Source organism: Pseudomonas abietaniphila, from assembly GCF_900100795.1.
In the GTDB taxonomy this organism is placed as follows: Bacteria; Pseudomonadota; Gammaproteobacteria; order Pseudomonadales; family Pseudomonadaceae; genus Aquipseudomonas; species Aquipseudomonas abietaniphila.
The window spans coordinates 1-57,671 of record NZ_FNCO01000020.1 but is presented as its reverse complement, the minus strand read 5'-3'; the positions used below and the strand labels follow the sequence as shown (position 1 = coordinate 57,671).

Annotated in this window: 50 protein-coding genes (1 of these 50 running past the window's edge); 25 read left to right on the top strand and 25 right to left on the bottom strand. The window is 60.3% G+C overall.

Going from position 1 to position 57,671, the window contains the following annotated elements:
- The 4 genes from BLS87_RS28370 to BLS87_RS28355 form a co-directional block, all read right to left on the bottom strand.
- A protein-coding gene (locus BLS87_RS28370) for an MFS transporter (protein ID WP_074757994.1) crosses the window boundary here: on the bottom strand, window positions 1–876 show its 5' portion. The gene continues 462 nt to the left of window position 1, outside the view; 876 of the gene's 1,338 nt are visible here — the first part of the coding sequence; its start codon is at window positions 874–876; its stop codon lies beyond the left edge, outside the window.
- A 198-nt stretch (window positions 877–1,074) separates the two neighbouring features.
- Window positions 1,075–2,013, bottom strand: coding sequence for a hydroxymethylglutaryl-CoA lyase (locus BLS87_RS28365; protein ID WP_074757992.1), 939 nt, complete (start codon window positions 2,011–2,013; stop codon window positions 1,075–1,077).
- The gene (locus BLS87_RS28360; RefSeq protein WP_074757990.1) at window positions 2,010–3,203 is read right to left on the bottom strand and encodes a CaiB/BaiF CoA transferase family protein; all 1,194 of its coding nucleotides are present in this window, start codon (window positions 3,201–3,203) and stop codon (window positions 2,010–2,012) included. Before BLS87_RS28360 ends, BLS87_RS28365 begins: the two co-directional genes overlap by 4 nt.
- 108 nt (window positions 3,204–3,311) lie before the next feature.
- Entirely contained in the window at window positions 3,312–4,223 is a 912-nt protein-coding gene (locus tag BLS87_RS28355; RefSeq protein WP_074757988.1) for a LysR family transcriptional regulator, read from the bottom strand.
- A gap of 250 nt (window positions 4,224–4,473) precedes the next feature.
- On the opposite strand from BLS87_RS28355, the gene BLS87_RS28350 reads away from it, so the two are divergent.
- Both BLS87_RS28350 and BLS87_RS28345 read left to right on the top strand, forming a co-directional pair.
- Window positions 4,474–4,794 carry a hypothetical protein gene (locus BLS87_RS28350; protein ID WP_074757986.1) on the top strand — a complete coding sequence of 107 codons (321 nt, stop codon included), beginning with the start codon at window positions 4,474–4,476 and terminating at the stop codon, window positions 4,792–4,794.
- 72 nt (window positions 4,795–4,866) lie between these two features.
- Window positions 4,867–5,694, top strand: a complete 828-nt coding sequence (locus BLS87_RS28345; protein WP_244165913.1) for a substrate-binding periplasmic protein — start codon at window positions 4,867–4,869, stop codon at window positions 5,692–5,694.
- 909 nt (window positions 5,695–6,603) lie between these two features.
- On the opposite strand, the gene BLS87_RS28340 is transcribed toward BLS87_RS28345, so the two are convergent.
- The 8 genes from BLS87_RS28340 to BLS87_RS28305 form a co-directional block, all read right to left on the bottom strand.
- Complete coding sequence (locus BLS87_RS28340) at window positions 6,604–7,563, bottom strand: quinone oxidoreductase family protein (RefSeq protein ID WP_074757984.1); 960 nt, start codon at window positions 7,561–7,563, stop codon at window positions 6,604–6,606.
- A 39-nt stretch (window positions 7,564–7,602) separates the two neighbouring features.
- Window positions 7,603–7,776: a DUF1427 family protein gene (locus tag BLS87_RS28335; protein ID WP_074757982.1), complete on the bottom strand. Its 174-nt coding sequence runs from the start codon at window positions 7,774–7,776 to the stop codon at window positions 7,603–7,605.
- Between the two features lie 133 nt (window positions 7,777–7,909).
- Entirely contained in the window at window positions 7,910–8,686 is a 777-nt protein-coding gene (locus BLS87_RS28330) for an AraC family transcriptional regulator (protein ID WP_074758118.1), read from the bottom strand.
- Window positions 8,687–8,809: 123 nt separating this feature from the next.
- On the bottom strand, window positions 8,810–10,078 hold the full coding sequence (locus BLS87_RS28325; RefSeq protein ID WP_074757980.1) for an OprD family porin: 1,269 nt from the start codon (window positions 10,076–10,078) through the stop codon (window positions 8,810–8,812).
- 252 nt (window positions 10,079–10,330) lie between these two features.
- Window positions 10,331–10,480: a hypothetical protein gene (locus tag BLS87_RS28320; protein WP_341845441.1), complete on the bottom strand. Its 150-nt coding sequence runs from the start codon at window positions 10,478–10,480 to the stop codon at window positions 10,331–10,333.
- Window positions 10,481–10,723: 243 nt separating this feature from the next.
- The gene (gene aguA, locus BLS87_RS28315) at window positions 10,724–11,830 is read right to left on the bottom strand and encodes an agmatine deiminase (RefSeq protein WP_074757976.1); all 1,107 of its coding nucleotides are present in this window, start codon (window positions 11,828–11,830) and stop codon (window positions 10,724–10,726) included.
- Between the two features lie 5 nt (window positions 11,831–11,835).
- On the bottom strand, window positions 11,836–12,714 hold the full coding sequence (aguB, locus tag BLS87_RS28310) for an N-carbamoylputrescine amidase (RefSeq protein WP_074757974.1): 879 nt from the start codon (window positions 12,712–12,714) through the stop codon (window positions 11,836–11,838).
- Window positions 12,715–12,990: 276 nt separating this feature from the next.
- Window positions 12,991–15,909 carry an aminotransferase gene (locus tag BLS87_RS28305; RefSeq protein WP_074757972.1) on the bottom strand — a complete coding sequence of 973 codons (2,919 nt, stop codon included), beginning with the start codon at window positions 15,907–15,909 and terminating at the stop codon, window positions 12,991–12,993.
- A gap of 280 nt (window positions 15,910–16,189) precedes the next feature.
- Here BLS87_RS28305 and rfbB point away from each other — a divergent pair, with 280 nt between their 5' ends.
- The 6 genes from rfbB to BLS87_RS28275 all read left to right on the top strand — a co-directional run bounded on the left by rfbB (window position 16,190) and on the right by BLS87_RS28275 (window position 22,600).
- Window positions 16,190–17,269, top strand: a complete 1,080-nt coding sequence (rfbB, locus tag BLS87_RS28300) for a dTDP-glucose 4,6-dehydratase (protein ID WP_074757970.1) — start codon at window positions 16,190–16,192, stop codon at window positions 17,267–17,269.
- Window positions 17,266–18,141, top strand: a complete 876-nt coding sequence (rfbA, locus tag BLS87_RS28295) for a glucose-1-phosphate thymidylyltransferase RfbA (RefSeq protein WP_074757968.1) — start codon at window positions 17,266–17,268, stop codon at window positions 18,139–18,141. The genes rfbB and rfbA overlap by 4 nt, the downstream gene beginning before the upstream one ends.
- Window positions 18,138–18,683 carry a dTDP-4-dehydrorhamnose 3,5-epimerase gene (gene rfbC, locus BLS87_RS28290; RefSeq protein ID WP_074757966.1) on the top strand — a complete coding sequence of 182 codons (546 nt, stop codon included), beginning with the start codon at window positions 18,138–18,140 and terminating at the stop codon, window positions 18,681–18,683. The genes rfbA and rfbC overlap by 4 nt, the downstream gene beginning before the upstream one ends.
- 275 nt (window positions 18,684–18,958) lie before the next feature.
- Window positions 18,959–20,773: a sensor histidine kinase gene (locus BLS87_RS28285; RefSeq protein WP_074757964.1), complete on the top strand. Its 1,815-nt coding sequence runs from the start codon at window positions 18,959–18,961 to the stop codon at window positions 20,771–20,773.
- Window positions 20,770–22,149: a sigma-54-dependent transcriptional regulator gene (locus BLS87_RS28280; protein ID WP_074757962.1), complete on the top strand. Its 1,380-nt coding sequence runs from the start codon at window positions 20,770–20,772 to the stop codon at window positions 22,147–22,149. The genes BLS87_RS28285 and BLS87_RS28280 overlap by 4 nt, the downstream gene beginning before the upstream one ends.
- The gene (locus BLS87_RS28275) at window positions 22,136–22,600 is read left to right on the top strand and encodes a thioesterase domain-containing protein (RefSeq protein WP_074757960.1); all 465 of its coding nucleotides are present in this window, start codon (window positions 22,136–22,138) and stop codon (window positions 22,598–22,600) included. The genes BLS87_RS28280 and BLS87_RS28275 overlap by 14 nt, the downstream gene beginning before the upstream one ends.
- A 223-nt stretch (window positions 22,601–22,823) precedes the next feature.
- On the opposite strand, the gene cysQ is transcribed toward BLS87_RS28275, so the two are convergent.
- Together cysQ and nudE are read right to left on the bottom strand one after the other, a co-directional pair.
- Window positions 22,824–23,672: a 3'(2'),5'-bisphosphate nucleotidase CysQ gene (cysQ, locus tag BLS87_RS28270; protein ID WP_074757958.1), complete on the bottom strand. Its 849-nt coding sequence runs from the start codon at window positions 23,670–23,672 to the stop codon at window positions 22,824–22,826.
- Window positions 23,669–24,235, bottom strand: coding sequence for an ADP compounds hydrolase NudE (gene nudE / locus BLS87_RS28265; protein ID WP_074757956.1), 567 nt, complete (start codon window positions 24,233–24,235; stop codon window positions 23,669–23,671). The genes cysQ and nudE overlap by 4 nt, the downstream gene beginning before the upstream one ends.
- A 95-nt stretch (window positions 24,236–24,330) precedes the next feature.
- Here nudE and yrfG point away from each other — a divergent pair, with 95 nt between their 5' ends.
- On the top strand, window positions 24,331–24,993 hold the full coding sequence (gene yrfG, locus BLS87_RS28260) for a GMP/IMP nucleotidase (RefSeq protein WP_074757954.1): 663 nt from the start codon (window positions 24,331–24,333) through the stop codon (window positions 24,991–24,993).
- Window positions 24,994–25,105: 112 nt separating this feature from the next.
- Here the strand turns inward: yrfG and lysM are convergent, their stop codons facing one another.
- Entirely contained in the window at window positions 25,106–25,552 is a 447-nt protein-coding gene (lysM, locus tag BLS87_RS28255; protein ID WP_074757952.1) for a peptidoglycan-binding protein LysM, read from the bottom strand.
- Between the two features lie 164 nt (window positions 25,553–25,716).
- Between lysM and BLS87_RS28250 the strand changes: the two genes are divergently transcribed.
- The 4 genes from BLS87_RS28250 (at window position 25,717) to BLS87_RS28235 (ending at window position 30,605) form a co-directional block, all read left to right on the top strand.
- The gene (locus BLS87_RS28250; RefSeq protein ID WP_074757950.1) at window positions 25,717–26,604 is read left to right on the top strand and encodes a LysR family transcriptional regulator; all 888 of its coding nucleotides are present in this window, start codon (window positions 25,717–25,719) and stop codon (window positions 26,602–26,604) included.
- Between the two features lie 95 nt (window positions 26,605–26,699).
- Entirely contained in the window at window positions 26,700–27,539 is an 840-nt protein-coding gene (gene fdhD / locus BLS87_RS28245) for a formate dehydrogenase accessory sulfurtransferase FdhD (protein WP_074757948.1), read from the top strand.
- 2 nt (window positions 27,540–27,541) lie between these two features.
- Window positions 27,542–29,872 (top strand): FdhF/YdeP family oxidoreductase, encoded by a 2,331-nt coding sequence (locus BLS87_RS28240; protein WP_167362116.1) that lies wholly within the window; start codon window positions 27,542–27,544, stop codon window positions 29,870–29,872.
- A 259-nt stretch (window positions 29,873–30,131) separates the two neighbouring features.
- A complete protein-coding gene (locus BLS87_RS28235) occupies window positions 30,132–30,605 on the top strand; it encodes a glycine zipper domain-containing protein (RefSeq protein ID WP_074757944.1) in 474 nt (157 codons plus the stop codon).
- 55 nt (window positions 30,606–30,660) lie between these two features.
- Here the strand turns inward: BLS87_RS28235 and BLS87_RS28230 are convergent, their stop codons facing one another.
- Both BLS87_RS28230 and BLS87_RS28225 read right to left on the bottom strand, forming a co-directional pair.
- Entirely contained in the window at window positions 30,661–31,092 is a 432-nt protein-coding gene (locus tag BLS87_RS28230) for an acyl-CoA thioesterase (RefSeq protein ID WP_074757942.1), read from the bottom strand.
- Window positions 31,093–31,140: 48 nt separating this feature from the next.
- Window positions 31,141–33,069 carry a RecQ family ATP-dependent DNA helicase gene (locus BLS87_RS28225; RefSeq protein ID WP_074757940.1) on the bottom strand — a complete coding sequence of 643 codons (1,929 nt, stop codon included), beginning with the start codon at window positions 33,067–33,069 and terminating at the stop codon, window positions 31,141–31,143.
- A 243-nt stretch (window positions 33,070–33,312) separates the two neighbouring features.
- On the opposite strand from BLS87_RS28225, the gene BLS87_RS28220 reads away from it, so the two are divergent.
- From BLS87_RS28220 to BLS87_RS28210, 3 genes are all read left to right on the top strand, one after another.
- Window positions 33,313–34,125: a hypothetical protein gene (locus BLS87_RS28220; protein ID WP_074757938.1), complete on the top strand. Its 813-nt coding sequence runs from the start codon at window positions 33,313–33,315 to the stop codon at window positions 34,123–34,125.
- Between the two features lie 117 nt (window positions 34,126–34,242).
- Complete coding sequence (locus BLS87_RS28215) at window positions 34,243–35,376, top strand: hypothetical protein (RefSeq protein ID WP_074757936.1); 1,134 nt, start codon at window positions 34,243–34,245, stop codon at window positions 35,374–35,376.
- A 229-nt stretch (window positions 35,377–35,605) separates the two neighbouring features.
- A complete protein-coding gene (locus BLS87_RS28210; protein WP_074757934.1) occupies window positions 35,606–36,322 on the top strand; it encodes a hypothetical protein in 717 nt (238 codons plus the stop codon).
- Window positions 36,323–37,063: 741 nt separating this feature from the next.
- On the opposite strand, the gene BLS87_RS28205 is transcribed toward BLS87_RS28210, so the two are convergent.
- Entirely contained in the window at window positions 37,064–38,605 is a 1,542-nt protein-coding gene (locus BLS87_RS28205) for a phosphoenolpyruvate carboxykinase (RefSeq protein ID WP_074757932.1), read from the bottom strand.
- Window positions 38,606–38,808: 203 nt separating this feature from the next.
- On the bottom strand, window positions 38,809–39,711 hold the full coding sequence (gene hslO / locus BLS87_RS28200; protein ID WP_074757930.1) for an Hsp33 family molecular chaperone HslO: 903 nt from the start codon (window positions 39,709–39,711) through the stop codon (window positions 38,809–38,811).
- A 99-nt stretch (window positions 39,712–39,810) separates the two neighbouring features.
- On the opposite strand from hslO, the gene BLS87_RS28195 reads away from it, so the two are divergent.
- Window positions 39,811–40,620, top strand: coding sequence for a phosphatase PAP2 family protein (locus tag BLS87_RS28195; protein ID WP_074757928.1), 810 nt, complete (start codon window positions 39,811–39,813; stop codon window positions 40,618–40,620).
- A gap of 87 nt (window positions 40,621–40,707) precedes the next feature.
- Here BLS87_RS28195 and BLS87_RS28190 read toward each other — a convergent pair whose 3' ends face one another.
- The gene (locus BLS87_RS28190; RefSeq protein ID WP_074757926.1) at window positions 40,708–41,109 is read right to left on the bottom strand and encodes an RNA-binding S4 domain-containing protein; all 402 of its coding nucleotides are present in this window, start codon (window positions 41,107–41,109) and stop codon (window positions 40,708–40,710) included.
- Between the two features lie 323 nt (window positions 41,110–41,432).
- Here BLS87_RS28190 and rimB point away from each other — a divergent pair, with 323 nt between their 5' ends.
- Window positions 41,433–41,915 (top strand): retropepsin-like aspartic endopeptidase RimB, encoded by a 483-nt coding sequence (gene rimB, locus BLS87_RS28185; protein WP_074757924.1) that lies wholly within the window; start codon window positions 41,433–41,435, stop codon window positions 41,913–41,915.
- The gene (gene rimK, locus BLS87_RS28180; RefSeq protein ID WP_074757922.1) at window positions 41,912–42,817 is read left to right on the top strand and encodes a 30S ribosomal protein S6--L-glutamate ligase; all 906 of its coding nucleotides are present in this window, start codon (window positions 41,912–41,914) and stop codon (window positions 42,815–42,817) included. The genes rimB and rimK overlap by 4 nt, the downstream gene beginning before the upstream one ends.
- Window positions 42,818–42,923: 106 nt before the next feature.
- Here the strand turns inward: rimK and BLS87_RS28175 are convergent, their stop codons facing one another.
- A complete protein-coding gene (locus BLS87_RS28175; protein WP_074757920.1) occupies window positions 42,924–44,237 on the bottom strand; it encodes an ATP-binding protein in 1,314 nt (437 codons plus the stop codon).
- Between the two features lie 165 nt (window positions 44,238–44,402).
- Window positions 44,403–45,143 (bottom strand): osmolarity response regulator transcription factor OmpR, encoded by a 741-nt coding sequence (gene ompR / locus BLS87_RS28170; RefSeq protein WP_062379541.1) that lies wholly within the window; start codon window positions 45,141–45,143, stop codon window positions 44,403–44,405.
- A gap of 281 nt (window positions 45,144–45,424) precedes the next feature.
- On the opposite strand from ompR, the gene BLS87_RS28165 reads away from it, so the two are divergent.
- The 3 genes from BLS87_RS28165 to gshA all read left to right on the top strand — a co-directional run bounded on the left by BLS87_RS28165 (window position 45,425) and on the right by gshA (window position 49,916).
- Window positions 45,425–47,749: a Tex family protein gene (locus BLS87_RS28165; protein WP_074757918.1), complete on the top strand. Its 2,325-nt coding sequence runs from the start codon at window positions 45,425–45,427 to the stop codon at window positions 47,747–47,749.
- The gene (locus BLS87_RS28160; RefSeq protein WP_074757916.1) at window positions 47,749–48,132 is read left to right on the top strand and encodes a PaaI family thioesterase; all 384 of its coding nucleotides are present in this window, start codon (window positions 47,749–47,751) and stop codon (window positions 48,130–48,132) included. The genes BLS87_RS28165 and BLS87_RS28160 overlap by 1 nt, the downstream gene beginning before the upstream one ends.
- Before the next feature lie 197 nt (window positions 48,133–48,329).
- Entirely contained in the window at window positions 48,330–49,916 is a 1,587-nt protein-coding gene (gshA, locus tag BLS87_RS28155; RefSeq protein ID WP_074757914.1) for a glutamate--cysteine ligase, read from the top strand.
- Window positions 49,917–50,031: 115 nt separating this feature from the next.
- Here gshA and argA read toward each other — a convergent pair whose 3' ends face one another.
- Both argA and argE read right to left on the bottom strand, forming a co-directional pair.
- Entirely contained in the window at window positions 50,032–51,330 is a 1,299-nt protein-coding gene (gene argA, locus BLS87_RS28150) for an amino-acid N-acetyltransferase (RefSeq protein WP_074757912.1), read from the bottom strand.
- Between the two features lie 114 nt (window positions 51,331–51,444).
- Window positions 51,445–52,593 carry an acetylornithine deacetylase gene (gene argE / locus BLS87_RS28145; RefSeq protein WP_074757910.1) on the bottom strand — a complete coding sequence of 383 codons (1,149 nt, stop codon included), beginning with the start codon at window positions 52,591–52,593 and terminating at the stop codon, window positions 51,445–51,447.
- Between the two features lie 166 nt (window positions 52,594–52,759).
- On the opposite strand from argE, the gene BLS87_RS28140 reads away from it, so the two are divergent.
- Entirely contained in the window at window positions 52,760–54,127 is a 1,368-nt protein-coding gene (locus BLS87_RS28140; RefSeq protein ID WP_074757908.1) for a CYTH domain-containing protein, read from the top strand.
- A 153-nt stretch (window positions 54,128–54,280) separates the two neighbouring features.
- Here BLS87_RS28140 and BLS87_RS28135 read toward each other — a convergent pair whose 3' ends face one another.
- Window positions 54,281–54,751: an Lrp/AsnC family transcriptional regulator gene (locus BLS87_RS28135; RefSeq protein ID WP_074757906.1), complete on the bottom strand. Its 471-nt coding sequence runs from the start codon at window positions 54,749–54,751 to the stop codon at window positions 54,281–54,283.
- Window positions 54,752–54,913: 162 nt separating this feature from the next.
- On the opposite strand from BLS87_RS28135, the gene BLS87_RS28130 reads away from it, so the two are divergent.
- Both BLS87_RS28130 and tfpB read left to right on the top strand, forming a co-directional pair.
- Window positions 54,914–55,261: a hypothetical protein gene (locus tag BLS87_RS28130; protein WP_074757904.1), complete on the top strand. Its 348-nt coding sequence runs from the start codon at window positions 54,914–54,916 to the stop codon at window positions 55,259–55,261.
- A gap of 111 nt (window positions 55,262–55,372) precedes the next feature.
- Window positions 55,373–57,157 (top strand): type IV pilus assembly ATPase TfpB, encoded by a 1,785-nt coding sequence (gene tfpB / locus BLS87_RS28125; RefSeq protein ID WP_074757902.1) that lies wholly within the window; start codon window positions 55,373–55,375, stop codon window positions 57,155–57,157.
- Window positions 57,158–57,671: the final 514 nt, after the last annotated feature.

Genomic DNA, 57,671 nt, shown 5'->3' with positions numbered 1-57,671 from the left:
CAGGCCGATGATGACCGGGCTTTCGACGCCTGCGCTGCGGATCAGTTGCGGCGCCCAGAAGTTGAGGCCGTAGGACGCGACCTGGATCAGGAAGTAGATCAGGCCGAGCATCAGGAAGCCGGGCATTTTCAGGGCGGTGAGCAGCGAGCCGCCGTGTTTGTTCGGCTCATGCTGAGCGATGCGGCTGGACAGGTAGGTCTTCTCGTCATCGGTCAGCCAGTGAGCATCGGCGACGCGGTCCTTGAGCAGCTTGAGAACGGCAAAGCCCAGCGCAATGCAGGGCAAGCCGCCGAGCAGGAACAGCCAGTGCCAGCCGCGCATGTGCATCACGCCGTCCATGCCGCCGAGCACCAGACCTGAGATCGGGGCGCCGAGCAGACCGGCGAAGGCCGAGGCCAGGAACAGCGTGGAGGTGATGCGGCCGCGGTAGGTCTGCGGGAACCAGAGCGTCAGATAGAACAACACGCCCGGTGCGAAACCGGCTTCCATGGCGCCGATGATGAAGCGCAGCACGTAGAACTGCCATTCGGCGTTGACGAAGACCATGAGGGCGGTAGCGATGCCCCAGGAAATCATGATGCGGGCGATCCAGCGGCGGGCGCCGACCTTGTACAGCATGATGTTGCTCGGCACTTCGAACAGCACGTAACCGATCACGAACAGGCTCGCGCCCAGACCGTACGCGGTGTCGCTCAGGCTCAGGTCGGTTTGCAGCTGGAACTTGGCGAAGCTGATGTTGATACGGTCAAAGAACGCGAACAGGTAGCAGACCATGATCAGCGGCATCAGGCGCCACGCGACTTTGCGGATCAGCGCTTTTTCTGCGCTTACAACCTCGGCGAGGCTGCTGTTCGGGGTCAGAACAGAGATTGTCATTGCGGTCACTCCAGTGGGACTTCCCTGGGGGAGCCCTATTGTTTTTGTTGTCTGGACGAACATCCGGCAGCGGCGTGTTCGTGCGGGGTTGTGGGTCGTCGCCTGGTTGCGATGGCGTGGTGTCAGTCAATCAATCAGCCTCTGACAGAACGCTTCGCGAGCAAGCTCGCTCCCACAGGGTTTGCGGCGTATCGGGGTTCAGGTCGGCAGGTTCTCCGGCGCGGGATGCAGGTCGCAGTTGCGTCCGGCCTTGGCGACTTGCCCCGGCATGTCATGGCCGAGCAACGCGGGCAGGCGACGAGACATCGTGAGCAGGTGCGGCAGGTCGATGCCGGTGTCGATGCCCATTTCTTCGCACAGGTTCACCAGGTCTTCGGTGCAGATGTTGCCCGATGCACCCGGTGCGAACGGGCATCCACCCAAGCCACCCAGAGACGCATCGAAACGCCGCGCGCCCGCTTCGTAGGCCGCCAGCACGTTGCTCAGGCCCAGGCCACGGGTGTTGTGGAAATGCAGGGTCAAGGCCGATGCGGGAATGCGGGTCAGCACGCGCTGCACGAGTCGATGCACCTGGCGCGGGTTGGCCATGCCGGTGGTGTCGGCAAGGGAAATGCCCTGCATGCCCAGCTCCAGGTACGCGTCGACGATCTGCAGTACGCGGTCTTCATCGATCTTGCCTTCGAACGGGCAGCCGAACGTGGTGGCGATGGAGCCGTTGAGGGAAACCGGGCTGCCAGCGGCGAAGGCCACCACGTCGGCAAATGCGGTGAGTGACTGCTCGCAGCGCATGCGCATGTTCGCCAGGTTGTGGGTCTGGCTGGCGGACATCACCAGGTTCAGCTCATCGGCGCCGGCGTCGATCGCGCGTTGCGCGCCGCGCAGGTTGGGGATCAGGGCGACGTAGATCACGCCCGGATGGCGCTGAATGCCCCGGAACACCTCATCGCCATCGCGCAGCGCCGGAATGGCCTTGGGGGAGACAAAAGAGCCGGCTTCGATACGGCTGAAACCGGCGAGAGAAAGCTGGTCGATCAGCGCGATCTTGTCAGGCGTATCGACCCAGGTCGGTTCGATCTGCAGACCGTCGCGCGGCGAGACTTCCTGAACGATCAGGCGCTCGGAGAAATCGGTAATCATTGCACCACCCCGTCGGTTTTGAGTTGCGCGATATCGGCAGCGGTCATGCCCAGGTCGCCGAGCACGCTGTCGGTGTGCTGCCCCAGCGCAGGGCCTTGCCAGTTCACCGAGCCGGGTGTTTCGGACAGCTTGGGTACGATGCCGGGCATTTTGACGTGAGTCCCACCCGGCAGTTGGGCGTCGAGAATCATCTCGCGCGCCTGGTAATGCGGGTCCGCGACGATGTCGGCGACGTTGTAAATGCGGCCGGCGGGCACTTCCGCCTGTTCCAGCGCCTGCAACACGTCGTCGATCGGCAGGCTGGACGACCAGGCGCTGATCGCGGCGTCGAGCATTTCGCTCTGCGCCGCACGGCCGTCGTTATACGCAAATTCGGGGGCGTCACCCAGATCAGGTCGGCCGATGGTCTGCATCAGGCGCTTGAAAATAGGGTCGCTGTTGCCGGCGATCACCACGTACGCGCCATCGGCCGTCGGGTAGGTGTTGGACGGTGCGATGCCAGGCAAGGCGCCACCGCTGCGCTCACGTACATGGCCGAGCATGTCGTACTCGGGCACCAGGCTTTCCATGAGGTTGAAAACGCTCTCGACCAACGACACGTCGACGATCTGCCCGTCGCCCTGGCCGGTTTTCACCCGCAGCAAGGACATCAGCGCGCCCATCACCGCGTGCATGGAGGCCAGCGAATCACCGAGGCTGACGCCGACGCGTGCAGGCGGTGAGCCGGGCGTGCCGGTGGTGTAACGAATGCCGCCCATGGCCTCGCCGATGGCGCCGAACCCGGGACGATCACGATAGGGGCCGGACTGGCCGTAACCGGAAATGCGCACCAGCGTGAGCTTGGGGTTCAGGGCGTGCAGAACGTCCCAACCCAGACCGAGCTTTTCCAGTGCGCCGGGGCGCAGGTTCTCGATCAGCACGTCGGCGCTTTCGGCCAGGCGTTTGACGATCTCGATGCCTTCAGGGGATTTGAGGTTCAGCGAAAGGGATTTCTTGTTGCGTGACTGCAAGTACCACCACAGCGACGTGCCTTCGTGCAGCTTTCGCCATTTACGAAGAGGATCTCCCTGCCCCATCGACTCGATCTTGATCACCTCGGCGCCGAACTCGCCCATCAGGCGTGCGGCGAAGGGCGCTGCGATCAGTGTGCCGATTTCAATCACGCGCACACCGTTCAGGGGGCCTGTCATAGCGGATACCTCAAGTGTTTCTTGGAATTTGTGCCCAAGACTAGAGGACCGGCGTTTGGCAAATCCAACCGTATGTTGGCAAGTAGCGTTCGCGAAACGCGAACGCTCTTAGTGAAGGTGTCGGCGCAGGTGGTCGAAGAGCAACAGGCTGACCGGCGACAGAACCGTTGTGTCGCGCACGACCAGAATCAAGGTGCGCTGCGCCCATGAGTCGCTCAACGAAACGGCCGTGAGCCCTAACGGCGGCCCCAGCAATTCGAAAGCTTTGCGTGGCAACACGCCGATGCCCATGTTCGCTTGAATCATCCGGCACATGGCGTCGAAGCCCGGCACATGAATGCGCACGCGCAGCGGTATGCCGTGGGATCGGGCGGCGGTGTGGGTGCGCATGTTGATGGAACTGGCGGCGTGCAGGCCGATATGGTCGCTGCTCAGCGTGTCCTCGAACGCCACGCGATCAAGGTTGGCCAGCGGATGGTCGGGACGCATCACCACGACCAGTTCATCGCGACGATAAGGCACTCTATGCAGGCCCTGAACGTCGGTGTCTTCAGAGCAGATGCCGATGTCGGCGACGCCGTCGATCAGGCCTTGCACCACGCCTGCGCTGGGACGTTCCTCAAGGTCGACCTTCACTCGCTCGTGGCTTGTGGTGAACTCGTGCAGGTCTTCAGGCAGGAATTGAATGATCGCCGAGAGGTTGGCGAGCATTCGCACATAACCGCGCATGCCTTGCAGGTGCTCGTCGAGTTCGAGGCCCATTTTTTCGAGGTCGAACAGCATGCGCCGGGCGTGATGCAGCAGCGTTTCACCCGCGGCTGTCAGCACCATGCCTTTGGCGTTGCGCACGAACAGGCCGATGCCCAGCACTTCCTCAAGCTCCATCAAGCGCTTGCTCGCCGCCGACGTCGCGATGGCCTCACGGGCGGCGGCGCGGGTCAGGGTGCCTTCTTCATACACCGCAACGAACAGCTTGAGGGTGATCAGATCAAGACGACGGATGAGGTTTTTGTGCAGCATGGAATGATCTCAGCGACTGAGCGTGGGCAAGAATACACGCAAACCGAGCATTGAACGTCTGTACGCAGGTTTGTCCAACGGCTGCATGACGCAGGTTATCGCCTCGTCCGGCCGCGTCCACACGGAGAAACAGCAAGCCCCCTCCCCGATCCCGCCGCCTTCGAGTAACGTATAGCCATGTCCGACGGGCCATCGCCTCCTCACTCAGGTGACAGAGACCCGCAACCGAAACACGATAGAAGGCCCCACCGTGCACAATGTCCGATTGATCAAATACGTCTGGACCCATCAGACCCCTGAAATTTCCTCGGAATGGTCCAAGCTTCTGTATGAGGTCGAGCTACCGTTCGTCCCTTTTCATGGCCTGAACATTCAGCTTCCAGATCAGCGCGCCTGGCGCATCCGTGACGTGGAGTGGAACGTGGAAGAGCAGACGTTTCGCTGCCACATCGAGGATCAGTTCATGAATCTGCTCGATGTCGACGACTCCTATGAAGACTGGATCGACATGCTGCTCGAATGCGGCTGGGAACTGAGCGGGCGCTACACCAACGAGCACAACAAGACCTGATGCAGCTGTTTTGTTGATTGAGGATTTCTGGGAAGGAGGCAGGATGCTGTACTTTCTCCAGCAGAATCGCGAATGGCTGCCAGACTGATTCATGCGCCAGCCAAGAGGCCTGCCCTGACAGGCCCTGTATTGACCTTGAGCATTGCTGCCATGAAATGGATTTCCCGCTTGACCCGTTGCGCGGCTGCCGCGTTTTTCGCGGGGTCGCCGATGACGTTTGCGGCAACCCCCGTCGATTTCTACTTTCCCGAAGCCCCGCCGCTGACCATGGCCAATCAGGGCGACGAACACGGCATCGTGGGCGACATCGCGCTCAAGGCGATGGCGACGGCCGGGTACTCTCCCAACTTCGCGTCGCCACCCTGGCCGCGGGCGCAGCGTGATGTCGCCAATGGCAAGGACATGTTGATTGCACCGCTAAGCCGTACGCAGAGCCGGGAAGACAACTTCACCTGGATAGCCCCGCTGCTGACGATGGATCGCACGTTTTTCAGCCTCGACCAGCGCGTTGAAAGCTTCGATGAGGCCAGAAAAGCCTTCAAGTTGATCGCAGTCGGCATCGGCACTGCGCAAGAGACGCGCCTGCGCGAAGAAGGCTTTCCGGCGTCCCAGATCTACCCACTGAAGATTGGCGAAAACCCGGCGCAAATGCTGCTCAAAGGCCGCGTCGATGCCTGGTTCAACGGCGTGCCTGAGACGCGCTACATCTGGAAGCAGATCAGCGACCGCCCGTTGGTCATGAGTCGCGTGTTGATGACCGCCGACCTCTACCTGGCGTGTTCCAAGGACTGCGATGCGCACATGGTGGATCGCCTGAGAACGGCGATCGACACGCTCCAGGCCAACGGCAGCGCGGACAAGATCGAGGCCCGGTATTTGAAGGGTTTGCCGGTGTGGTGACACAGGGTTGTAGCTGACCCACCACCTGTAGGAGCGACGGCTCCTACGGGGTGTGCGTTGATGCTCGAGGTGTGTCCAGACACCAGACCGTAGGAGCCGGCTTGCTGGCGAATGCGGTGGGTCAGCCACATCAACGGTGACTGACAAACCGCATTCGCTGCCGTCGTAACCTCCGACGTCTCCTACAGGGTTCGCGTCGTTACGAAGACTTCGGGACGACGCTGATATTGTGGGAGCCGGCTTGCTGGCGAACGCGGTGGGTCAGCAGCATCAACTGCGGCTGACACACCGCATTCGTCCGAGTGCGGCCCATACCCTCGTAACCTCGGACGTCTCCTACAGGTTCGCGTCGTTACGAAGACTTGGGGACGACGCTGATACTGTAGGAGCCGGCTTGCTGGCGAATGCGGTGGGTCAGCAGCATCAACTGCGACTGACGCTCCGCATTCGTCCGAGTGCGGCCCATACCCTCGTAACCTCGGACGTCTCCTACAGGGTTCGCGTCGTTACGAAGACTTCGGGACGACGCTGATACTGTAGGAGCCGGCTTGCTGGCGAATGCGGCGGGTCAGCAGCATCAACTGCGACTGACACACCGCATTCGTCCGAGTGCGGCCCATACCCTCGTAACCTCCGACGTCTCCTACAGGGTTCGCGTCGTGACGAAGACTTGGGAACGACGCTGATACTGTAGGAGCCGGCTTGCTGGCGAATGCGGTGGGTCAGCAGCATCAACTGCGACTGACACACCGCATTCGTCCGAGTGCGGCCCATACCCTCGTAACCTCGGACGTCTCCTACAGGGTTCGCGTCGTGACGAAGACTTGGGGACGACGCTGATACTGTAGGAGCCGGCTTGCTGGCGAATGCGGTGGGTCAGCAGCATCAACTGCGACTGACACACCGCGTTTAGGGCAACAAAATCACTTTATCTGCGCCGCCCTGATTCACTTCTGCGTAACGCGCCAGGCCGTCTTCGATGGGCGATTCGATCAGGCCGGTCGGCAACGGCAGCGTTCCGTCGTCGAACAGCTTGCCGAATTGTTCCAACATCCGCGCGCAGGCTTCGACGCCGTAGAGCAGCGAGTTGATGCCTACCACCGAGCCGCCTTTGCGGTAGAGCGCCAGCGCGGGTAATTGCACGTGGCCGTCGACCGGGGCGGCGATGATCGCGATGCGTCCAAAGGGCGCAAGGGCCTGGACCGAAGCGGGCAGCCAGAAGCCGGTGGTGTCGAAAATAACGTCCGCGCCGCCTGCAAACACGGCGTTGACCTGCGCCGCCAGTTCTTCAGCCTTGCCGAGTAATATTGCGTTGAAACCCTGCGCCTGCAACGCCTCGACCTGCTCCGGACGACGCACCGCCGCCAGCACCTGCGCGCCGCGTACCTTGGCCAGTGCAATCGCCGCGCTGCCGACCGCGCCATTAGCACCGATCACCAGCAAGCGCGTATTGCCATCCACCTGGCTGCGCTCCAGGGCATCCCATGCGGTGGTGTAAGGCACGCCCAGGCTGGCGGCCTGCACGAAGCTCAACGATTTAGGCTTGATCGCGACACCCTTGGCCGAAAGCGTGATGTACCCGGCGTGAGAGCCGTTACGGGAAAAACCGATTTGATTGCCGGTGCCCCAGACTTCCTGGCCGACCAGTTCCTGCGGGCCTTCGACCACCACACCGGCGAAATCACGACCCGGAACGCGGGGCACCGTGGTGTACGGGAAGCGCCCGAGCACGTTTTTGACGTCGCTGGGGTTCAAGCCAGCCGCTTTGATCTGCACCAGCACCTCACCTTCTGCGGGCACGGGCGTTGGCAGCTCGACGACTTCCAGCGCAGCCAGGTCGCCGGTTCGGGAAAATTGCAGTGCTTTCATAGCGTCAAATCCAGGTGATAGAGGGGAAATTCGTTGGAATCAAGACATCAGGTTGGCGAACAACTGACGCCCCATGGGCCAGAGTTTTTCGCCAGCCTGCATGCCGAGCAAGCCGACCAACGCCACCAAAGGCGGTGCCGGTGAACGGAAGTCGAGCGCGCCGTAGAGCAGCCCGACGGCGATGCCGATAGCGAGTGAAATGAGGTAGCTCATGATGAACTCCGGAAATTTGCGGCGTGCGGCACGATGCGGCACGGCGACGTTAAGCGATGACCAGAGTGTAAGGAGACGCCGGAAAAGCTACCGGCCAAGTGCTTCTGAATTTCGGACAGGCTGGCGGTTGCGCTTAACCCGCCTGCTCGCCAAGCGGGTAGTGCGACGGCGCCATGCCCAGCTCGCGGCGGAACATGTCGCTGAAGCTGCTGGGCGAGTAGCCCATCGAGCGGGCGATGGTGCTGACCGGCACGCCCTGAATGATCTCGGCCACCGCCGTCGCCAGTTGCACCTGTCGCCGCCATTCCGCAAACCCCATGCCCAGCACGCCTTGAAACAAGCGGGAAAGGGTGCGCACGCTGGCGCCGGCATTTTCCGCATGTTGCTCGAACGGGACGTCGATAGACGGCTCGATCATCACCGCCTGACAGACGTTCATCAGGCGACGATCGCTGTCATCGGGCATCGGCACCTTCAGCAGCGAACGCTTGGCCTTCTTGAGTTCGAGCAGCGCCAGACTCACCAGCGCACCGTAGTAGTCAGAATCCTTGTCCTGCTCGGCCACCAGATTCACGATCAGCTCGCGCAGCAGGCGGGCGACCTCGAATACCTGGACCGTGCCCTCCAGCGTCTCGGCGAGCGCCGGGCGCAGGTAGATATTGCGCATCTCCAGATCCGACACCACACGAATGCCATGAGGGACACCGGGCGGCAACCAGACCGCACGCTGCGGCGGAACCACCAGCGCTTCGTTAGGCGTCTCGACCCACATCACGCCCGACATCGCATACAGCACCTGTCCCCAGTCATGCTCGTGCGGCTCGATGTACAAGCCACGCGGGTATGTGCGGGACAACGGCTGCACCGGGACGGCGGTGTCGGAGAGGTCAGGCGGAGCGGCAAGGGCCATGGAGGTGACCGGTCGGGAATTGAATGCGGCCATGTTAACGGAATACCCGCCGGGGAAACAAAAACGCCCCGATCTCTCGACCGGGGCGTTTTTCTACAGCGTCAGCTCAACCGCCGTTCAACATCAGAAAACGTTGATCGGGTAGTCGATGAAGATACGGGTTTCGTTACCGCCAACGTTGTATTGATCAACATCGTTGGACACGCGCAGCCACGAGTTACGCAGACGCAGGGACAGGTCTTTGGCCGGGCCGCTCTGCACAACGTAGCTCAGCTGGCTGAACAGTTCGCGCTCTTCGCCACGACCACGGTCGGTGCCGTCGTCGATGTTGTCGCCGCGCACGTAGGCCACTTTGTAGCTCAGGCCCGGGGTCACGACGGTCGCGAGGTTGACGCCATAACCCAACTGCCAGGAGCGCTCGTCCTTGCCGTTGAAGTCAGACCAGTAGGAGTTGGCCAGGTAGATGCTGTTACCGCCATCGCCGGTGCCGCGGTCGTTACGGTAGCCGCCATAGGCATAGCCGGTTTCACCGGTGCTGCGCTGATGCGCAATGGTGAAGGAGTGAATGCCGACAGCCCAGGTCGCCGCCAGGCTCCAGATCTTGTTGTCACGCGCGTCGTTGGCAGCAAAATCCTTGTCCAGCTTGGTCTTGTAGCCGTTGAAGTCGAACGTCAGCGACTGGTCTTGTGGCAGCGCCCAGACGTAGTTCAGGTTCACGTACTGCTTCTTCAGCACGTCTTCGTCGTCGGAGGAGTAGTACGCACCGCTGAAGGCGTCGGTGAACTTATACGCAGCACCCCAGACGTTGATGCTTTTCAGGTCGCCACTGTCACGGCCTTCGGCGCTCTTGCGGGTCTGGGCGGTGAAACGGCCAGCCACCAGCTTGAGGTCCTTGATCTCTTCGGAGGTGATCATGGTGCCGGTGTAGCTCTCAGGCAGCAGACGCGAGTTGTCGTAACTCAGCACCGGCAGCTCGGGCATCATGTCGCCGTATTTCAGGACCGTGTTGGAGATGCGGAATTTGACCGCACCGCCAAAGCGCTGCAGATCGTCAGCCGCGTTACCGCTGTCGCCCTGCTTGAAAAAGTCGATGCCTGGGGCGCCACTTTTACCCTTGCCACCGTCCAGGCGAACAGCGTACAGACCGAACGCATCCACGCCGACGCCGACAGTGCCTTGGGTGAAGCCGGACGAGTAATTGGCCATGAACGCCTGGCCCCACTCGGAGCGGTCGTCAGGTCCGTTCTTGTAATCGCGATTGATGTAGGCGTTACGCAGATTGACCTTCAGGCTACTGTCTTCGACGAAGCCCTTGGCGTCTGCCTGGCCGTCCGCCATGGCGTGAGTGGCGGCGATGATGCCCAGAGCGAGCAGGCCGATACGCTGTTTCATCTTGTTGTCCTTGTGAGCAGATTAATCGCGCGCTGTGGCAAATACCCAGACAGGTAATTGCGTCCTCCGAATCTGATAACAGTCCCGGAAGCCCGCACGAAATCATCGCAGTGGACGACTGATGCACGTACATGGCGCTTGGCCACAGGCGGTGGAGGCGCGAATGCTATCCCCGGCCTACAAGAGTGTCAATTTGACGAAAGCCAAAACGACGTGCGGCACGCCTCCCCAGACCTGGGAGAGGCGAACACATCAGTTGTGAAGGATGCCCAGCAGCGCTTCCATCTCGGCATCGTTGATCAAGCCGCGTGGATAACGCTGAGTCAGCATCGCCCGATAGTCCGGAGCCTGCCGTTGTTCCTGTGGGCGTGGAGCTTGGGTTATCCGTAACCAGTCCGCCATTATCTGCCGTGCTTCACTGCTCGCAGACAAACCTCGAGTCACACGTGACTGCTGACCTGCGTTCATAGGGATAACCTCTTGTGTCCTGGACTGCGAAATCTAAACAGCTTTTGTTACAGACGGACGAAACGGGTCACCGTTTTGCACAACCTGTGCGCTGTTTCGCCGGGTAAACGTGAAAACGCTACCCACAAAAAAGCCCATCGTCCGATGGGCTTTCAAGACAGCAAGAAGCGAACCAACTCAGCGACGGTATGGCGCCGGTTGTTGTTGGGTCAGGCAGTGAATATTGCCGCCGCCCAGCAGCAGCTCGCGCCCTGGCACCATGACCACCTCATACTCGGGGAACAGACGCTGGAGGATTTCCCGTGCGGTTTCGTCGAGCGGATCGTTGAAACTTGGGGCAATGATGCCGCCGTTGACGATCAGGAAGTTCACGTAGGAGCCAGCAAGACGCACCGAAGGGTTGCGTTCCTGGCTGCCGTGCACCTGATCAACGCCCGCGCACTCTTCTTGCGTGGCGAACAACGGGCCTGGGATCGGCATCTTGTGAACGACGAACGGACGGCCTTGGGCGTCTTTTGCATTTTCCAGGACGGCCATTGCCGCCTGGCAGCGCGGGAAGTTGGGGTCTTTCGGGTCGTCGGTCCAGGCCAGCAGCACTTCACCGGGGCGCACGTAGCAGCAGAAGTTATCCACATGCCCGTCGGTTTCGTCGTTGTACAGCCCGTCCGGCAACCAGATGATCTTCTCGACGGACAAGTGATCGCGCAGCACGGCTTCGATTTCTTCGCGCGACAGATGCGGATTGCGGTTGCGATTGAGCAGGCATTCTTCAGTGGTGATCAGCGTGCCTTCACCGTCAACGTGGATCGAGCCGCCTTCCAGCACGAAGCCCTCGGTGACGTAGCGCGGGCAGCGTTCGATTTCCAGAACCTTGCTGGCCAGGGCCGAGTCCAGGTTCCACGGGGAATACAAGCCGCCATCGAAACCGCCCCAGGCGTTAAACGCCCAGTCCACGCCGCGCACTTCGCCTTCATGGTTGATGACAAACGTCGGGCCGGTGTCGCGCACCCAGGCGTCATCGTTGCTGATCTCGACGACACGAATGTTCGGCACGTCCAGCCGCGCGCGGGCGTTGTCGTACTGTGCGGCCGAGACAGCGACGGTCACCGGCTCGAAACGGGCGATCGCTTTGGCGACGGCAACGTGGGCGGTCTGCACCGGCTTGCCACCGAGACGCCAGTTATCCGGGCGCTCTGGCCAGACCATCCAGGTCTGGGTTTGCGGCGCCCATTCGGCGGGCATGTAGAAGCCATCGGCGCGCGGTGTGCTGTTAAGCGTGGTCATGACAATCAGGACTCCAGTGAACCGTCGAGGGTTTTCAATGCGCCATACAAGTTGGGACGACGGTCACGGAAGGAGCCCCAGGCGCTGCGGATGTGTTCAAGTGCGTCGAGGTCGAAGCTGTGCACCAGCACGCCCTCTTCGGTTTGATTGAGTTCTTCGACCTTTTCGCCGAACTGATTGGCAATGAACGAGGAGCCGTAAAACGTGATGTCGTAGCCGTCCTGTTCTTCGTGACCAATGCGGTTGCTGGCGATCAAAGGCATCAGGTTAGCGCCAGCGTGGCCCTGTTGCACGCGTTGCCAGTGATCCCGCGAGCTGATGGTTTTGTCGTGGGGCTCGCTGCCGATGGCGGTCGGGTAGAACAGAATCTCGGCCCCGAGCAACGCCATGCTGCGCGCGCACTCCGGAAACCACTGGTCCCAGCAGATGCCCACGCCGATCTTCGCGTAACGCGTGTTCCAGACCTTGAACCCGGTATCCCCCGGGTTGAAGTAATACTTCTCGTGGTAGCCGGGACCGTCGGGGATGTGGCTTTTGCGGTAGATGCCCAGATTGCTGCCGTCCGCATCGATGATCGCGATGCTGTTGAAGCGTGCCCGGCCGGCCAGTTCATAAAAGCTGATGGGCAGCACCACTTGCAGCTCTCTGGCGACCTTTTGAAAGTGAGCGATCGCGACATTGGTCTCGGTCGGCGTCGCCAGCTGCAGGTAGTCCGGGTTGGGTTTCTGGCAGAAGTACGGCGCCTCGAAGAGCTCCTGAATCAGGATGATCTGCGCGCCCTTGGCGGCGGCTTCACGCACCAGCCTTTCGGCCGTTTCGAGGTTGGCTTCCAGATCCCACGAACAGGCCATCTGGGTAGCGGCGACAGTAACGATGCGACTCATGAAAATCCTCCGGCGGCAGATGCGAAAGGCTGATCACCCTAACAGGCGAGCGATGACAATCTGGCCGTCTTTATAGCCGATAAAAATCGGCTTTAGAAGCTATTCATAGAGGTAAATGAATAATATTTGGAATTTAAACCGATATTAATCGGCGAAAGACTCCCCTGTGGGAGCGAATTCATTCGCGATTGGCCAGGACCGTCAACACATCCCCATCCCCTGAAGACTTTTCGCGAATGAATTCGCTCCCACAGGAATCAAGAGCGCCGGAGTCAGTTAGCCCTCCAGTTCGCTCAACACCTTCGAGACATGGTCGACAAAGAAGTCGACACTGCGTCGGGTGGTGACCATCGGCGGCTTGATCTTGAGGATGTTCAGGTAATCGCCGGTCGGCTGCATGAAGATGCCCAACTCCCGCAAGCGGTCGCACAGGTAAGTGGTTTCTTCGGTAGCGGGCGCCAGCGTCTCGCGGTGACGCACCAGTTCAAGGCCCAGATAGAACCCCGAGCCGTGAACCGCGCCGACCAGCGGATGTTTATCGATCAGCGCCAGCAGTCGCTCCTTGAAGTAACCACCCACCACCTGAGCGTTTTCCCAGAGCCGCTCTTCTTCCATGACGTCCAGCACCGCCATGCCGATCCGGCAGCTGACCGGGCTGCCGCCCGAGGACGAGAAGAAATACCCCTCGGCCTCCAGCGCTTCGGCAATCTCACGGCGGGTGATAACCGCACCCAGCGGATGGCCGTTGCCCATGCCCTTGGCCATGGTAATGATGTCCGGGATCACGCCCTGCTCTTCAAAGCCCCAGAAGTAATGACCGAGGCGGCCGTAACCGACCTGTACTTCGTCGGCGATGCACACGCCGCCCTGGGCGCGCACCTTCTGATACACCTGTTGCAAGTAACCCGGCGGCAGTGAAATACCGCCCGCGTTGCCATACACCGGCTCGCAAATGAAACCCGCCACCTGACGTCCCTGCTCGGCCAAGCGAGCCAGATGCGCGTCGACGCTCTGCAGATAGAACGGCGTGCTGTCAGCACCCCGCGCTTCGCCACGGTAGGTGTTCGGCGCAACGACCGGATGCACCCAGTCAGGACGTGTGCTGAGGGCTTGCGGGTTGTCCGCGATGGATGTCGAGATCGCGTCGGTCGCCACCGACCAGCCGTGATACGCCTCAAGCACGCTGAGGACATCTCGCCCGCCGCTGTAGGCCCACGCCAGACGAATCGCCAGATCGTTCGCTTCTGTGCCGCTGTTGACCAGAAACACCCGGTCCATGCCTTCAGGCGCCAGCTTGAGCAAACGCTCGGAGAACTCGGCAATGGCCGCGTAATGGAAGCGCGAGTTGGTGTTGAGCAGCGACCACTGTTTGGCCGCCACCTGCGCCATGCGCGGATGACCGTGACCGAGCACGGCCACGTTGTTGAGCATGTCCAGGTACGAACGGCCCTGCATGTCGATCAAATGGTTGCGCCAGCCGCGCTCGATCTGCGGCGGTGCCTGGTAATAATGTTTCTGCGACCGTGCAAAGCTGGCGTCGCGACGGGCGAGCAGGTGTGCAGCGTCCTCCAGAGGCGGCGCGTCGCACTCGAAGCCCAACAGACCTTGAGGCGATGGACACAGACTGCGCCATGCTGCGGCGCGCGAAGGCGCACAGAACAACGGCGGGCTGACGTCCGGCTCCGAACACAACTGCACGATCAACGAACCGCCGCCCTGCCCGATCACGTCACCGGCGCCGAATTCCACGCCGGAGTCGAAATCAGAACGCACGCCCCACACACGCAGGTTCGATTCTGCGCCCACCAGCATCAGCGCGCCGTCGGCGGTGTGGCGCAACGTGCCGTGAAACGGAGCATGCACGGCGGTGCCATGGGGGATCACCACCTCGACATGCAGCGCAAAAGTGTCCGGTTCGCGAGCGCTGTCAGGCAGGGTTCTCGACAGCCGATACTCCCCGTAACGGCTCGCGGCCAGGCCCTGTGCGTGGGCAGTCTCTTTGAGCAACTGCTCGTCAATCCCGCTCTGTTCCCAGTTCCCCGCATTGAAATGCTCGCTGAGCACTCCCAAGTCGACCGTCGTAAAGGCTTGCCCGTTCAGGCTTGGCAATAAGGGGGAATAGGTCTGCGCATCGTCTTGCCCTTCGAGCAAACCGACGGCGTCCAGAATCGCTGCGTTCATCAGCGCGATCGGCACCGAGGTCGCCACGTCGAAGATGTTCCATTCGCTGGCAAGGTTGGCCTGAATGTACGCGTTATCGGGCTCGATGCTGGCTTGCTGCTCACTGCTGAGCACCAACACGGCCGAGCGGGCGACGATCAGCGGCCAGAGTGCCTGCAACTCTTCCAACTGCAGGGGATTGATCGCGTGGTAGGCCTGGATCGCAGGCAGGATGTACAGAGGATCGCCCTCGGCGTGATGCAGCAACGCGGCGCAGGTCACTGACAGATCGGCGATGCGCCAGGTGCGTACCAGGTCACCAAAGTCGATCAAGCCCTGTAGCTGCCACATGGCATGACCGTCGCGTGCCCAGACGACGTTGTACTCGGTGATGTCCATGTGAATCGCCTGCACCGGCAGCGCGGCGATCAACGGCAGCAGATGCGCGTGGGCCAGCTCGGCAGCCTCAGCGATACAGGCCCGTTTTTCGGCGCTGTCGATTACTGGCAGCAGATGTTTGATCAGCGCGCTCGCGTGGCGCGGGTCCCACTGCAGGATGCGCTCAAGCCCCGGATGCTCGAAGTTTGCCAACGCCACATCGACCTGGGCGCAGAGCTCGGCCAGCCCGACCATGACGTGCCGACTCAAATGCTCGACGTGGGCCAGCGACTGTCCGTCGATGAATTCCAGCAAACGCACGTGCACGGCATGACCGCCAACGTCCACGGACAACAGATCCTTGCCTTTGAGGGCGCTCATCACGCCCGGCACCCGAACGTTCGACTGGCTGCCCAAATGTCGCAGCGCCGCGTGCTGGGCATCCAGTTCCGACGTCGCGTAGTCACCGTGGCAGATCTTCAACACGTAACGCCGGCCATCGCCGCCGTCGAGCAGGAAGTTGCGGTCCTGATGGCTGCCCAGCTCTTTCAACGAACCCGCCAGACCGTAATGCGTCGACAGCAACTCGGCAGCGTCATTCATGCTGATTTCCGGGCAAGGCAGACTGGATCGACGAATCAAGGTAGCGAGCGGCATGACAGAGGGTCCCGAGGACGAGGTTGGACGCGCAATATCGCCAGTTGCTGACGGGATTAGCAACCCCGACCGCGTTCAACCCATGAAATTCCAGCAATGACCGACAGATAGCGTAGCCGTTAAGAGAATGAAACAGTCGCGACGGTTTTATGACGCTTTTAGGGTCCGGCCATCAATTAATTTCATGGCCTCTGGGCGGTTTGTGCCTTGCGCCTGTCACCGCACAGCCACAAGCTATGCTTCGTTATCTTGACGTCCATCCAGGGAAGAAGGTTTAGCTATGCGAATACTTGTCACCGGTGGCGCGGGTTTTATCGGTTCTGCGCTGATCCGCCATTTGATCAACAACACCGACCACGACGTACTGAACTTCGACAAATTGACCTACGCAGGCAACCTCGAATCGCTGCAGAGTATCGTCACCAATACCCGCTACGAATTCGTGCAACAGGACATCGTCGACCAGGCCGCCGTCAGCAAGGTACTCGCCCACTTCAAGCCCGATGCGATCATGCACCTGGCAGCCGAGTCTCACGTCGACCGCTCGATCGATGGGCCGGGTGAGTTCATCCAGACCAACATCGTCGGGACCTACAGCCTGCTGGAGGCGACGCGCGGCTACTGGCAAACCTTGCCGGAAGCCGAACGTGCGGCGTTCCGCTTCCACCATATCTCCACCGACGAAGTGTACGGCGACCTGCACGGCGTCGATGATCTGTTCACCGAAACCACGCCGTACGCCCCCAGCTCTCCGTATTCCGCCAGCAAGGCGGCGTCCGACCACCTGGTCCGCGCCTGGCAACGGACCTATGGCCTGCCGATCGTGGTGACCAACTGTTCGAACAACTACGGGCCGTTCCACTTCCCGGAAAAACTCATTCCGTTGGTCATCCTCAACGCACTGGCCGGAAAGCCGCTGCCTGTTTATGGCAACGGCCTGCAGGTGCGTGACTGGCTGTTCGTGGAAGATCACGCCCGCGCGCTGCTCAAGGTCGTGACCGAGGGCAAGGTCGGTGAGACGTACAACATCGGTGGCCACAACGAGCAGAAGAACATCGACGTGGTACGCGGCATCTGCGCGCTGCTCGAAGAGCTGGCACCGGAGCAGCGCAAAGGCGTGGCCCACTACACGGATCTGATCACCTACGTGACCGATCGTCCGGGCCATGACATGCGCTACGCCATCGACGCCAGCAAGATCGAACGCGAGTTGGGCTGGACGCCGGAAGAAACATTTGAATCAGGGCTGCGCAAAACCGTGCAGTGGTACCTGGACAATCTGGAGTGGTGTCGTCACGTGAAGGACGGCAGCTACCAGGGCGAACGCTTGGGCACCCACGTGAAGGATCTGATCGCATGACCAAAGGAATTGTACTGGCGGGCGGTTCGGGCACGCGCCTGCACCCCATCACCCTCGGCGTCTCCAAGCAACTGCTGCCGATCTATGACAAACCGATGATCTACTACCCGATCTCGGTGCTGATGCTGGCGGGCATCAAGGACATTCTAGTCATTTCCACCCCGCTGGACCTGCCGCAGTACCGAGCCCTGCTCGGCGATGGCAGCCAGTTCGGTGTGCATTTCCATTACGCAGAACAGCCCAAACCTGATGGCCTGGCGCAGGCTTTCCTGATTGGCGAGGAATTCATCGGCGACGACTCCGTGTGCCTGATTCTGGGCGACAACATCTTCCACGGTCAGCATTTCAGCGATCAGCTCAAGCGTGCCGCGAGCCATCCGGCCGGTGCAACGGTGTTCGGGTATTGGGTCAAGGACCCCGAACGTTTCGGTGTAGTCGACTTCGACGAGAAAGGTCAGGCGCTGTCCATCGAGGAGAAACCCAAGTCGCCGAAATCCAGCTACGCGGTGACCGGCCTTTACTTCTACGACAACGAAGTCGTTCAGATCGCCAAGGACGTCAAGCCGTCGCCCCGGGGCGAGCTTGAAATCACTGACGTCAACAACGCTTATCTCAAGCGCGGCGACCTGCGCGTCGAGCGCTTCGGCCGTGGCTTCGCCTGGCTGGACACCGGCACGCATGACAGCCTGCTGGACGCCTCGCAATACGTGCAGACCATCGAGCATCGCCAAGGCCTGAAAGTCGCGTGTCTGGAAGAGATCGCGTATCAGAACGGCTGGATCGACAAGGCTCATCTGCTCAGCCGTGCTGACTATTTCGGCAAGACCGGCTACGGTCAGTACCTGTTCAAAATTGCAGGGGAAAGCCAGTGAAAGTGACCGTGAGCGAGTTGCCTGAAGTCCTCATCATCGAGCCGAAAGTATTCGGTGATGAGCGTGGCTTCTTCTACGAGAGTTTCAACGCCAAGACGTTTGCCGCAGAAACCGGAGTTACCACCCCGTTCGTGCAGGACAACCACTCACGCTCACAAAAAGGCGTATTGCGGGGCCTGCATTATCAAATCGAAAACGCCCAGGGCAAGCTGGTGCGCGTGACCGCAGGCAAGGTGCTCGACATTGCGGTGGATATCCGCCGCAGCTCGCCGCGTTTCGGCAAATGGTTCGGCCTTGAGCTGTCAGCGGAAAACGCCAAACAGCTGTGGATTCCACCGGGCTTCGCTCACGGGTTCGTCGTACTCAGTGACAACGCCGATTTCCTCTACAAAACCACTGACTACTACACTCCCTCGGCCGAGCGCTGCATCCGCTGGGACGATCCGGACCTGGCCATCGACTGGCGCTTGAGCGAGGCGCCCACGCTGTCCGCCAAGGATCAGGTCGGCAAGCTGCTTAAAGAGGCGGATCTGTTTCCATAAGCCCGTGTGCCGGGCCGAGCATTGCGCCATCCCGGCATGACGCAATGCTGGAGTGCTTAGCTCGGCAGCGGTAGGCATAATGGGCCAACTCGATGCTGAGCGGCCCCGTCCGAATCACTGCATCGTCTGAACTGACGCTATCGCGAGCAAGCTCAGTCCTACATGGCGTTACATCTGCCTCTGTGGGAGCGAGCTTGCTCGCGAAGAGGCCGGCTCAGACGACACTGATCCGCAGACTTCACGCCGGCATCGCAACGGACCCACCGGGCGATTCAATGACCAGCACCTCCTCTCTCCCACGCCGCCCTCGCTGGCGCAGCCTCGCGTTGCTGGCGCTGATCCTGGCGCCTTTGCTGTGGCCGCTCGAACGCCTGGCGGAGCATTACTACCGCAACGAGCTGCTGAGCCAGAATCGCCAGACGCTGGACCTGTACGTCGCCAACCTGCTGGGTACGTTGCACCGCTACGAAACGCTGCCGCAGATCCTCGGTGATCTGCCCGGTCTTCGGGCAACACTGGCCAACCCTCAGGACTCCGCAGCCCAGAACAACGCCAATCAGTTGCTGATGAACATTTCGCAACAGACCGGCGCCGAAGTCATTTACCTGATGGCGCCCAATGGCGACACACTGGCGGCCTCGAACTGGGACAAACGCGACAGCTTCGTAGGCCGCAATTTCGCGTTTCGGCCCTATTTCAGCAACGCCATGGCCGGCAACCTCGGTCGCTTCTTCGGCCTGGGCACGACCTCAGCCAAACGGGGCTACTTCTTTGCGGCCGCCGTGCGCGAGGGCAATACCGTCATTGGCGTATTGGTAGTCAAGGTCGACCTGGACCTGACCGAAACCCTGTGGGGCAAGACGCCGGAGCAGCTGTTGGTCACTGACCATAATGGCGTGGTGATCCTGACCTCCAACCCCAACTGGCGATTCCGTGCGACGCGCCCGCTCAGCGAGGAAGAGAAGCAGGCAATCGTGGCCATCCAGCCCTACCCGACCCGAGATCCACGCCCTTTGCAGCTGGATGACAATGGCTGGCTCACCCAGACCCAGCACATCGACGAAACCGGCTGGAGCGTGAGCATCCTGGCGCCGAAGGTGCTGGTGTCGCGCCCGGTGCGCACGGTCGTTGCCATCGGCGGTGCCACATTGCTGGTGGTGATGCTGTTGCTGGGCATCATGATGCAGCGCCGTCGTCATTATCTGGACCGTATCAATTTCGAGGGCAAGGCACGGCGAGACCTGGAAGTGCGGGTCGTCGAGCGCACGGCCGATCTGGAGGGTTTGAACCGACGGCTGCGCCAGGAAGTGCTGGAGCGCGAGCACGCGCAGCAGGAGCTGTTCCGCGCGCAGGACGAACTGGTTCAGGCCGGAAAACTGTCGGCGCTGGGCACCATGTCGGCCAGCATCAGCCACGAACTCAATCAGCCGCTCGCGGCGATTCGCAGTTACGCCGAGAACGCTGAAGTCTTGCTGGATCACCAGCGCACCGATGATGCACGGGGCAACCTCAAACTGATCAGCGAACTGACCGGGCGCATGGCCTCAATCATCGCGCACCTGCGGGCATTCGCCCGACGCGATCGCCATGCGCCGGAAAGCGTAGCGCTGCAACCGGCGCTGGACGATGCCCTGGCCCTGCTCGCCAAGCGGCGCAGGGCGATGGACGTCGAGCTGATTCGCGACCTCCCGGACGCCACGCTGTGGGTTCAGGCCGGCGAAACGCGTTTACGTCAGGTCCTGGGTAATCTGCTGGCGAACGCACTGGATGCCCTCACCGAAAAAGGCCCGCCGCGCAAACTGTGGATCAGTGCCGAACACAACGCCGAAGGCGTGAATCTGTACATTCGCGACAACGGTCCGGGCTTCTCTCGTGAGGCGCTGGAACATGCCCGCGAGCCGTTCTTCACCACCAAGACCCGCACGCAGGGGTTGGGCCTTGGCCTGGCGATCTGCGATACCCTGATGCGCGCCCTGGGCGGCGAATTGTTGTTCGCCAATCACCCCGAAGGCGGCGCACTGTTGACGCTGCGTATGCGCACCGGCGCTTCAGGGGTCAGCCTTCAACCGCCAGAGGATCTATCTGCATGACCACGGACACCGCCATCGACAGCCGAATTCAGGTGGTGCTGATCGACGACGACCCGCATCTGCGTCAGGCGCTGAGCCAGACACTGGATCTGGCCGGACTGAAAATCCTTCCATTGAGCGACGCCACAGGCCTGCAGGCACGCATCGAACGTGACTGGCCGGGCGTGATCGTCAGCGATATCCGCATGCCGGGCATCGACGGGCTGGAACTGCTGAACCAGCTGCACGCTCACGACCCGGAGTTGCCGGTGCTGCTGATTACCGGGCACGGCGATGTGCCGCTGGCAGTCCAGGCGATGCGCGCGGGCGCTTACGATTTCCTTGAAAAGCCGTTCGCCAGCGATGCGTTGCTCGACAGTGTGCGACGCGCGCTGGCGCTGCGACGACTGGTGCTGGACAACCGAAGCCTGCGCCTGGAACTCAGTGATCGTCAGCAATTAAGCACGCGATTGGTCGGGCTCTCGACGCCGATTCAGCGCCTGCGCGATCAGATTGGCGCACTCGCCGCGACCAAAGCCGATGTATTGATTCTGGGCGAAACCGGCGCGGGCAAAGAGGTCGTTGCCCGCGCGCTGCATGATCTGTCCAATCGCCGGGCCGGGCCGTTCGTGGCCATCAATGCCGGCGCGCTGGCGGAATCGGTGGTGGAAAGCGAGCTGTTCGGGCACGAACCCGGCGCGTTCACGGGCGCGCAGAAACGGCGCATCGGCAAGTTCGAATTCGCTAACGGCGGCACGCTGTTTCTCGATGAGATCGAGAGCATGAGCATGGACGTACAGGTAAAACTGCTGCGCCTTTTGCAGGAACGCGTCGTCGAGCGTCTTGGCGGGAACCAGCAGATTCCGCTGGATATCCGGGTCATCGCGGCGACCAAGGAGGATCTGCGTCACGCAGCCGATCAGGGCCGCTTCCGCGCCGACTTGTATTACCGGTTGAACGTGGCGCCGCTGCGCATTCCCCCGCTGCGCGAGCGTGGCGAGGATGCGCTGGTGCTGTTCCAGCACTTTGCCGATGCCGCGAGCCTGCGCCATGGGTTGCCTCGCCATGAGCTGCAACCGGGCCATCGGGCGATGTTGCTGCGCCACACCTGGCCAGGCAACGTGCGTGAGCTTCAGAACGCCGCCGAACGTTTCGCGCTGGGCCTGGAGCTGGAACTGGAAGGCGCTGCCCAGGCGAACATGCCGTCGTCGAGCGGCGGCCTCAGCGAGCAGGTCGAAGCGTTTGAGCGCGCCTTGATCGCCGCTGAACTCACACGCCCTCACAGTTCCGTGCGCAGCCTCGCCGAAGCGCTCGGCGTCCCACGCAAAACCCTGCACGACAAGCTGCGCAAACATGGCCTGACCTTCAGCGGCGGTGGTTCCGATGACAACGAATGACTCAACGTCGCAAATGCTGGAAGACGTTCTGCATCAGGACATTCCCCTGACGCGTGACATGGGCGTCAAGGTCATCAGTTGGCAGAACCATTCATTGCGCCTGCACTTGCCGCTTGAGCCCAACATCAACCACAAAAGCACCCTGTTTGGCGGCAGCTTGTATTGCGGCGCGGTATTGGCGGGTTGGGGCTGGTTGTACTTGCGCTTGAAGGAAGCCGGGATCGAAGACGGGCACATCGTGATTCACGAGGGCCAGATCAGCTATCCGCTGCCCGTCAAACGCGACGGCGTGGCCATCTGCGATGCACCGGATGACGCGACCTGGGACAAGTTCGTGAAAATGTACCAACGCCGTGGCCGTGCGCGGTTGGCGTTGAGCACGCGGATTGTGGCCGAGGGCTCCGAGGATTCAGCAGTGGAATTCGTGGGGCAATACGTGCTGCATCGCTAAAACCGGAATTTGATATCTGTCCCTGTAGGAGCGTGGCTTGTCCCGCGATCGGCTGCGAAGCAGTCGCCAATCCGGCAATTGCGGTATTCCTGAATGATCGCGACTGCCGATTTTACTGCCGCTTCGCGGCAGATCGCGGGACAAGCCACGCTCCCACGCCCTCCGGGCAGAAGCAGAGTCGCTACAGCCCCAGCATTGCGATCTGAAGGTATACCGCTAGAGTTCAATTCTCGGCCGTCGCCAACTCAATCAACGCATCACGCCAGGCCGCCTCACCCGGCAGCGCCAAAAAGAACCCGTTCAGCAGCGATTCTCTCGCCGGATAATCGAACGTCTCGCCCGCCAGGTTCAGCACCACGCCGCCCGCGCCTTCCAGTACGCCTTGAGCAGCGGCCGTGTCCCATTGCGAGGTCGGCGCCAGGCGCGGATAGCAATCGGCGGCGCCTTCGGCCACCAGGCAAAACTTCAACGAGCTGCCGATCGTGGTCAGCTGTAAGTCGCCCACTACCGCAGACAATCCGGCGAGCAGTTTTTCCTGCTCCGGGCTTGAATGACGACGGCTGGCCACAACCGTGAACGACTCCCCGGCTGCCGGTTTGTCACGCACGCTGATCGGCTCGATATGAGCGGTATCGTCGCTGCGCCACGCACCCAGACTCGCCCCGCCGAAGTAACAGCGATTGTTGGTCGGCATCGACACCACGCCAAACACCACACGACCATTCTCGATCAGCGCGACGTTGACGGTGAACTCTTCGCTGCCGGAAATGAACTCCTTGGTGCCATCCAGAGGATCGACCAGCCACCAGCGCTGCCACTGACTGCGCTCGCTCAGCGGAATATTCGCGTCCTCTTCAGACAGGATCTGGATGCTTGGGTCCAGCGCCTTCAAGCCTGCGACCAGTACCTCATGAGCCGCAATGTCAGCCGCCGTGACCGGCGAGTCGTCGGACTTGGCGGTGACTTCCACGCCCGAGCGCCAGAACGGCAGAATCACTTCGCCGGCGCGGCGGCACAGGTCGATCACGGGTGCGAGCAACGGGTGCGGGAGGTCTGAAAACATGTGGGTCATGGCTGGAATACTCCGCGCTGAATCAACAGGTCACGTGCCAGATACAGCGCGGCCAAGGCACGTCCTTCGGAAAATTGAGGGTGTTGAACGAGGCTGGAAAGCTCGCGCAAATTGATCTTGTCCACACGCATCGGCTCAGGCTCGTCGCCTGGCAGGCGCTCTTCATAGAGATCGGTCGCCAACACCACCTGGATCTTCTGGCTCATGTAGCCGGGCGAGAGTGACAACTCGGTCAGGTGTTCAAGCTGGCGGGCGCCGTAACCGGCCTCCTCCTTGAGTTCACGGTCGGCGGCGGCCAGCACGTCTTCGCCCGGCTCGACCAGGCCTTTGGGCAGTGACAATTCATACTCGTCCGTGCCGCCGCAGTACTCTTCCACCAACACCGCGTGCTCGGCATCGAGCATCGCCACGATCATCACCGCGCCATAACCATTGCCGCGTCCGACCAGACGCTCATACACACGCTCCACGCCGTTGGAAAAGCGTAACTGCACTTCTTCGACGCGGAAAAGACGGCTGCTCGCGACGATTTCGCGGGCGAGTACGGTGGGTTTCTGGCGCATGACGAGCTCCTTGGCGTAGACGGGGTACTATACCGTGGCTTTTCCGAATGTCTTTGTCGGAAAGCCCAGTGACTATTCATCGCCGAGAGACCTGTATGCCTTCTTTGCCCTGGCGCGACATCGACACCGTTCTGCTGGATATGGACGGAACGCTGCTCGACCTGCACTTCGACAACCATTTCTGGCTGGAGTATCTGCCTCAGCGCTACGCCGAACTGCACGGTGTCAGCCGCGCCATGGCACAGCTGGAACTGATGCCGCTGTTCGAGAAAAACGCAGGCACGCTGAACTGGTACTGCACGGACTTCTGGAGCGCAGAGCTGAAGCTCTCGGTGAAAGACCTGAAGGTTGAGATTGCGCACTTGATCGCATTGCGTCCGGACGCCGAGACGTTTCTCGCTGCCATCAAACAGGCCGGCAAGCGCGTGATCATGATCACCAACGCTCACCGCGACTCACTGTCACTGAAGATGGAACGGCTGGAGCTGGCACCGTATTTCGAGCGTCTGATCAGCTCCCACGACTACGGTTACCCCAAGGAAAACCCACAGTTCTGGGACGCGCTGCACGCCGACATCGGCTTCGATCCCGCGCGCAGTCTGTTTATCGACGACACATTGCCGATCCTGCGCAGCGCAGGGCGGTACGGGGTCAGACATTTGCTTGCGGTGCGTGAACCGGACAGCAAGAAGGGACCCAAGGATACGGAAGAGTTCGCGGCGCTGGAGGATTATCGGGAGTTGATTGAAGGGCTGTAGATTTTTATCAGATGAACCAACGCCGTCGCGGGCAAAGGCGTGCCTACAGCGATCGCGGTCCCTGTAGGAGCGCGCTTGCCCGCGAAGACGTACGTTCAGGCGACGATGATGCTCACTCCGGAATCCGCAACACCTGCCCCGGATAGATCTTGTTCACATCCTTGAGCATCGGCTTGTTGGCGTCGAAGATCTTCTGGTACTTGTTCGGGTCGCCATAGACCCGTTTCGAGATCGCGCTCAGGGTGTCGCCTTTTTCGACCGTGACGAATTTCGCAGCAGCGACTGCCGGTGCGCCTGCTGCGACCGTCAATTGATCATCCACACTGCCCACACCTTCGATGTTGCCTGCGGCGAGAATGATCTTTTCCTTCTCTTCCTGACTGGCAACCTCGCCCGTCAACGTGACTTTGTCGCCTTCCACTGTCGCTTGAACATTAGGATTGCCCAGCCCCACTTTTGCGATGTGCTCCTTCAACTGCTCGCCGGCATTCGCGTTACCTGGCGTAAGAAGGTCGATGAGTTTTTCACCGGCTTCTTTGACGAAACTGAAAAGGCCCATAACTCTTTCTCCCTGCGTTTTTTTGATGTCCGAATCTCAACCATAGCCGCGTCGCGCAAACCGCTCCGTGCATCCGACCAATGACCCCATCGGCAATCAACGCCCCGTGCGACATCCTGCCGCGCTAGAATCGCCCGGCCAGCCCTGTGCCTTGCGGAGTGACAATGGACATCAAACAGCTGAAATTCCTGATCGCCCTCGACGAGACCCGTCACTTCGGGCAGGCGGCTGCACGTTGCCATATCACTCAACCCACGCTGTCCATGCGCTTGCGCAGCCTCGAAGAAGAGCTGGACTTGCCCTTGGTCAACCGCGGCCAGCGGTTTGAAGGATTTACCGCGCCGGGCGAGCGGGTCCTGGCGTGGGCACGCACGGTATTGGCGGCGTATGACGGCTTGCAGGCCGAAGCCGCTGCCTGTCGCGGGCACCTGGTCGGTACGTTGCGTCTGGGCGTCGTTCCGCTGTCGAACTTCGACCCGCTGCCGTTGCTGCAGCGTCTGCACACGGTTCACCCGAACATGCGCTTTGAATTGTCCTCACTCAGCTCCGAGCAGATCCTCGATCAACTGGCGAGCAATCGGCTGGACCTGGGCGTCTCGTACCTGGACCGTCTCGACACCGATCGCTTTGATTCACTCGAGCTGGGTGAAACCCGCATGGGCCTGATGTACGACCAGCGTCATTTCAGTTTTGGTGACGAACCGTTGAGTTGGGAGAGCCTGATCGAACTGCCGCTGGGCATGCTGACCAGCGGCATGCACTTTCGTCAGTCCATCGATCACAACTTCCACAGCCGAGGCCTGCAGCCTCAGCCGCTGATCCAGACCGATGCCGTGCATCAACTGCTGCAAGCGGTTCACGGAGGCTTCTGTTGCGCGATCATGCCGCTGGACGGCGGCCTGGAAACGCTGACCGAACATCTTCGCCTGCAACCAATCGAGCAGGCCCAGACACTGGCTCACCTGGGGCTGATCATGCGCCGCGCCGCACCGCGTTCGGCGCTGGCAGAAGCCTGTTTTGGCCTGTATCAGAAAATGATCGAGCCTTCTTGATCGACGTCATCTATCACGGCATCAGTACTAGCGATTAGACGTTATCCGACCAGAGGCCTAGGCTTACGGTCTGAATACTCTGCCGGTACTTCCCGATGCATTCCAAGCACACGGAGAGCACGGCGCCCGCAAAACAACTGCCCGCGCCTGCCGCAAGCCAGTCTTACAGCTACTCAAATCTGGAACACGACACCTGCGAACCTAACGTGCTCGCCGAAGAGGTGGCGTTGGCCATTGCCTACAACGGCATCAGCCAGGCCGTGATGCTGGTGACGCCGACCGATCTGGAAGACTTCATCGTCGGGTTCAGCATCGGCAGCGGCATCATCGAATCCCCTGATGAGATTTACGACATCAAGCTCGGCGGCTGCGGCTCTGCGCAAACTGCAGAGGTCGAAATTGCCAGTCGCGCCTTCTGGAACCTCAAGACCCAGCGTCGGCAACTGGCAGGCACCAGCGGCTGCGGTCTATGTGGCGTGGAAGCCGTCGAACAGGCCCTGCCTGAACTGAACGTCCTGCCCGGCGCACCCTTGCCGCCCGCTGAATGGCTCAGAGGCCTGCGTGAGCGCATGAGCGAATTTCAACCATTGGGCGAACACTGCGGTGCCGTCCACGCGGCGATGTTCATGAACGATCAGGGCAAGTTGCTGATGGGCCGCGAAGACATCGGTCGCCACAACGCCCTCGACAAGCTGATCGGCGCCTTGATTCGCCAGAACATCCCGACCACAGGCGGTCTGGCGGTCGTGACCAGCCGCTGCAGCCTCGAATTGATTCAGAAAGTCCTGCGTGCCGGCATTCAAACCCTTGTCAGCCTGTCCTCGCCCACGGGCCTGGCGCTGCAATGGGCACGCCGTCACAACCTCAACCTCATTCATTTGCCGAAACACAGTGCGCCGCGGGTTTACAGCCCTGCCTTGGAGAAAAAAGCGTGAGCATGCACAAACAAGCCGACAAGACCCCTGTCCCGCGCTACAAGCCCTACAAAGGCCCGGCCGGTGGATGGGGCGCGCTGATCAGCGTGACACAAGCCTGGCTGACCAGCGACAACGCGCTGAAGAACCTGCGCATGATGCTCAAGACCAACCAGAACGGCGGCTTCGACTGCCCGGGTTGCGCCTGGGGTGATTCGCCGGAAAGCGGCATGGTCAAGTTCTGCGAAAACGGTGCCAAGGCGGTCAACTGGGAAGCCACCAAGCGCCGCGTCGATCCGTCGTTCTTCGCCCGTTACAGCGTCAGCGCCTTGCTGGAGCAAAGTGACTACTGGCTGGAATACCAGGGCCGTCTGACCGAACCGATGGTGTACGACGCCGATTCCGATCGCTACAAACCGATCGCGTGGGACGATGCGTTCGCGCTGATCGCCAAACACCTCAACAACCTGCCAAGCCCGAACATGGCCGAGTTCTATACCTCGGGTCGGGCCAGCAACGAAGCCGCTTACCTGTACCAATTGTTCGTGCGCGCCTACGGCACCAACAACTTCCCTGACTGCTCGAACATGTGCCACGAAGCCAGCGGCGTTGCCCTGTCACAAAGTGTGGGCGTCGGCAAAGGCACCGTGACCTTCGATGACTTCGAACATGCCGACGCGATTTTCGTGTTGGGTCAGAACCCCGGCACCAACCACCCGCGCATGCTCGAACCCCTGCGTGAGGCCGTTCAACGCGGCGCCCAAGTGGTGTGCGTGAACCCATTGAAAGAGCGTGGGCTGGAGCGCTTCCAGCACCCGCAACACCCACTGGAAATGCTCAGCAACGGTTCCGAACCGACCAACACCGCCTACTTCCGCCCGGCACTGGGTGGCGACATGGCGCTGCTGCGGGGCATGGCCAAATTCCTGCTGCAATGGGAACGCGAAGCGCAGGCCAAGGGCGAGCCAGCCGTATTCGATCACGCGTTCATCAACGAACACACCAACGGGGTGCTGGACTACCTGGCAAAAGTCGACGAGACCTCCTGGGAGTTCATCGTCGAGCAATCCGGCTTGCCGCTGGTGGATATCGAACGCTCTGCGCGCATGTACGCCAAAGGCAAGAACGTGATCATGTGCTGGGCGATGGGCATCACCCAGCATCGTCACTCGGTGCCGACCATTCAGGAAGTCGCCAACCTGATGCTGCTGCGCGGCAATATCGGCCGGCCGGGCGCGGGTCTGTGCCCGGTGCGTGGCCACAGCAACGTGCAGGGCGACCGCACCATGGGCATCAACGAGCGCCCACCGGCGTTCTTCCTCGACGCCCTGGAAAAACGCTTCCAGTTCAAAGTGCCACGCGACAATGGCCACAACGTGGTCGAAGCGATTCACGCCATGCTTGAAGGCCGCTCGAAAGTCTTCATCGGCCTGGGCGGCAACTTCGCACAAGCCACACCGGACAGCCCGCGCACGTTTGAGGCGCTGCGCAACTGCGACCTGACCGTGCAGATCAGCACCAAGCTCAACCGCAGCCATCTGACCCACGGCAAGGAAGCGCTGATCCTGCCGTGCTTCGGCCGCACCGACATCGACATCCAGGCCGACGGCCCGCAAGCGGTGACCGTGGAAGACTCCTTCAGCATGGTTCACGCCTCCAACGGCCAACTCAAGCCGCTGTCGCGTCAAATGCGTTCGGAGCCAGCGATTCTGGCGGGCATCGCCAATGCAACACTGGGCAAGCAGCCGGTGGACTGGCTGTGGCTGGTGGAAGATTACAGCCGCATCCGCGACCTGATCGCCGACACCATTCCGGCGTTCAAAGACTTCAACGAGAAGATCAAGCACCCGGGCGGTTTCTATCTGGGTAACTCCGCAGGCTCGCGCAAGTGGAACACGCCGAGTGCGCGCGCCAACTTCAAGTCGAACGTGCTGCCGAGCGACCTGGTCCACGAAAGCATCCGCGGGACGGGTATCGTGCCGGACCTGATCATGCAATCCATGCGTTCCCATGATCAGTACAACACCACGATTTACGGCCTGGACGACCGTTATCGCGGCGTGAAAGGCCAGCGTGACGTGATCTTCCTCAACGAGGCCGACATCATTCGTCTGGGCTTCGTACCCGGCCAGAAAGCGGACATTGTGTCGATCTGGGGCGATGACATCGAGCGTCGCGTCAAAGGCTTCACATTGCTGCCGTTCGACATTCCTGCTGGCCAGGCGGCGGCTTACTACCCAGAGGTCAACCCATTGGTGCCGCTGGAAAGCGTGGGCGACGGCAGTCACACACCCACGTCGAAATTCGTGGCGATCAAGCTGGAACGGCATAGCGAAACGGCACGGATTATCTAATCCCTTGTAGGAGCGCTTTATCACACTCGATTGCGTGAAACGCCCTACAAGCAGATTTCCATTCGCGCACAAAAAAGGCCCGAATCGCTTGATTCGGGCCTGTGTGAAGTAGTCTATGACTCAATAAACCGACTTAAGTTCCCGACTAAAAACAATCACTTAGCGATTTGTATACAAGTCGTGTTATTCGTCGGATTTCGATTGTGACATTTTCTTCATGATTGCAGGATCGCGTCGTCATCCCTACGAGCATCCATACATGAAGTATTCCTCGATTCTGTTGTTGTCCCTCTCCCTGGCCACTGGTTTCGCCTCCGCTGGCGACAACGTGACGGCCGGTGTGGGCGGCGCATTGGGTGGGGTACTGGGTTCGGTTGTTGGCCAGCAAATCGGCGGCAGCACCGGATCCGCGATTGGCGCGGGCCTTGGTGGCGCAGCGGGCGGTGCCGTCGGCGCAAACCGCCACAACCGTACTGAAGCGGCCATTGGCGGCGGCCTGGGCGCAGCCGGCGGTAACGTCATCGGCCGTAGCGTCGGCGGCAGCACCGGCAGCCTGATCGGCGCAGCAGCGGGCGGCGGCGCCGGTGGCGCACTGGGCAACTACATGGGCGATCAAAGCCGCCATGACGACGATAATCGCCGTGGCTACCGTGGCGACCGCCGTGACTACCGCCATGGTCATGGCCCCCGTCATCACGACCACGGCCGTCATCGCGGCTGGCGTCATCGCTGACAGTCAGCGCAACGTCGCACACACACCGGCCGCTTCCTTGCGGCCGGTTGTCGTTTCAGAGCACCAACTGTTCCATCGCCTCACGCAATTCGGCAGGAATCGCCACCGGCTGATTCGATGCGCGATCCACGAACACATGAACGAAACGCCCAGCAGCACAAGCCTCCTCCTCACCGGCCTTGAAAACCGCCAGCTCGTATTGCACCGAACTGTTGCCTAACTTGCCCACCCGTAAACCGACCTCGATCAGGTCCGGGTACGCGATCGATGCAAAGTAGTCACACGATGAACTGACCACAAACCCGACAACCTCTCCGTCGTGTATATCCAGCCCGCCTCGCTCGATCAGATAACTGTTCACAGCGCTGTCGAAAAAGCTGTAATAGGTGACGTTGTTCACGTGCCCGTAAATGTCGTTGTCGTGCCAGCGCGTGGTGATGGGCTGGAAATGGCGATAGTCGGCACGTTGCGGAGTCGGTTGGGACATTCAGTCTTCCTCTACTGTCGATCAATCCTGTGGAAACGGCTCAAACACTCATTGGTGACTCAGCACCCAGTCCCGCACCGAGGCATAGGGATAGTCCTCGAGCACGGCAAACCCGGCGATACTCCTTGCCTTGAGCCTGGTGAACAGCGGCACGCTGATGCCGCAGAGAAACCGGGTCAGGCATTCAGTGCTGGGATCATGGCCTCGCGCCTCGCGATGCTTGCCGATGAAATCGCCACAGAGCGCCTCGAAGCTCTGTTGCTCCAGCGGCTCGAGAGCCGGCGGCTCGGGCAAGCGAGCCACGTGACCTGCACACACCGAACAATGCCCGCAACGCTCGGGCGCCTGGGCGTCGCCGAAATACTGCGCCAGACGATGGCTCAAACACTGCTCACTGGCAAACAGATCCAGCATGGCGTGAATGCGCGCCACCTCGGTCGTTTCGTGGTGCGCGAAATAATCATGCAGTTCCTCGCTGAGCGCCTTTGCATCGAAGTCGGTCACCAACAGGCTGTACACCTCCGTCATCTGCTTGCTTTCAAGCTCGATCCAGCCCTTCTCCTGAAAGAAATCCAGCGCCGTGACGACCCGTGAGCGCTCCGCTTGATACTGCTGATACATGGCGTCGAAATTGACGGTAGCCCACGTGCGCGCACGGCTGGAAGTCTCGACGAGCGCTTGCACGAACTGCTGCCGCTCGCCCTGAAAACGCGCCACGAGTTCGTGCGGCTCGATCAGGTACTTGAACCGGTATTCGGCGAAGTAGGCATAACGCGGCGCGATGATGCCTCGCAGCTCCAGCTGCACCAGCAGGGTCTTGAGCGGCAACTGACGAATGTTGCTCATCTCACAGAGCGGCAACAGCAAAAACTCCCACTGCCCGTCGTTACGCGCATTGAGCAGGTCATCCAGCACCCGAGCAATACCTTCGCGCTCAGGCGTGTCGCCGTACACAAAGTTCTCCAGCACATTCAGGCTGTCGCGATTGGCCAGAACCAGGCATTCCGAGACGGCCCCATCGCGCCCCGCCCGACCGATTTCCTGACTGTAGTTTTCAATGGATTTCGGCAGGTCGAAGTGCACCACATTGCGGATATCGCTCTTGTCGATGCCCATCCCGAAAGCGATGGTGGCAACGATGCAATTCAGTCGCCCGTCCATGAACTGCCGTTGAATGGACTCACGCTTATCGTGAGGCAGTCCCGCGTGATAGGCGTGCGCCGGAATGCCGTTTTGCGCCAGATGAGCCGCGACGAACTCCGCTGTTTTTTGCAGCGTGACGTAGACGATGCTCGGCTGCCCCGCGCGTTCGCCAAGCCATTGCACCAGCCGACGGCGCTTGTCACGGCCAGGTGTAGGCTCCACGTGTAATGTCAGGTTGGCTCGATAGAAGCCTGTCGTCACCACGTCGTCGGGGGCAATGGCGAATTTGCTCTGCATGTCGTCGATGACGTTTGGCGTAGCGGTAGCCGTCAGCAGCAACACCTGTGGGATCTTGAACTCGCGCTGGTAGTCCGGAAGCTTGAGGTAGTCGGGCCTGAAGTTATGCCCCCACTCCGAAATGCAGTGCGCTTCATCGATCACCAGCAACGAGATAGGCACTTGCGCGATGAAGTGCCTGAAGCGTTCATTCTTCAGGCGTTCGACCGAGATCATGAGAATTTTCAGCTCGCCTGAACGCGCGCGCGACATGACGTCCGCGATCTCCTCGCGACTCTGCGCCGAATCGATACTCGCGGCCGCGATGCCATGACGCTGCAAAAAAGCCAACTGATCCTGAATCAGCGCCAGCAATGGCGACACCACGAGGGTCAGGTGCGGCAGCAGCAACGCGGGCAATTGATAACACAGCGACTTGCCCGAGCCTGTGGGAAAGATTGCTGCAGCAGAACGCCCGGCCAACACCGCACTGATCGCGGCCTCTTGTCCGGTGCGAAACTGCCGATAACCGAACACCTGTTCAAGGGTTTGATGCATAGCTGCCACTCCATGGACCGTCGCAAAGGTGAGCCACCTTAACGCGGTGGGTTTGGGCGCAGTACACCGAAACCGTTACAGAAATGCCAACCAGGATACAGACCCGGTACGGCATCGATACGTTGTACTAGCAAAACAACATTGCGGCGTTTAACCTCGCCGCCACACACGTTACGTTTTATGTCGCGCGTTCGCACAGACCCAGAGAACCGCCCGCAACCCGCGACATGCCAAGGAGAGGCAATGCAGCCCACCCCACCGCCGAAAGACGACGGGCTCACCGTCATACAGCGTCTGACACCGGATCAGTTCGATGTCGTGCTCGGATCCCACCCCGCCAAACGAAAAGTCGCATCTGCGAAGACCAGTTGGCCTCTCAGCAGCGTTGTCATTTGCCTGGCATTGCTGGCAGCGATTATCTATCTCGTCACCCAGATGTTTCACACGCAGAAACCACCGCACGTCGCGATTGCGCCAACGCCCTCTGCCGACCTCCAGGAAGCGCCCGCATCGGTCACGCCAGCAGCGGACTTACGCACAACCGAACAGGTCGTCTATGTCGCGCCCAAGCTTGAAACGGCACAACCCCCAACCACTCAGCCACTGGATAACTGCCTGAAAGACGGCAATGTGATTGATCGCGACGTCATCAACTGCCGCTTCGGTGAAGCGCAGCCGACGGACTATAACGCTCCGCGTCCTCAAGGCATGGTCTCTGACCGCTACATGGCGCAGTACAAGTCCGCAGCCACCCAACCCAAAGCCGAGACCGGCCGCCATTACGAAGTCGCGGGGGTATTCATCCGCGAAATAGACGGCCGCAACCGCTACGAAGCGCGGTATCGCATCTATAACAACCACATCGACAACAGTAGCGTGTGCATGAACTTCAAAAGCGACAGCGTCGAATACCGCGAATGCCGGCGTGCGGCGACTCCGTTCTTCAAAGACATGTGCAGTGACTGGACCAAACGCGTTGCAAAGGACAAGGACGAGAAGAATAAGTTGGCGCAGGCGCAATATTGCGAGGCGGCGCGGACATATCAGGCAAACTAATTAATCGTGTAAGCGTACCGTTCAATACGGCTCAACATCAGGTAACACAGTCCAGCCACAAACGTTTTATTAATTAATCTAACCTCATGGCTCCTACACACCCATGAGGTTAGAAACATGACGGTATTCACCATTTTCTTTTGTGGAACTGGCTCCACAAAATATGACTCGCTTCACGACAACTACTGGAACGGTGAACTGATTTCCACACTTTCCAATAACATGGGCAGCCGCGAATTCGCTGACTGGATCGTGGTGAACGGCCCTGGCAGTGGCAACTTGCAGGCTGACGAACTGTTCACCGAATCCAAGAGCTACGGCTGGACAGGAACCGCATTCGGCAAAGGCTGGCATGAAAACGTGCAACATGCGGTCAATATCGTGAAGGGCAAGTTTGACTGGCAGCGGACGAAACTCACTGAAACGGAATATGTTCGGTTGAAAAATGCGGGCTTGCCGATCCATAAGGTCGAAGAGACCGACTCCTGGCTGTGGCGACACTATGATTTTGGCAACCGCAAAGTCAGCCAGCAGCAACTGCAAGAGCAGATCATCAAGACCCACCGCAAGGGCGGGATCATCCCGACTCAGATCAACCTGGTGGGCTGGAGCCGGGGTGGTGTGAGCTGCCACATGCTGGCGAATGCACTACTGGCCGATCCCGTGCTGCGGAAGATTCCTGTCAACATTTTCGTGGTAGATCCTGTTCCGGGTCCCTTGAACACGCAGCTTGAAAAGATTTCGTTGAGCAGCAATGTGAAACAGTACGTCGCCTTTTATGCGCGCGATGAACGCTCCAAGGGATTTGCCTGCGTCATTCCGAAAACGGCCGCCTCCACCCGGGTGAGTATCTTTCCAATGGCGGGAAGGCACGCAACACTTGTGGGAAATGCCTCACTGAGCGGTGCAGCGGGTCCCGGTGCGATGAATGAGCCTGGCAAGCTGGTGAGGCACTATGCGGAAGTTTGCCTTACCCGATGGGGCACAAAACTGACCAAAACGCTCAATCTTTCAGCAATGGATGTCAGCAAACTTCACCAGAGCATGGTCATGCACGACAGTGACTTTGTAAAAATGCGCAGTCAATCTTATACAGGGCTGACCGAACACACGGCCAATGAACGTTCCGTTATTCATAACGGCAAAACCGTTGCCTTCGGAAAAGTTACCGGCGTACCTCTTAATCCGAAAGAGGGATTGGCAGCCACACTTGCGAAAGGCAACGACGCCTACAAAGTTATTCTGAAGTAACACGTTTCACCGTTAACGACTGTACATAAACGTTTAACGAGTCATGCGTTGAGGTCGGTCTGTTCAAGCCATCGAACATGTTCCGCCGCGCCCCTGTTTCCAAAAAACCGCCCAGTCACCGGGCGGTTTTTTCATTGATTACCCTGCGGCCATTGACCCACTGGCCGATTCCGCGGTCATACCTTCCGCCAAGCAGAGGCCTGCACGCCGATCACTTCAGGAAATCGTCATGACCCGCAACCATTACCTACCGCTACTGCTGACTGCATTCATGGCCGCACTCGCTGGCTGCGGCGAGAAGGAACCCGAGAAGACCAGCAGCGCCTCGGCCGACGCCCGGGGCTTGTCGAAGTCGATGACGGTGGATGTCAGCGGGGCGTTGAACCTGCATTACGAAGCCAAGGGCGATGCGGTCGGCGTGGGCTTCCTGCCCGGCAAGCTGCCCGGCGCCAACTGGCTGACCCTGAGCGCGGATCAGGAGGCAGAAGGCGATCGCAACGAAGTCAGTATCGGGCCGATCCTGGGTTTCTCGTTCGACAATCCTGATCAGGAAAAGCAGGCCATCCTGTTCCAGGGCGGTCGCGTGGAAGTCGCTCATGATGAAAACAGCGCTTCCTACGATACCGGCTCGTACTACCAATACTTCGACACCGATAAAGGCGGCGCCAACAGCAACGTCAAACTCGACTTCAGCAAGATCGAAAAGCTGACCTCCACCAACAAGTTGCTCGACCGCTATCGCCTCGTTGGCACCTTCCAGTTCAATGCAGCTCTGTCCCCGGAACAGCCCACCGACGAATGCACCCGGGAAGCCGCAACGTACGCCGCCGAACACGGCGAGCGCCACCCCGGCTTCGACGCAAAACTGTGCGACGCCAAGAGCGTCGTCGCCAAAGGTAGCTTTGACATCACCCAGGATTTTCCGGTGACGGATAAGGCGGGGTGACATTGACCCAAAGCAAAGCCAACGCTGGCGGGTAGGCGTTTTTGTTTCTTAATGGAAGGCGTGGGAGGAATGTGCGAGCTTGCTCGGTGAATGCGGTGGGTCAGCAGCATCAACGGTGAATGACACACCGCGTTCGCTGCCCTCGTAACCTCGGACGTCTCCTACAGGGATCGCGGGGTACCAAAGGCTTGAGCATGACGCCGATACTGTAGGAGCCGGCTTGCTGGCGAATACGGTGGGTCAGCAGCATCAACGGTGAATGACACACCGCGTTCGTCCGAAGTGCGGCCCATACCCTCGTAACCTCGGACGTCTCCTACAGGGATCGCGGGGCACCAAAGGCTTGAGCATGACGCCGATACTGTAGGAGCCGGCTTGCTGGCGAATACGGTGGGTCAGCAGCATCAACGGTGAATGACACACCGCGTTCGTCCGAAGTGCGGCCCATACCCTCGTAACCTCGGACGTCTCCTACAGGGATCGCGGGGCACCAAAGGCTTGAGCATGACGCCGATACTGTAGGAGCCGGCTTGCTAGCGAATACGGTGGGTCAGCAGCATCAATGGTGAATGACCCACCGCATTCGTCCGAAGTGCGGCCCATACCCTCGTAGCCTCCAAAAGCTCCCACGCCCTCGGGGCAGAAGCGCAAATCTGCACCACGCCATCAAACATCAAACATCAAAACGCGAACATAAAAAAACCGCCCCGAAGGGCGGTTTTTATTCAGCAGAGCCCAAGCTTACAGCTTAGGACCGGCTGCCTTGATCGCATCGCTCACGTCGAACTTCTTGAAGTTCTCGATGAACAGACCGGCCAGCGCTTTGGCGGCTTCGTCGTACGCCGCTTTGTCAGCCCAAGTGTTGCGCGGGTTGAGCAACGCGGTGTCGACGCCTGGAACCGACTTCGGTACGTCCAGGTTAACGGTGTCCAGGTGCTCTGTATCTGCACCGATCAGTGCGCCGCTCTGGATGGCTGCGATAACGCCACGGGTGGTCGGGATGTTGAAGCGCTTGCCGACGCCGTAGCCGCCGCCGGTCCAGCCGGTGTTGACCAGGTAGACCTTGGAGCCGAAGCCACGGATACGTTTGATCAGCAGCTCGGCGTACTCGCCAGCAGGACGCGGGAAGAACGGCGCGCCGAAGCAGGTGGAGAACGTCGACTTGATGCCAGCGCCCGAGCCCATTTCGGTCGAACCCACCAGTGCGGTGTAACCCGACAGGAAGTGATAGGCCGCTTGTTCTTCGCTGAGGATCGAGACGGGCGGCAGAACGCCAGTCAGGTCGCAAGTCAGGAAGATCACAGCGTTAGGCTCGCCGCCCAGGTTCTTCTCGGAGCGTTTTTCAACGTGCTCCAGCGGGTAGGCGGCGCGGCTGTTCTGGGTCAGGCTGCCGTCGGCGTAGTCGGCGTGGCCGTTGGCGTCCAGGACTACGTTTTCCAGCACGGCGCCGTGCTTAATGGCTTTCCAGATGACGGGCTCGTTCTTCTCGGAGAGGTCGATGCACTTGGCATAGCAACCGCCTTCGATGTTGAACACCACGCCTTCGCCCCAGCCGTGCTCGTCGTCACCGATCAGGTAACGGCTCTCGTCTGCAGACAGGGTGGTTTTACCCGTGCCGGACAGGCCGAAGAACAGGGTCACATCGCCCTCTTCACCGATGTTGGCAGCACAGTGCATCGGCAGCACGTCGGCGGCAGGGAGCAGGAAGTTCTGCACCGAGAACATCGCTTTTTTCATCTCGCCGGCGTAACGCATGCCCGCGATCAGTACTTTTTTCTGTTTGAAGTTGAGGATGACGCAACCGTCGGAGTTGGTGCCGTCACGCTCTGGAACGCACTCGAAGTTCGCAACGTTCAGAACCTGCCACTCCTCGCGACCAGCAGGGTTGTACTGGGCCGGATTGATGAACAGGCAACGACCGAACAGGTTTTGCCAGGCGGTCTGGGTGGTCATCTTGACGGCGAGGTAGTGATCCTCGGCAGCGCCTACGTGAACGTGGGAGACGAAGTGTTCCTGAGCGTTGTTGAACGCCTCGACACGCGCCCACAGGGCATCGAACTTGTCGGCAGGAAACTTGCGGTTGATCGGGCCCCAGGCGATAGCGTCCTGGGTGGTTGGTTCTTCAACGATGAAGCGATCAACTGGCGAACGACCGGTGCGATGGCCAGTTTTCACGACGAATGCGCCAGTATCGGACAGGACGCCTTCTTCGCGTTTGAGGGCTTCTTTAACCAGATCGTCGACACTGAGATCGGTGTGAACGGCGTTATTGGCTTGCGTCATGAGATTCCCCGTCGGCCCGCTGGCCGAGTGCTCCAAACGTTTTGTAGTAGAAAAACCCAAACTACTACAGCTGAAAAGTGGGCCGGATTATGCCAGAAAAGCCCAAAAAAGGTAGGGCCCTCCTGTCAGAACTACATAATGAAGAACGCGGCCCGCTGGGCGGAAACCATTCAGCCCGGTCCCGGCACTACATAAAAACTACATCAATGACGGGTGTCAGATGGCGTATCGACTCCACCGCCTGCGAACAGCTGCGCGACATCGGTTGCGTCGAAAAGGTAGCGCTGGTTGCAGAACTGGCAATCGATCTCAACGGTGCCGTTGTGCTCGATCACCAACTGCTGTGCGTCTTCCAGACCAAGACTGACCAGAGCGTTGGCTGAACGTTCGCGCGAGCAGCTGCAACGGAACACCAATGGCTGGATATCGAACATGCGCACGGCGTCTTCGTGGAACAGACGGTGCAGCACGGTTTCGTTGTTCAGGCTTAACAGCTCTTCGGCAGTGAGGGTGTCGACCAGCGTATTGACGTGTTGCCAGCTGGCTTCGCGCTCTTCCGGGTCAGTCAGGCGAGCGGCTGGCAACTGTTGGAGCAGCAAGCCACGCGCGCGCTTGCCGTCAGCCTTGATCCAGAACCGTGTCGGCAATTGCTCGGACATCACGAAGTAGCTGGAGAGGCAAGCTGACAGATCGACGCCGTCCAGGCCGACGATCCCCTGATAGCGTTTGCCCTGACGTGGGTCGATGGTCATCGTCAGGTCGCCGTCAGGCATCAGCTCTTGGAGCGTGGCATCCGGGGTGATCAGGCTTTCGTCGTACCGGGCGATGCCTCGAATCTCACGCTCGCTGGAGCATTCGACCATCAACAACGAAACCGGTCCAAGGGACCGCGCCTGAAGAACCAGCAAGCCATCAAACTTCAGCGTACCGACCAGCAAGGCCGCCGCAGCGAGCATTTCGCCCAGCAATTGTGCGACCGGCTCAGGGTAGGGATGCTTGGCGAGCACTTCGGCGTAGCTGCGCTCCAATGCCACGAGCTCACCGCGAACGTCGCTCTCGTCGAAGATGAAACGCTGGGTGTAATCGATATCCGGGAAATCATGCATAGAAAATAGGTATCTGAAGTAATGACAAGTTGATGACAAACGCCTATAAAACGCGGTTTAGCACCGCTTGGTGCATTGTCATGCCGATGGGGGCATTTTATGGACTATCCCGCGCTCTTCCAACCCAAGTGGAACGCCAAAAAATTCTTGCTGTGTCATCTCGTGGCGCTGGCGCTTCTGCTGGTGTGGATCTGGCCTACAGGTCATGCCCTTTTCACCCGATTCGACGAATGGTTTTTCCATTTGCTGAACCGGCCGCTGCTGGAAAACAAAGTGTGGCTCTGGACCTGGACAGTTGCCAGTATGCGCCCCTTCGATATCGTGGTTGGCCTGATCCTGCTGATGCTGCTGATCAAAGGCGACTGGGTGTTCAAGCAGGTTCAGACCCGTGCGGCGCTGGTTGGCTTCGTGCTGACGCTGATCCTGCTGCTGATCATTCGCACGGTGTTCTCCAAAATCATTGATCACACCTCGCTGCAGCATGACAGCGCGTCGGTGGTGATCCCTGACGCCATCAAACTCAGCGATATCTTCCCAACGCTCGAAGACAAATGGCAGCTCAAAGATCGATCCAGCCAGAGCTTCCCCGGTGACCACGCCTCGGTGTTGCTGATCTGGGCGATGTTCATGACCGTCTACAGTCGCACCGTCGGCCAACGCGTGATTATCTGGGCACTCGCGTTGCTGTTCATGATGCCGCGCCTGGTTGCCGGTGCGCATTGGGGACAGGACGACTACATCGGCGGCGTCATGATCGCACTGCTGGCTTTGGGCTGGAGCTGCTACACGCCCTTTGCGGCGGTGGCGACCGGTTTCCTGCTGCGCGTCACGGCACCGCTCTTCAATCTGTTCGGCCGCCTGCCGTTGATTCGTTGCCTGAGCATCATGAAGCCCGGAGCACGCGCCTGAGCGTACAGCGCTCAGCCAGCGCTGTTGCGGTGGGGGCGAGTTCGCGCCCACCGCCCGCCAAGTCAGAGGAATGAGTGAGCGACTGGCTCAATCATCCCCGGAATGAAACTGAAACAACTGGCGGCGCTGCTTCTTGGTGGGTTTGCCATCGGTCGTGACGCCCAGGCTGCCTGCTTTGCGCATCTCGGCCGCCTGCTCACGCTTGGCCAGACTTTCCGGGGTTTCGCTGTAAAGCAGTTGAGCCTCCGGAGCACCACGACGCACGATGGACAACGCCTTGACCACCACCGTGCGTTCATCGAACCCGGCACGGATCTGAAACTCGTCGCCAACGCGAGGTTCCTTGCCCGGTTTGCACCGCTCGCCCCGGCAGTGCACCTTGCCGCTTTCGATTGCAGCTTTGGCCAGCGCACGCGTCTTGAAGAAGCGCGCAGCCCACAGCCATTTGTCCAAACGAACCTTGTCATCCTCATCTGACTTTTGTGTCATCTGAATTCCTCAATCTGGTGATAGTCAGAACTGTACTACGCAACGTCGAGCACGCAGTAATCTCAAGCCTTGGTTAGAATCCCCCGCATGCAAGCAAGGGAATGCGTTCTGGTGTTCGTCAGGCTATCGTTCCCGGGATTGTCACAATGTGGACCGAGTTGAGCGTTAGAGTCACCCATCAGGCGTCATGCACGCCTGGGAATGGGACTTTTTCGTCGACGCGGATTTTTCTGATGCAGGGCACGGGTTATACGCACTGTATCCAAGGCATTGGCCCAGCTTGAATCTGGCGTCAGGCAGAACGCGCAACGTACGGAATCGCTTTGAAAACATTCGACCATCTCACAGTCATCGGCCTTCGCGAATGGGTGGCGCTGCCCAACTTGGGGGTTGCCGGTCTGCGCGCGAAGATCGACACCGGGGCCAGCACGTCCAGTCTGCACGCCACGGAAATCGAGCCCTTCGAACGCGACGGCGAGAAATGGGTGCGCTTCAACGCGCATCTGGGCACGGTGGTGCAGCTGCGCCATCGACGTTGCGAGGCCCAGTTGGTGGCGATGAAAACCATCAAAAGCTCGAACGGGCACGCACAAGTGCGTTATGTGATTCGCACAACGCTGGCGCTGGGTGATCGAGTCTGGCCGGTGGAGTTCACGCTGGCGTGCCGCAAAGCCATGCGTTATCGCTTGTTATTGGGTTCCAAAGCCCTGATTGACGGCCAACTGGTGGTCAATCCGGGGATTACTTATGTTCAGGACAAGCCGGTGTTTCCGGCCTCTAATTCCTCTCCCACAGGTGTTGCATGAAGATCGCTGTGCTTTCGCGAAACCCGCGTCTGTATTCAACTCGTCGCCTGGTCGAAGCTGGTATTCAGCGTGGCCACGAGGTCGTGGTGATCGATACCCTGCGCGCCTATATGAACATTGCCAGTCATAAGCCGCAGATTCACTACCGAGGCAAACCCCTGGAAGGCTTTGATGCGGTCATCCCGCGGATCGGCGCTTCCGTGACCTTCTACGGCTGCGCCGTGTTGCGTCAGTTCGAAATGATGGGCGTGTTTCCGCTGAACGAATCCGTTGCCATCGCCCGCTCCCGGGACAAGCTGCGCTCGCTGCAGTTGCTGTCGCGGCGCGGCATCGGCCTGCCCGTAACCGGTTTCGCGCACTCTCCCGACGACATCCCGGACCTTATCCAGATGGTCAACGGTGCGCCGCTGGTGATCAAAGTGCTGGAAGGCACTCAGGGCATCGGCGTGGTGCTGTGCGAAACCGCAACCGCAGCGGAATCCGTGATCGAAGCCTTCATGGGCCTCAAGCAGGACATCATGGTTCAGGAGTACATCAAGGAAGCCGGTGGTGCGGATATCCGCTGCTTCGTAGTGGGGGACAAGGTCATCGCGTCGATGATGCGCCAGGCCAAACCCGGCGAGTTCCGCTCCAACCTGCACCGGGGCGGCACGGCCAGCCTGATCAAAATCACGCCGGAAGAACGCATGACCGCCATTCGTGCCGCCAAGGTGATGGGACTGAGCGTCGCAGGCGTGGACATCCTGCGCTCCAACCACGGGCCGCTGGTGATGGAGGTGAACTCATCGCCGGGCCTGGAAGGCATCGAAACCACCACCGGCAAGGACGTGGCCGGGATGATCATTCAGTACATCGAGAAAAACGGCGGGCCGCACATGACGCGGACGAAGGGTAAGGGCTGATTCGTAAAAACGCTCTATAGGAGCCGGCTTGCTGACGAAGCGCTGGGGCAGGCGCTCACGCATTCGCCAGCAGGCCAGCGCTTACACATGGACCGTCACCGCCCGGTCAAACGGCATCCCGCGGCAGCATCAACCCAAGCGGCAGGCGCACGCGTGCTTCAAGTCCGCCACCCGATCGATTTCGCAATTCGACATTGCCGCCGTGCATCGCGGCAATGCGCTTGACGATTGCCAGCCCAAGTCCGGTGCCCTTGCCGCTGCGGGCGCGGTCGCCACGGATGAACGGGTTGAAAATGCCTTCGAGCTCCGACGGATCGATGCCCATGCCACGGTCCAGCACGCTCAATACGACGTACGGCGCGCCGCTGTCTCCAGACACATAAGCAGCCACCTCGACGCCATCACCGGCATGGTGCATCGCGTTGCCGATGAGGTTGTTAAGCAGACGCTTCATCGAAACCCGGCGCAGCGGGAATGGCGGGATCGACTCCAGGCACAAGCGCACCTGCTCGACCGGGCTGTTATAGGGTGCCACGACTTCGTGAACCAACTCGACGAGGTTGACCTCCTCGACCTCTTCATCGCGACCGTCACGAATGAAGGCCAGGAACTGATCGAGGATGGCGTCCATGTCCTCAATGTCGCGAACCATGCCGTCCATGAACTCGTTGTCCTTGGGCATCAGCTCCAGCGACAACCGCAGCCGCGTCAACGGCGTACGCAGGTCGTGAGACACGCCCGCCAGCATCAACTCCCGCTCCTGCCCTGCCTGCTCGACGTCTTCAGCCATCTGGTTGAACGCACGGTACACCTCGGTCATTTCGCTGGGCGTGTCACTGACAGGCAATCGCACGCTGCGGCCCTGCCCCAGCTGCCGCGCGGCGAAGACCAGACGCTTGAGAGGCTGGTTGAGCTGACTGACAAAAATCCAGGCCGACGCTGTGGACAACAGGCCGATCGCCAGGAACCAGCCCAGAACGCTCCAGATCTTCTGGCCACGCAGTGGATGCGGGTACAGCGGGACTTTTAACCAGCCATCGCCCAGGCTGGGAGCTCGCACCCACAGCGCGGGTGGCGCATGCACGCGCAGGCGAACTTCGGTGTCCGCGCCCAGTTCGTCCTGCATCTGCCGCTGATAGATCTCCGAATAAGGCCAATGCTGCTCACCCTCCGGAACCCCGCCGCCCACCACGCGGATCAGACCGGCCGCATCGGCGATGGTCTGCCGGTCGCTTTCGTCTGCCGCCCAATACGCGCGCAAGGTCAAGGCCACGCCGTGACTGTACTGGCGGTCAACCAGCACGTCCTCGTTCATCAACAGATAAACCAGGGTCAGCGCCTTGGAAAACAGCACGACGATGAGCACCAGCCACAAGGTGCGGGAGAAAAAGCTTTGCGGGAACCAGAGCGGTGTTTTCATAACAGCAGCTACACACTATGCAGGAGCGAGCCAGGCTCGCGAAATTTCGCGGATCACAAGAGACAGCAAAAACCAGTCACCCCCTCGCTCCTTTCAAGAGCATCGGGGTGACTGGCTCGCAATGCAGGCGTGCAGTGCGCCTGACAGGCAATCTGTCTGTTGCTGTTACTGCTTGTTGGCGCCGTCTGGAACAAATACGTAACCCACGCCCCATACCGTCTGGATGTAACGCGGCTTGGCGGCGTCGACTTCGATCAGACGACGCAGACGGGATATCTGGACGTCGATGGATCGCTCCAGCGCGTCCCACTCACGACCCCGCGCCAGATTCATCAGCTTGTCGCGCGTGAGCGGCTCACGGGCGTGCATGACGAGTGCCTTGAGCACCGCGAACTCGCCCGTGGTGAGCATGTGGACTTCCTCACCGCGCTTGAGCTCACGGGTTGCCAGCGACAGTTCGTAATCACCAAACGTGACCGTTTCGTCTTCACTGGCAGGCGCACCGGGAACCGGTACTGCCTGGCGACGCAGAACCGCTTTGACACGTGCCATCAGTTCATCGGGGTTGAAAGGTTTGGCGAGATAGTCGTCCGCACCCAACTCCAGACCCTTGATACGACTCAGCTCATCGCCCTTGGCGGTCAGCATGATGATCGGGACCTGATTGTTGGCGGCCCGCAGTCTGCGGCAAGCAGACAGGCCGTCTTCGCCCGGCAGCATCAGATCCAGCACCACGAGGTGGAAGACTTCGCGAGCCAACAGCCGGTCCATTTGCTCAACGTTGGCAACAGCACGGGCACGATAGCCTTTGCTGGTGAAAAAGCGTTCTAACAGGCTGCTCAGACCCGGGTCATCATCAACGATGAGGATTTTCTCGCCTTCAGCCGTTTGTGCAGTGCTGTTCATTGGAAGCTCCTTTGATCTCGGCGCGCATTATGGCGTAGCTGCTGTGATGCGCACCGTGTGCATTGTTAGCAGATTTTTCCTGAGCCGCCACTGGCGCTCTTCGCTGACCTTTTTCGCCCCGCACGGCATCAGTCCGGCGGCAGGATTTCCGGCAACTGACAGGGCGATCCCCTAATCGGGGCTCACTGGGTATAATGCGCCGCCCTCAAGGTCAGGCAACACGCGCTTGCGGCGGTTCGCCAGCAGCTGATTTTTTGCACACACATTTGCCAGGTGGTTTTATGGACAGTATCAACAGCCGCATCGCCGAGGAACTCGGCGTCCGCCCGCAACAGGTCGAAGCGGCCGTCGCGCTACTGGATGAAGGCTCTACGGTGCCCTTCATCGCTCGCTACCGTAAAGAAGTGACTGGCAGCCTCGATGACACGCAACTGCGTCATCTGGAAGAGCGCCTGCGCTATCTGCGCGAGCTCGACGAGCGTCGCATCAGCATCCTTGCCAGCATCGAAGAGCAAGGCAAGCTGACACCGGAGCTGGCGCGCGACATCAAGCTGGCCGACACCAAGACCCGCCTCGAAGACTTGTACCTGCCCTATAAACAGAAGCGTCGCACCAAAGGCCAGATCGCGCTGGAAGCCGGTCTGGGCGAGCTGGCAGACGGTCTGTTCAACGACCCGACGCAAAATCCCGAGACCGAAGCCGCCCGTTTCGTCGATGCGGAAAAAGGCTTCGCTGACGTCAAGGCCGTACTCGAAGGCGCGAAGTACATCCTGATGGAACGCTTCGCCGAAGATGCCACGCTGCTGGAAAAGCTGCGCAGCTTCCTCAAGCAGGAAGCCGTGATCAGCGCCCGCGTGGTGGCTGGCAAGGAAGAAGAAGGCGCCAAGTTCCGCGATTACTTCGAGCATGACGAGCCGCTGAAAAGCATGCCGTCCCACCGCGCGCTGGCGATCTTCCGCGGCCGCAACGAGGGCATTCTGAGCTCGGCGCTGAAAGTCGGCGAAGAACTCCCCGGCACGCTGCATCCGTGCGAAATGATGATCAGCGAGCGTTTTGGCCTGCAGAACCAGAATCGCCCGGCCGACAAATGGCTGGCCGAAGTCGTGCGCTGGACCTGGAAGGTCAAGCTGTATTCGCACCTGGAAACCGACCTGCTGGGTGAGCTTCGCGAGGGTGCAGAGACGGAAGCGATCAACGTGTTCGCTCACAACCTGCACGACCTGCTGCTCGCCGCTCCCGCCGGCCCACGCGCCACCTTGGGCCTGGACCCCGGCCTGCGCACCGGCTGTAAGGTCGCGGTGGTCGATGCGACCGGCAAGCTGCTGGATTACGCCACGGTTTACCCGCACGTGCCGAAGAACCAGTGGGATCAGACCATCGCAGTGCTCGCGGCCCTGTGCGCCAAGCACTCGGTTGACCTGATCGCGATCGGCAACGGCACCGCCAGCCGTGAGACCGACAAGCTGGCCGCCGACCTGATCAAAAAATATCCAGGCCTGAAAATGACCAAGGTCATGGTGTCCGAAGCGGGTGCGTCGGTGTATTCCGCGTCGGAACTCGCCGCCAAGGAATTCCCGGACCTGGACGTGTCGATTCGCGGCGCGGTGTCCATTGCTCGCCGCCTGCAGGACCCATTGGCTGAGCTGGTGAAGATCAACCCGAAATCCATCGGTGTCGGCCAATACCAGCACGACGTGTCCCAGCTCAAGCTGGCACGTGGCCTGGACGCCGTCGTCGAAGACTGCGTGAACGCCGTGGGCGTCGACGTGAATACCGCATCGGTCGCGCTGCTGGCGCGGATTTCCGGCCTGAACACCACACTGGCGCAGAACATCGTCACACACCGTGACGAGAACGGCGCCTTCAAGACTCGCGCTGCGCTGAAGAAAGTCGCACGCCTGGGTGAGAAAACCTTTGAACAGGCTGCGGGCTTCCTGCGCGTCATGAACGGCGACAACCCGCTGGATTCGTCCGCCGTTCACCCTGAGGCCTATCCGCTGGTGCAGCGCATCGCTGCTGAAACCGACCGCGACATCCGTTCGCTGATCGGCGATGCCAGCTTCCTCAAGCGTCTGGACCCGAAAAAGTTCACCGACGAGACCTTCGGCCTGCCGACCGTGACCGACATTCTTCAGGAACTGGAAAAGCCAGGCCGCGACCCGCGCCCCGAATTCAAGACGGCTGAATTCCAGGACGGCGTCGAGGATTTGAAGGATTTGCAACTGGGCATGATCCTCGAAGGCGTGGTGACCAACGTGACCAACTTCGGCGCGTTCGTTGACATCGGCGTGCATCAGGACGGTTTGGTGCACATCTCCGCACTTTCGGAGAAATTCATCAAAGATCCGCGCGAGGCGGTCAAGGCCGGTGACGTGGTGAAGGTCAAGGTCATGGAAGTCGACATCCCGCGCAAACGCGTCGGCTTGTCGATGCGCATGAGCGACACGCCCGGCGAGAAGATCGACGGCGCACGGGGTGCGCGTCCAGGCGCGGCACCGCGTCAGCAGCAGAGCAGCGCACCACGCAAAGAAACCGCAACAGCTGCCCCGGCCAACAACGCCATGGCATCGCTGTTCGCCAACGCCAAGCAACTGAAGAAACGCTGATGGAAATTCCGGAAGGCCTGACCGAGAGCGCTTACTTCAAGACCTTGGGCTGCAAGCTGGTAAGACTCGGCGACGGTGTGGCCGAGGTCACGCTGGCGCTGGAGCCTCATCTGCGCAATCGCGGCAATGTCATGCACGGCGGCGCGTTGTTCAGCCTCGTGGACATCGCCATGGGGCTGGCCTGTTCCAGCTCCCACGGCTTCGACAAGCAAAGCGTCACCGTTGAGTGCAAGATCAACTACGTGCGCGGCGTCCCGGATGGCGAAGTCACCTGCATCGGCACGGTGCTGCACGCAGGCCGGCGCACGCTGGTCGTGGAAGCCGAAGTGCGCCAGGACGACAAGCTCGTCGCGAAAGCGCAGGGCACGTTCGCGATCGTCTAGCTGTCTGATAGCGATATGAGTTAATTTCGACACTGTGTAACAGTGTCGAAATTTTCTGATCGCCTTTTAAGATTGATCAGCGACGGGCATCGGCGTTCGGGCCAAAAACGAGGCGAAAACGCCAGTTCCTTTCTTCACCCTTGTAGACCGCCATATCGCCCCCATATAGGGCCGACTGACGCGTGAAGGAATCCAACTTGAGCGAACTTCTCAACCGCCGCCTGGCTTTGCTTGGCGAGCACTCTCACCTCTCCCTTCTGGAGAAGTGCCTGCACGGTATCGAACGTGAATGCCTGCGCGTTACTGACGAGGGCCGGCTGGCCCAGACTCCGCACCCGGAAGCCCTGGGCTCCGCGCTGACCAACGAACAGATCACCACCGACTACTCCGAGTCGCTGCTGGAGTTCATCACGCCGGCGCTGACCAACCCGGCCGATACGCTGGACAGCCTGGAAAAGATTCATCGTTTCGCCTACAGCAAGTTGGGCGGCGAGTACATCTGGAGCCCTTCGATGCCGTGCCCGCTGCCGGCCGAAGAAGACATTCCGATCGCGTATTACGGCACCTCGAACATCGGCAAGCTCAAGTATGTCTACCGCCAGGGCCTTGCTTTGCGCTACGGCAAGACGATGCAATGCATTGCCGGAATTCACTACAACTTCTCGCTGCCTGAAGCCATCTGGCCGGTGCTCAAGCAGACCGAAGCCTTCGAAGGCAGCGACCGTGATTTCCAGTCCGAAAGCTACATTGGCCTGATCCGCAATTTCCGTCGTTACAGTTGGCTGTTGATGTACCTGTTCGGCGCGTCGCCGGCACTGGACGCCAGCTTCCTGCGCGGCCGCTCGCACCAACTGGAGCAGTTCGACGCCGACACGCTGTATCTGCCGTACGCCACCAGTCTGCGCATGAGCGATCTGGGTTACCAGAGCAACGCCCAGGCCGACCTGACGCCGTGCTACAACGATTTGCTGACCTACACCGACAGCCTGCGCAAAGCCGTGGCAACGCCTTACGCGCCTTACGTCGAAATCGGCACGCACAAGGATGGCGAGTGGATTCAGCTCAACACCAACGTGTTGCAGATCGAGAACGAGTACTACTCGACGATTCGTCCGAAGCGCGTCACCTATTCGGGCGAGCGTCCGATTCAGGCCCTGATGGCCCGAGGCGTGCAGTACGTTGAAGTGCGTTGCCTGGACATCAACCCGTTCCTGCCGGTCGGCATCGATCTGCAGCAGTCACGTTTCATCGACGCCTTTATCCTGTTCTGCGCCCTGCAGGAAAGCGCCCAGCTGGCGGACTGCGAGTGCGGGAATGCCAGCAGCAACTTCCTGACAGTGGTGAAAGAAGGCCGTCGTCCTGGGCTGCAACTGAGCCGGAACACCTCAACCGTTGACCTGAAAGACTGGGCCAACGAGCTGCTGGACACGATCGAGCCGATCAGCAGATTGCTGGACCAGAGCCAGGGTATCGACGAGCACGCCAAGTCGCTGGAAGTGCAGCGCGCCAAAGTTGCAGACACGTCCCTGACGCCGTCGGCACAAGTGCTGGCTGCCATGACCGAGCATAAGGAAGGCTTCACTGCGTTTTCGCTGCGTCAATCGCGCACGCATGCCGAGTACTTCCGCGGCCGGCCGTTGAGCGTCGAGGACCAGACGCACTTTGAAACCAAAGCCCGCGAGTCTCTGGCGCAGCAGTCCGAAATGGAACAAAGCGAAGAGCCTGTGGATTTCGACACCTTTGTCGGCGCGTATCAGGCGAGCATTCTGGCGATCAGTAACTGAAAAGACGCCGATAAGCACTGTGGGAGGGAGCTTCGCGAGCAAGCTCGCTCACACAGACATTCCCGTCAGGACCCAAGCATGCGTCAGGCCTCGTTCCAGGCCCGACGCACTTCGCTCAAATCGCCTTCTCGAAAATCTTCGAATTACGCTGATAGTTGTACAGCGACGCTCGCGCGCTGGGCAGGCGGTCTACGCTGCTAGGCTCGAAACCACGCTCGCGGAACCAGTGGGCCGTGCGGGTGGTGAGCACGAACAGGGTCTTCAAACCCTGTGCCCGTGCCCTTTCTTCGATGCGTTCCAGCAACTCATCCCCTCGCCCACCGTGGCGGTATTCCGGGTTCACGGCCAGACACGCCAACTCGCCCGTTTCTGAATCAGCAATCGGGTAGAGCGCAGCACAGGCGATGATCAATCCCTCGCGCTCAACCACGCTGAACTGTTCGATCTCACGCTCCAGCACCTCACGAGAACGGCGCACCAGAATGCCTTGCTCTTCGAGCGGCGTGATCAGGTCGATCAACCCACCGACGTCACCAATCGAAGCCTCGCGAACCAGCTCGAACTGCTCCTGGGCGACCAGCGTGCCGCCGCCTGCGCGGGTAAACAGTTCCGACAGCAGGGCGCCGTCTTCGGCATAACTCACGATATGACTGCGCGCCACGCCGCCACGGCAGGCCTGTGCGGCGGCATCCAGCAGCTCGGCCTGATAGTTGTTGCCCAGCCTCTGCAGATGCGCCGGAACCTGCTGCGGACGCAGTTCACGCACCAGACGGCCTTGTTCGTCGAGCAGGCCCGACTCGGCGCCGAACAGCAGCAGTTTCTCCGCGCCCAGGTCGATGGCCGCGCGGGTGGCGACGTCTTCGCAGGCGAGGTTGAAGATCTCGCCCGTCGGCGAATAACCCAGCGGCGACAGCAGAACAATGGAGCGCTCGTCGAGCAGGCGGTTGATACCCTTGCGGTCAATCCGACGGACTTCACCGGTGTGCTGATAGTCCACGCCTTCGAGCACGCCAATCGGGCGGGCGGTCACAAAGTTGCCGCTGGTGACTCGCAATCGCGAACCCTGCATCGGAGACGCCGCCATGTCCATCGACAGGCGCGCTTCGATGGCGATGCGCAGCGCACCCACCGCGTCGATCACGCACTCAAGCGTGGCGAAGTCAGTCACGCGCATGTCGCGATGAAAATGCGGCGTCAGGCCGCGCGCTTCGAGGCGACTTTCGATTTGCGGACGGGAACCGTGGACCAGCACCAGGCGAACGCCCAGGCTGTGCAGCAACACCAGGTCATGGACGATATTGCCGAAATTCGGGTGCTCAACGCCGTCGCCCGGAAGCATGACGATGAAGGTGCAATCCCGGTGGGCATTGATATAGGGAGACGCGTGGCGGAGCCAATTGACGTAATCGGGCATATCCGAAAGAGCCTGTAAAAAATGGACGAAGGGTGAAAGCACTCACAACGGCATGGGCTTTATCGTCGGAACAGGCATCGCAACACGCGTTATCTCCTCTGGGCTGAGGCCTACTCACACAGGAGAAAGGCAGTAATGTTCAATCAACTGACGCAATAGACGCACTGTAGGCTGCAAACGTGACATTTCGAGATATTCGCCCGGCTGGTGCGCACAGGCGATGTCGCCGGGGCCCAACACGATCGTTTCGCAACCAAGGCGCTGAAGATAAGGCGCTTCGGTTCCAAATGCCACTGCTTCGGCCGTATGACCTGTCAGACGTTCGGCAACGCGAACCAGTTCCGCATCGGCGCTCTGTTCGAATGGCGCCACTTCCGAAAACAGCGGCGCGTAATCGATCTTTACCTGGTGCAGTTCAGCGAGCGGTTGCAGCTTTTGCCGAATCGCCGCACGGAGCATTTCCGGGTCCATGCCTGGCAGCGGACGCAGGTCAAATTCCAGCGAGCACTGCCCGCAGATCCGGTTCGGATTATCGCCCCCGTGGATGCAGCCGAAGTTCATGGTCGGTGCCGGGACGCTGAATTGCGGGTTCCGGTATTTCTCCTGCCACTGCTGACGCAGGCCCTTGAGCGCGCCAATCGCGTCATACATCGCCTCCAGCGCGCTGTGTCCCAGACTGGGATCCGACGAGTGACCGCTTCGCCCAAGAATCTCGATGCGATCCATCATCACGCCTTTGTGCAGGCGAATCGGCTTGAGGCCCGTCGGTTCGCCGATCACCGCAGCGCGTCCCAGCACACCGCCTGCGGCGGCCAACGCCTTCGCGCCGGACATCGAGCTCTCTTCATCGCACGTCGCCAGAATGATCAGCGGCTGCTTGAACGGCTTGTCCAGCAAGGGCTGCAACGCCTCGATGGCCAGTGCGAAGAACCCCTTCATGTCGCAGCTGCCCAACCCCACCCAACGGCCGTCGACTTCTGTCAGCTTTAGCGGGTCGGTCTTCCAGAGTGCGTCGTCGTAGGGAACGGTGTCGCTGTGGCCGGACAACACCAGGCCGCCGGGGCCGGTGCCATAGGTCGCCACCAGATTGAATTTGCCGGGACTGACGTGCTGGATATCGCAGGCAAAACCCAGATCGCCGAGCCAACCGGCGAGCAGATCGATGACCGCGCGGTTGGACTGGTCCAGCGAGGGCTGCGTACAACTCACCGAAGGCGCGGCGATCAGGGCCGCGAACTGGTCTTTCATGGACGGCAACGGCATGGACGACTCCTGAAATGCAGTGCGACGTGATGGTCATCATAGGGTGATTGGACAGCAGGAATAAACCGTCACGGGTGATGTCCTGTACACTGCACGACCCACGCAGCTGTGTCGATTCCGGCTGCGCCCCCTGTTTATCAGCGATAGAGCGCCTGGATTCCCGGCCATGCAGAAAGAAACCGAAATCAAACTCCGCGTCAGCCGCGAAACCCTCATTGCCCTGCGCGAGCACCCGTTGCTGAAAAAACGCAACAAAAGCGGCTGGGAGCGTCTGGAGCTGTTCAATCAGTACTTCGACACACCTGAGCGCGAACTCGCTCAGGCCAAGGTTGCGCTGCGTTTGCGCCGTGACGGCGACGCGATCATCCAGACCCTCAAGACCCGCGGCCAGAGCGTCGCCGGTCTGTCCGAGCGTAACGAATACAACTGGGACGTGCCCAAGGCCAAGCTGGACCTCAAGAAGCTCGACGGCGAGTGCTGGCCCGAGCAACTGGCGGATCTGGACAAGAAAACCATCAAGCCGCTGTTCACCACCGATTTCGTCCGCGAAAAGGCCGAGATTGCCTGGGGCCGCGGCAAATCCAAGGTCGTGATCGAAGCGGCGCTGGACTTGGGCAATGTCATCGTCGGCAAGCAGAAGGAAGAAATCTGCGAGCTGGAGCTGGAACTGCGCGAAGGCGAACCTGCTGCCCTGCTGGAGCTGGCCGCCGAGCTGGCCGAGAAGCTGGCGTTGATGCCGTGTGACATCAGCAAGGCCGAGCGTGGCTATCGCCTGTTCGACGCTGGCAGTTACTCGGTCAAGTTGCCGGCGCCTGAGCTGCACGCCGAAACCTGCGTTGACGACGCCTACAATGCGGTGGCCTGGTACCTGTTGGGCAGCAGCCAGCGCCTGGCTGAGCAGTATCGCTTCAACGGTCACTGGAACCTGTTGCAGGAATGGGTCGAGGTGCTCGCCGAGCTGCGCGCACTGACCGGCAGCCTGGGTCAGGCTGCTCCACGCGCCACCACCCACGATCTGCGTGCTGCGCTTGATGCGTTGCTGGAAGACTGGCGCACGCTGGTGCTGGCCGGTCGGGATGATGCCGACGTGCGCGCTGCTGCGCATGAGCAGTTCATCGAAGAGCTGGAAGACCCGCGTTGGGGCCTGTTCTCGCTCACCACCTCGCGCTGGTTGATGGAGCGCAGCTGGACCGCCGAGCGCAACAACCGTGGCAATCGTCAGGGCAACGCGATGCTCAGCAGCTGGGTCCCGCGCTTCCTCGGTGACGAGGCAACGGCGCTCAATCTGGCGCGCTACCAGCAACAGCCAGAAGATCTGGCCGAGCAACTGCCACGCATCGAGCGCATTCAGGTGTGGCTGCATTACGCACGTCACACGCTGGAGCTGCCGGAACTGGATCGCTTGTACGGCGAGATGAACAAGCTAGAGCAGCTGGCGCATCTGGACATCAGCGACGAAATCCTCGAAGCCCGCGTGCAGCAAACCATTACCGTGCTGCAAAGCCGGGCGTGGAAGACGTTGCTGAAGCTTTAAGGCCCCGTCCCAATACCTGTAGGAGCGCGCTTGCCCGCGAAGGCGGTGGATCAGTCACATGGATGGCGGCTGACACCCCCTTAATCGCGGGCAAGCGCGCTCCTAAAAGGGATAACGCCATGTTCAGCCGTATGCAAAAGATCCGGGCCACGATCACTTCACGATCGGCAAACTCGTCGTCGATTTGATCTCCGACAGCGCAACGGTCGAGTTCACCTCCTGAATCCCTGGCACCAGCGACAGCTTCTCAAAGAAAAACCGCTCATACGCTTCGATGTCCGGTGTCACGATGCGCAGCAGAAAGTCCACCGACCCCATCAGCACATAACATTCCAGCACCTCCGGAAATCCGCGAATGGCTTCGGTGAATTCCGTGAAGTTGGAACGCCCGTGGGCGTTGAGTTTCACCTCCGCGAAGATCTGGGTGTTCAGACCAATCTTCTTGCGATCCAGCAAAGTCACCTGCCGCCGAATCACGCCTTCGTCCTTCAATCGCTGGATCCTTCGCCAGCATGGCGATTGGGACAGACCAACCTCTTCAGCGATCTGCGCGCTCGACAGCGAGGCGTCTTCCTGAAGAAGCGCCAGTATCTTGCGATCGTAGGCATCCAGCTCGATTTGCATAAGTTATCTCCTTAATCTTCAAGCTGCGCATTAACAAGTCTAAACAAGCGTAAACCAGCCGATCTTGGATCAGAAATTTCTTTTTCAGCATGTAAAACTTTCTCTCACTCACACAGCTCATCGCGGTCCCGCTGACCGACGACGAAAACAGGAGAGTTCAACATGCCTCACCTCGAATCAGTGCCCTGCGCCCCGCTTCGCCCCGACGCCTGGTCTGTCAGCAACGCCCACTGTCGGTCGCGCTTCCAGATCCTTGCCGAAGCCGAGCCTGACCTGATTTGCCGGGTGTTGAACCTGTTCGCCATGCAATACCTGATTCCTCAGCAAGTCAGCGTGCTGCAGCAGGAAGGCATGTTGATGATCGAGGCCGAAGTGGGTGGCATGACCTGGCATCGCGCTCAGGTCATTGGCGAAAAAATGCGCAATCTGATCAATGTTTGCTCAGTGGATCTGGAACCGATCGGCGATTTGCACGTCCTATCCGAGCCCGTCTCACTCGCTGTCGGTTGAGTGGCCGAAAATATTGGCAACGCTTCACTACCTGCAGGACGCAACAACTGGCACGCTTGGGACTACTCTTGCTTACTCACGAAGTAAGTCGTCTCGTCCGAAGGAGCCCGCATGTCCGTCCTCGCCTCATCATCCCAGGACCGCTGGCTGGATCTGAATGAAGTCCTACGTGATCTCGTCGCGCAGGAATACATCGATCAGGACAATGCTGAATACGCATTGACCCTGCGCCGAACCGCGCAAAATCTGCAAATTCATCCCCTTGAGTTCATTTCCGCCCAGCAGTTCGACAACCTTAAACGCCCCGGCAAAAAGCTCGATCTGGAAACCCTCACCGCGTGGCTGGCCGAACAGGCCGGCCAGCCGTACATGCGCATCGACCCGCTGAAGATCAACGTGGCGGCCGTCACGCCGGTGATGTCCTATGCCTTTGCCCAACGCCACAAGATTCTGGCGGTCGCCGTGGACCGGGACGCGGTGACCATTGCCAGCGCCCAGCCTTTTGTGAAAGCGTGGGAAGCCGACCTGACGCACGTGCTGAAGATGCCGATCAAGCGCGTGGTCGCCAATCCGGTCGATGTGCAGAAGCTGGCGGTGGAGTTTTATCGACTGGCCAAATCGGTCAGCGGCGCCAGCGCGACCGATCAAAAAATGAGCAACCTGGGCAACTTCGAGCAACTGCTCAAGCTCGGCGCCAGCGATCAGGAACCCGATGCCAACGACGCGCACATCGTCAACATCGTCGACTGGTTGTTCCAGTACGCGTATCAGCAGCGCGCCAGCGACATTCACATCGAACCTCGCCGGGAAGCAGGCACCGTGCGCTTCCGTATCGACGGTGTGCTGCACACCGTTTATCAATTTCCACCTCAAGTGACGATGGCGGTCACCAGCCGACTCAAGAGCCTGGGGCGCATGAACGTCGCCGAGAAACGCAAGCCGCAGGACGGGCGGGTCAAGACCAAGACACCGGACGGCGGTGAGGTGGAATTGCGCTTGTCGACGCTGCCGACGGCGTTCGGCGAAAAAATGGTGATGCGGATTTTCGACCCTGAAGTGCTGCTCAAGGACTTCGACCAACTAGGTTTCTCGGGAGACGACCTGCGTCGCTGGGAAGGCATGACGCATCAACCCAACGGCATCATCCTGGTGACCGGACCCACCGGTTCCGGCAAGACCACCACGCTATACACCACGCTGAAGAAGCTGGCGACCTCGGAAGTGAACCTCTGCACCATCGAGGACCCGATCGAAATGGTCGAGCCCTCGTTCAACCAGATGCAGGTGCAGCACAACATTGACCTCACCTTCGCCAGCGGCGTGCGTGCGTTGATGCGGCAAGACCCTGACATCATCATGATCGGCGAGATTCGCGACCTGGAGACGGCCGAAATGGCGATCCAGGCGGCGTTGACCGGTCACTTGGTGCTGTCGACCCTGCACACCAACGATGCGCCGAGTGCGATCAGTCGTCTGCTGGAACTCGGCGTGCCGCATTACCTGCTCAAGGCAACGATTCTCGGCGTTATGGCCCAGCGTCTGGTGCGCACACTTTGCCCGCACTGCAAGGCGCCCGTGGAGATCGACGAAGTGGATTGGCAGACCCTGACGCGTCCGTGGCAAGCGGCTGTACCCACCGGCGCCCACCGCGCCGTCGGGTGCGCGGAGTGCCGTGACACCGGTTATCGCGGACGCGCCGGGGTGTACGAGATCATGCTGATGTCCGACGCCGTGAAATCGCTGATCACGGCGGACCTCGACCTCACGGCGCTGCGCCGGCAAGGCTTTAAAGACGGGATGCGCAGTTTGCGGTTGTCCGGCGCACAGAAAGTCGCGGCCGGGTTGACGACTGTCGAGGAAGTGCTGCGCGTGACACCGCAAAGCGAACAGCGCTAGCTCTGGCTGCCCCGAAACGCCTGTAGGAGCGCGCTTGCCCGCGAAATGCCGGTACATCCGACATACCTGTGTCGCCTGATACATCTATCGCGGGCAAGCGCGCTCCTACAAATCATGCGGTGTCAGCGATTTTGCGTCGTACCTCAATCAACTGTAGGAGCGCGCTTGCCCGCGAAATGCCGGTACATCCGATGCACCTGTGTCGCCTGATACATCCATCGCGGGCAAGCGCGCTCCTACAAATCATGCGGTGTCAGCGATTTTGCGTCGTACCTCAATCCACTGTAGGAGCGCGCTTGCCCGCGAAATGCCGGTACATCCGATGCACCTGTGTCGTCTGATACATCCATCGCGGGCAAGCGCGCTCCTACAAATCATGCGGTGTCAGCGATTTTGCGTCATACCTCAATCCACTGTAGGGTAAGCGGCCAGCGAACACACCTTCAGAAATCCGGAATTAAAGGCGATGGTGTCCGCCTATTTTTAAGCGGACGCGATCACCCTTATCGCCAGG

Bases quoted from the DNA above. Each gene is read 5' to 3' on its own strand.
- BLS87_RS28330 (WP_074758118.1), bottom strand. From the start codon at position 8,686: ATGGCCCTTGCCGCTCCGCCTGACCTCTCCGACACCGCCGTCCCGGTG.
- rimK (WP_074757922.1), top strand. From the start codon at position 41,912: ATGAAGATCGCTGTGCTTTCGCGAAACCCGCGTCTGTATTCAACTCGT.
- argA (WP_074757912.1), bottom strand. From the start codon at position 51,330: ATGCCCGATTACGTCAATTGGCTCCGCCACGCGTCTCCCTATATCAAT.
- lysM (WP_074757952.1), bottom strand. From the start codon at position 25,552: ATGGGCCTTTTCAGTTTCGTCAAAGAAGCCGGTGAAAAACTCATCGAC.
- BLS87_RS28140 (WP_074757908.1), top strand. From the start codon at position 52,760: ATGCAGAAAGAAACCGAAATCAAACTCCGCGTCAGCCGCGAAACCCTC.
- BLS87_RS28345 (WP_244165913.1), top strand. From the start codon at position 4,867: ATGGCTGCCAGACTGATTCATGCGCCAGCCAAGAGGCCTGCCCTGACA.
- BLS87_RS28320 (WP_341845441.1), bottom strand. From the start codon at position 10,480: ATGGCGGACTGGTTACGGATAACCCAAGCTCCACGCCCACAGGAACAA.
- BLS87_RS28250 (WP_074757950.1), top strand. From the start codon at position 25,717: ATGGACATCAAACAGCTGAAATTCCTGATCGCCCTCGACGAGACCCGT.
- BLS87_RS28325 (WP_074757980.1), bottom strand. From the start codon at position 10,078: ATGAAACAGCGTATCGGCCTGCTCGCTCTGGGCATCATCGCCGCCACT.
- BLS87_RS28205 (WP_074757932.1), bottom strand. From the start codon at position 38,605: ATGACGCAAGCCAATAACGCCGTTCACACCGATCTCAGTGTCGACGAT.
- aguA (WP_074757976.1), bottom strand. From the start codon at position 11,830: ATGACCACGCTTAACAGCACACCGCGCGCCGATGGCTTCTACATGCCC.
- hslO (WP_074757930.1), bottom strand. From the start codon at position 39,711: ATGCATGATTTCCCGGATATCGATTACACCCAGCGTTTCATCTTCGAC.
- BLS87_RS28130 (WP_074757904.1), top strand. From the start codon at position 54,914: ATGCCTCACCTCGAATCAGTGCCCTGCGCCCCGCTTCGCCCCGACGCC.
- rfbB (WP_074757970.1), top strand. From the start codon at position 16,190: ATGCGAATACTTGTCACCGGTGGCGCGGGTTTTATCGGTTCTGCGCTG.
- BLS87_RS28240 (WP_167362116.1), top strand. From the start codon at position 27,542: ATGCACAAACAAGCCGACAAGACCCCTGTCCCGCGCTACAAGCCCTAC.
- BLS87_RS28340 (WP_074757984.1), bottom strand. From the start codon at position 7,563: ATGAAAGCACTGCAATTTTCCCGAACCGGCGACCTGGCTGCGCTGGAA.
- BLS87_RS28355 (WP_074757988.1), bottom strand. From the start codon at position 4,223: ATGCTGCACAAAAACCTCATCCGTCGTCTTGATCTGATCACCCTCAAG.
- yrfG (WP_074757954.1), top strand. From the start codon at position 24,331: ATGCCTTCTTTGCCCTGGCGCGACATCGACACCGTTCTGCTGGATATG.
- BLS87_RS28365 (WP_074757992.1), bottom strand. From the start codon at position 2,013: ATGATTACCGATTTCTCCGAGCGCCTGATCGTTCAGGAAGTCTCGCCG.
- nudE (WP_074757956.1), bottom strand. From the start codon at position 24,235: ATGCGCCAGAAACCCACCGTACTCGCCCGCGAAATCGTCGCGAGCAGC.
- BLS87_RS28175 (WP_074757920.1), bottom strand. From the start codon at position 44,237: ATGAAAACACCGCTCTGGTTCCCGCAAAGCTTTTTCTCCCGCACCTTG.
- BLS87_RS28275 (WP_074757960.1), top strand. From the start codon at position 22,136: ATGACAACGAATGACTCAACGTCGCAAATGCTGGAAGACGTTCTGCAT.
- fdhD (WP_074757948.1), top strand. From the start codon at position 26,700: ATGCATTCCAAGCACACGGAGAGCACGGCGCCCGCAAAACAACTGCCC.
- BLS87_RS28210 (WP_074757934.1), top strand. From the start codon at position 35,606: ATGACCCGCAACCATTACCTACCGCTACTGCTGACTGCATTCATGGCC.
- tfpB (WP_074757902.1), top strand. From the start codon at position 55,373: ATGTCCGTCCTCGCCTCATCATCCCAGGACCGCTGGCTGGATCTGAAT.
- BLS87_RS28160 (WP_074757916.1), top strand. From the start codon at position 47,749: ATGGAAATTCCGGAAGGCCTGACCGAGAGCGCTTACTTCAAGACCTTG.
- BLS87_RS28280 (WP_074757962.1), top strand. From the start codon at position 20,770: ATGACCACGGACACCGCCATCGACAGCCGAATTCAGGTGGTGCTGATC.
- BLS87_RS28360 (WP_074757990.1), bottom strand. From the start codon at position 3,203: ATGACAGGCCCCCTGAACGGTGTGCGCGTGATTGAAATCGGCACACTG.
- BLS87_RS28190 (WP_074757926.1), bottom strand. From the start codon at position 41,109: ATGACACAAAAGTCAGATGAGGATGACAAGGTTCGTTTGGACAAATGG.
- BLS87_RS28220 (WP_074757938.1), top strand. From the start codon at position 33,313: ATGCAGCCCACCCCACCGCCGAAAGACGACGGGCTCACCGTCATACAG.
- BLS87_RS28225 (WP_074757940.1), bottom strand. From the start codon at position 33,069: ATGCATCAAACCCTTGAACAGGTGTTCGGTTATCGGCAGTTTCGCACC.
- ompR (WP_062379541.1), bottom strand. From the start codon at position 45,143: ATGAACAGCACTGCACAAACGGCTGAAGGCGAGAAAATCCTCATCGTT.
- argE (WP_074757910.1), bottom strand. From the start codon at position 52,593: ATGCCGTTGCCGTCCATGAAAGACCAGTTCGCGGCCCTGATCGCCGCG.
- aguB (WP_074757974.1), bottom strand. From the start codon at position 12,714: ATGAGTCGCATCGTTACTGTCGCCGCTACCCAGATGGCCTGTTCGTGG.
- BLS87_RS28195 (WP_074757928.1), top strand. From the start codon at position 39,811: ATGGACTATCCCGCGCTCTTCCAACCCAAGTGGAACGCCAAAAAATTC.
- BLS87_RS28305 (WP_074757972.1), bottom strand. From the start codon at position 15,909: ATGCCGCTCGCTACCTTGATTCGTCGATCCAGTCTGCCTTGCCCGGAA.
- BLS87_RS28230 (WP_074757942.1), bottom strand. From the start codon at position 31,092: ATGTCCCAACCGACTCCGCAACGTGCCGACTATCGCCATTTCCAGCCC.
- cysQ (WP_074757958.1), bottom strand. From the start codon at position 23,672: ATGACCCACATGTTTTCAGACCTCCCGCACCCGTTGCTCGCACCCGTG.
- BLS87_RS28285 (WP_074757964.1), top strand. From the start codon at position 18,959: ATGACCAGCACCTCCTCTCTCCCACGCCGCCCTCGCTGGCGCAGCCTC.
- BLS87_RS28165 (WP_074757918.1), top strand. From the start codon at position 45,425: ATGGACAGTATCAACAGCCGCATCGCCGAGGAACTCGGCGTCCGCCCG.
- rfbA (WP_074757968.1), top strand. From the start codon at position 17,266: ATGACCAAAGGAATTGTACTGGCGGGCGGTTCGGGCACGCGCCTGCAC.
- BLS87_RS28135 (WP_074757906.1), bottom strand. From the start codon at position 54,751: ATGCAAATCGAGCTGGATGCCTACGATCGCAAGATACTGGCGCTTCTT.
- BLS87_RS28235 (WP_074757944.1), top strand. From the start codon at position 30,132: ATGAAGTATTCCTCGATTCTGTTGTTGTCCCTCTCCCTGGCCACTGGT.
- BLS87_RS28215 (WP_074757936.1), top strand. From the start codon at position 34,243: ATGACGGTATTCACCATTTTCTTTTGTGGAACTGGCTCCACAAAATAT.
- BLS87_RS28335 (WP_074757982.1), bottom strand. From the start codon at position 7,776: ATGAGCTACCTCATTTCACTCGCTATCGGCATCGCCGTCGGGCTGCTC.